Origin of the sequence: Paracoccus sp. (in: a-proteobacteria), from assembly GCF_035556475.1 — a bacterium.
GTDB lineage: Bacteria > Pseudomonadota > Alphaproteobacteria > Rhodobacterales > Rhodobacteraceae > Paracoccus.
In genome coordinates this window covers 1-55,270 of record NZ_DATMFA010000074.1, presented here as the reverse complement: position 1 = coordinate 55,270, position 55,270 = coordinate 1, and the positions used below count along the sequence as shown (strand labels likewise).

The following is a 55,270-nucleotide window of genomic DNA, read 5'->3' as shown; positions in this document are numbered from 1 at the left end:
TACGCCTTCGACACGGTGGGCATGGCCGAAGGCGGGGGAGGCGCCCGGTTGCTGGGACAGGCCCCCGGCGGTCTAGATCATGCCGGCGAAAAGCGGCGACCAGACCGGGGCATCTGCCGGTCCCGCTGCCAGGGGCCTGCCGGTCAGGGAACCCCGACCGGTATCTATGGTGACGCGCCCGTCGCGGTAGCGCTGCAGGACCGGGCCCTGCACGCTTTGATGGGCGGAAAGCGGGATGGTCGCATAATTCGGGACCGGGGCGCGGGCGCGGGCCAGCGCGGCAAGGCTGAAACGGATCATTGGCGGCTTCCCTTTTCGTCCATGCGTTCGATGAAGGTATCCCAGCGCATCGGGTCGCGGTTGCGCATGAGTTCGCGCGAGGTTTCGATCGGTTCATGCGTGATCAGGACCAGCGGGATCCCCGAGATCCTGTGCGGCTTGCCGGAGCAGCGATCAATCAGCGACACCGCATAGCTGGGCACTGCGGACCGGGTCGTGCGGTCGGCGAAAGCCGAGAGATGGTTCAGCATGGTCATCCTTGGCCCCTTTCTGGCAAGAAACGCGCCGGAGCTTTGCCGGCAGGTTTATTACGACACAGTTGATCGTGTTTTGCAAGAAAAAACTCTATCTGATAAATCGTGTTTTATTGCTAGCGATTTCAGTATGTTGTTTTATTCAGACGGCGATCCGGGCTTGTTTCCCTTCTGCCGCACCCGCATCGCCTGACCGCGAGGGAATGCTTTCCAACCCCTCGGTCGCCTCCTATTCTTGGGCCGCAAGGGCAGAGCCGGGCAGGGGGAATCGTGGCGCATATCATCGTGGTCGGGAACGAGAAGGGCGGCTCGGGCAAGTCCACAACCTCGATGCATGTCGCGACGGCGCTGGCACGGATGGGCCACCGGGTCGGGGCGCTCGACCTCGACGTGCGGCAGAGAAGCTTTGGCCGCTATCTGGAGAACCGGGTCCATTTCCTGAACCGCGAAAGCCTTGACCTGCCGACGCCGCTGCTCGGCCATCTTGCCGGGGAAAGTCACGGGGTCGATCCGCTCTCGCAGGCGATCGAGCAGCTTGAACCGGAATGCGATTTCATCCTGCTCGACTGTCCCGGCTCGCATACCAAGCTGAGCCAGATGGCGCATACGCTGGCCGATACGCTGATCACGCCGATGAATGACAGCTTCATAGATTTCGACCTGCTGGCGCGGATGTCGCCGGATGGCAGGATCCTCGGCCCGTCGATCTATGCCGAGATGGTCTGGGGCGCGCGCCAGCTGCGGGGCGAGGCGGGGGCGGTACCGATCGACTGGCTGGTGCTGCGAAACCGGCTGGGCACGCAGCAGATGCACAACAAGCGCAAGGTCGGGGGCGCGCTGGAGGCGCTGTCGAAGCGGATCGGCTTTCGCGTCGCGCCCGGCTTCTCGGAGCGGGTGATCTTTCGCGAGCTGTTCCCGCGCGGATTGACGCTGCTCGACCTCAAGGACATCGGCACCGATCAGCTCAGCATGTCCAACATCGCCGCCCGGCAGGAGCTACGCGACCTGTTCACGGAATTGCGCCTTCCCGGCGTTTCCGTGACGTTCTAAGCCACGCGTCGAACCATTGTTGCGGGCGGGGGTTGTCCCTATCCTTGCCGCACATGCCGGAGGAATTGAATGTCAGCAAGCGGCAGGCTCATCACCGCCCTTTGGGCCGGTATCGGGACGGCTTTTCTGCTGGCATCGCCATTGCGGGCCGAGGAGGCGGGGGCCGCGACCGTCACGCAGGAGGTGCCGGTCGTCACCACGGCTCAGGCGACCCGCGAGGTGATCGAGGCGCGTGTGCCGGTCACCGGCTCGCTGGTCGCGCGCCAGCCGGTGCAGATCCACGCCAATGTCGTCGGGCGCGAGATCCGCGAGATCGCGGTCGAGGTCGGCGACAGCGTCAAGGCGGGCGATGTGCTGGCGCTTCTGGATGACGAGGCATTGGGCGCGCAGCTGGCGCAGGCCGATGCCGAGTATCAGCGCGCGACCGCCGCGGTGCGGCAGGCGGAAAGCCAGATCACCAGCGCCGAGGCGACCTTGCGGCAGGCCGTTCTGGCGCTGAACCGCACGCGCAGCCTGCGCCAGAGCGGAAGCGCCGCGCAGGCCGCCCTGGACGAGGCCATCGCGACCGAGGCCTCGGCGCAGGCCGCCGCCGCTTCGGCTTCGGACGGACTTGGGGTCGCCAAGGCGCAGCTCGCGCAGGCCGAAGCCGCCCGTCACATCACGCGCCTCGATCTGGACCGGGCGCGCATCCTTGCCCCGGTCGACGGGCTTGTGGTCGGGCGCAATGCCGAGATCGGCGCAATCCCGGCCGTGGGTGGCGAGCCGCTGTTCACCATGATCGCCAAGGGCGAGATCGAGCTTGCCGCCGATGTGATCGAGACCGCGCTGATGCAGATCAAGCAGGGCGACCCGGTCGAGGTCGAACTGGCCGGGGGCGTCGTGATCCCCGGCAAGGTCCGTCTGGTGCCCGCCGCCGTCGATCCGGTGACGCGGCTTGGTCAGGCGCGGATCTCGCTTGCCCCCGATAGCCGGCTGCGCGTCGGCCTTTTCGCGAGCGGCTGGGTCATCACCGACCGGCGCGAGGCGCTGACCGTGCCCGCGACCGCGATCCTCGCCGATGACGAGGGCGAGCGGGTTCAGGTGCTGCGGGACGGCATGGTCGAGACCCGCCCGGTCAGGGCCGGGATCACATGGCAGGGCCGGCGCGAGGTGCTGGAAGGGCTGGAGCCCGGTGATGAGGTGATTGCGCGGGCCGGAGCCTTCTTCCGCTCGGGCGACCATGTGCGCGCCGCGCCGCCCGCCTCGGGCAAAGCGCCATGAATTTCGCCACCTGGTCCATCCGCCGACCGGTCCCCCCGATCGCGGTCTTTCTGGTCCTGCTTCTGGTCGGGCTTTACAGCTTCAGCCGGCTGGCGGTGACGGCGATGCCGAATATCGACCTGCCGCTGGTCAGCGTCACCGTCAGTCAGCCCGGCGCCGCGCCCTCGGAACTGACGCGGCAGGTGATCCAGCCGATCGAGGATTCGATCGCCTCGATCACCGGCGTACGCCATATCAGTTCGACCGCGACCGACAGCTCAGCCTCGATCACCGTCGAGTTCGAGTTGGAGACCGATACCGACCGCGCGGTGAACGACGTGAAGGACGCGGTCGCGAATGTGCGCTCGGACCTGCCGGAATCCATCCTCGAGCCGCTGGTCAAGCGCATCGACATCAGCGGCATGGCGATCCTGACCTATGCCGTCAGCGATCCGGACAAGAGCATGGAGGAGCTGTCGAAATTCGTCGATGACGTGGTTTCGCGGGATCTCTCGACCGTTCCGGGCGTGGCCAGCATCACCCGCATCGGCGGGGCGGATCGCCAGATCAATGTCGAGCTTGATGCGGCGCGGATACAGGCCTTCGGCCTGACGGTCGCCGATATCTCGGACCAGTTGCGCCAGAAGAACATCGACATGGGCGGCGGCCGGGGCGACATGGCGGGAACGGAATATTCGATCCGCGCCCTCGGATCGGCCCCCGATGTCGCTCGCCTTGCCGCGACGCCGATCCTGATCGGGCAGGGGCGGACCGTCCGGCTGGACCAGCTTGGCACCGTCACCGACGGGCCAAGCGACGAGCGCAGCTTTGCCCTGCTGAACGGCCAGCCCGTGGTCGCCTTCGGCGTCTTCCGGGCGAGCGGGGCCTCCGACCTCGTGGCGGGGGATGGGACCAAGGCGCGGATCGGCGAGATCCTCGCGCGCAATCCCGGCATCCGGTTCGATCTGATCGACGACGCGACCACCCATACCGCGGCGAGCTATCACTCGGCCATGGACACGCTCTATGAGGGCGCGGCGCTGGCCGTGGTGGTGGTGTTCCTGTTCCTGCGCAACTGGCGCGCGACGCTGATCGCGGCGGTGGCGCTGCCGCTGTCGATCATTCCGACCTTCTTCGTCATGCATATGCTGGGCTTTACCCTGAACGGGGTCAGCCTGCTTGCCATCACGCTGGTGACGGGAATCCTTGTCGATGACGCCATCGTCGAGATCGAGAATATCGTCAGGCATATCAACATGGGCGTCCCGGCCTATGAGGCGAGCATGGAGGCCGCGAACGAGATCGGGTTGACCGTGATCGCGATCAGCTTCTCGATCGTCGCGGTTTTTGCGCCGGTCAGCTTCATGAGCGGGATTGCCGGGCAGTATTTCAAGCAGTTCGGGCTGACGGTCGCGGTCTCGGTCCTGTTCTCGCTGTTGGTGGCGCGGCTGATCACGCCGATGCTGGCGGCCTATTTCCTGCGCGACAATACCCATATCGCCGAGGGGCGGGACGGCCCGCTGCTGCGGTTGCTGATGCGGATCCTTGGCTGGACGCTGCGCCACCGCCTGCTGACGCTGCTGATGGGTCTGGGGGTTTTCGCGGGGTCGATCTTTTCGGCGACGCTGCTTCCGACCGAATTCGTGCCGTCGCAGGATGTCGGGCGCAGCCAGATCTCGGTCGAATTGCCGCCGGGATCGACGCTTGCGCAGACCGAAGCGGCGGCGCGGCAGGTCTCGGACCGGGTGGGGCAGGAGCCGGAGGTGCGCTCGGTTTTCGTCAATGGCGGGAACGGGCAGGTGACCGACGCCACGATCCTTGTCAATTACGGCTCGAAGGACGAGCGCGAGCGGTCGAGCTTCGAGATCGAGGAGGTGCTGAAGCGCGACCTTGCCGAATTGCCCGACCTGCGGCTGAACTTCCTGAACGAGGCCGGGGCGAACGATTTCGAGATCTCGGTCCTCGGCGTCACCGAGGATGGCGCGGCGGAGGCGGCCGAGCGGCTGATGGCCGCGATGAAGACCTTGCCGAGCCTTGAGGACGTCACCTCCTCGGCGGCGCTGCAGCGGCCCGAGATCCAGATCCATCCCCGGCAGGCGGTTGCGGCGGAACTGGGGGTCACGGCCAGCGCGCTGGCCACCACGCTGCGCATCGCGACGCTGGGCGATACGGAATCGAACCTCGCGAAGTTCAATACCGGCGAGGAGCAGATCCCGATCTTGGTGCGCCTGAACGAGGCGGCGCGCCAGGACGTGATGATGATCCGCGACCTGCGCGTCCCAAGCTCGGCCGGGCAGGTGCCCCTGGAGGCGGTGGCCGATGTCGCGATCTCGGCCGGGGCGACCGAGATCGGCCGCTATGATCGCCGCTATCGCACCACGGTCTCGGCGAACCTGGCCGAGGGCGCGCTGCTTGGCCCGGTGAATAGCGAGGTCGCGGCGCTGCAACAGCAACTCGACCTGCCGCCGGGAACCGAGATCAAGCCTGCGGGTGACGCCGAGATCATGGCCGAGGTCTTCGAGGCCTTTGCCGTCGCCATGGTCTCGGGCGTGATGCTGACCTATGTGGTGCTGGTCCTGCTGTTCCACAATTTCATGACGCCGGTGTCGATCCTGATGTCGCTGCCGCTGGCCATCGGGGGCGCGATCCTCGCGCTGTTCCTGACCGGGAATTCGATCAGCATGGCGGTGGTCATCGGCTTCCTGATGCTGATGGGGATCGTGACCAAGAATGCGATCATGCTGGTCGAGTTCGCGCTGAGTTCGATCGACCGGGGCACCCCGAAGCGGGAGGCGATCCTTGATGCGGTCCACAAGCGCGCGCGCCCGATCGTGATGACGACCATCGCCATGACGGCGGGCATGGTGCCCTCGGCCATCGGGACCGGCGAGGGGGCGGAGTTCAGCGCGCCGATGGCGATTGCGGTGATTGGGGGCCTGCTGCTGTCGACGCTGTTGTCGCTGCTGTTCGTGCCCTCGCTCTTCTCGGTCGTCCATGGCGCGCAGATGCGCGCGTCGCGCTGGCTGAAGCGGCGGATCGGGCTCAATACCGCGCCGGAAGTGGCGGGCGAACAGGGCGGGGGCTGACTGCCCCCGCACCCCCGTGGGTATTTTCGAAACAGTGAAAAAAGGGGGCCGGAATGGCCCCCTCTCATGTCTTTCGGCTCTCTCGTCCGGTTCAGGCCAGCATGCCCATCGGGTTTTCCAGATGGCGCACGATGGCTTCGAGAAGCTGTGCGCCAAGCGCGCCGTCGATTACCCGGTGGTCGACCGAGAGGGTCATGGACATCACGTTGCGGATGACGACCTCGCCATTCTCGACAACCGGGGTCTGGATGCCGGCGCCGACGGCGAGGATTGCGCCATGCGGCGGGTTGATAACCGCGTCGAAATTCTCGATCCCGAACATGCCGAGATTGGAGATCGCGAAGCTGCCGCCCTGGTATTCATGCGGGGCGAGCTTTTTCGTCTTGGCGCGGGTGGCGAGGTCCTTCATCTCGGTCGAAAGCGCCGACAGCGTCTTTTGCTGCGCGTCCTTGAGGACCGGGGTGAAGAGCCCGCCTTCGATCGCGACGGCGACCGCCACGTCCGAAGGCTTCAGCTTGAGGATGCGGTCGCCGGCCCAGACCGCATTCGCATCCGGCACTTCCTGCAGGGCCAGGGCGCTGGCCTTGATGATGAAGTCGTTAACCGAGAGCTTGACGCCCCGCGATTCCAGCTGCTTGTTCAGGAGCGCCCGGAACTCCATCAACGCGTCGAGCTTGGCCGAGCGGCGCAGGTAGAAATGCGGGATGGTCTGCTTGGCTTCGCTGAGGCGGGCCGCGATGGTCCGGCGCATGCCGTCGAGTTGAACCTCGGTCGTCTCGCGGTCGGCATACATCTTGAGGACGGTTTCGGTGGACAGACCCGCCGGGGCGGGAGCGGCTGCTGCGGCGGCGGGGGCGGCGGCACGGGGCGCCTCGGCCGGTTTGGCCGGGGCGGGTTTCGCCCCTTCCAGATCCGCCTTGACGATACGGCCATGCGGGCCGGAACCGCTGATGGTCGCGAGGTCGATGCCCTTTTCCGCGGCGATGCGACGGGCGAGGGGCGAGGCGAAGATGCGTCCGCCATCCGCCGATTTCGGCGCGGCCGGGGCGGGGGCAGCGGCGGCTGCCGGGGCGGCTTCGGCCTTCGGTGCCTCGGCTTTCGCCTCGGCCTTGGGGGCGGGCGCCGCGCCGATGTCATCGGCGCTTTCGCCTTCCTCGAGAAGGACGGCGATCGGGGTGTTCACCTTGACCCCGGCCGATCCTTCGGCGACCAGGAGCTTGCCGATCTTTCCCTCATCCACGGCCTCGAATTCCATCGTGGCCTTGTCGGTCTCGATCTCGGCGATGATGTCGCCCGACTTGACCTCGTCGCCTTCCTTCACCAGCCATTTGGCCAGCGTGCCTTCCTCCATGGTGGGGGAAAGCGCGGGCATCAGGATTTCCGTTGGCATCTCGCTATCCCCTTACTTGTAGGTGACTTTTTTCACCGCCGCGACCACCTCGTCCGAGGTGATCAGGGCATGTTTTTCGAGATTGGCGGCATAGGGCATGGGCACGTCCTTGCCGGTGCAGTTGATCACCGGCGCATCGAGATGGTCGAAGGCGTTTTCCATGACATAGGCCGAGATGTGGTTGCCGATCGCGCCGACCGGGAAGCCTTCCTCGACGGTGACGAGGCGGTTGGTCTTCTGGACCGAGGCGATGATCGTGCCGTAGTCGAGCGGGCGCAGGGTCCGAAGGTCGATGACCTCGGCGTCGATACCCTCGGCCGCGAGCTTATCGGCGGCCTCGAGCGCATGGCTCATGCCGATGCCGAAGCTGACGATGGTTGCGTCCTTGCCCTCGCGCGCGATGCGGGCCTTGCCGAAGGGGATGGTGAAGTCCTCAAGCTCCGGCACCTCGAAGCTGCGGCCGTAGAGGATCTCGTTTTCAAGGAAGATGACCGGGTTCGGGTCGCGGATCGCCTGCTTCAGCAGGCCTTTCGCATCGGCCGCCGAATAGGGCATCACCACCTTGAGACCGGGGATCTGGGCATACCACGCGGCATAGTCCTGGCTGTGCTGGGCGCCGACGCGGGCAGCCGCCCCGTTCGGCCCGCGGAACACGATCGAGCAGCCCATCTGGCCGCCCGACATGTAGAGCGTCTTGGCCGCCGAATTGATGATGTGGTCGATCGCCTGCATGGCGAAGTTGAAGGTCATGAACTCGACGATCGGGCGCAGGCCGGCCATGGCCGCACCGGTGCCGATGCCGGCAAAGCCCATTTCCGAGATCGGGGTATCGACCACGCGGCGCGGGCCGAACTTGTCGAGGAGGCCCTGGCTGATCTTGTAGGCGCCCTGGTATTCGCCGACTTCCTCGCCCATGAGGAAGACCGTCTCGTCGCGGTTCATTTCCTCTTCCATGGCCTCGCGCAGCGCTTCGCGCACGGTCATGGTCTTCATCTTGGTGCCTTCCGGCCAGTCGGGCGAGCGGTCGGCCCTGGGTGCGACGGGCGCGGCGGCGGCGGGCGCTTCGGCCTTGGCTTCGACCGGGGCGGCCTCGGCTTTCGGTGCCTCGGTCTTGATGTCGTCGGCGCTTTCGCCTTCCTCGACCAGCACGGCGATGGGGGTGTTGACCTTCACGCCCTGCTCGCCCTCGGCGATCAGGATCTTGCCGAGGATGCCTTCATCGACCGCCTCGAATTCCATCGTGGCCTTGTCGGTCTCGATCTCGGCGATGATGTCGCCGGCCTTGACCTCGTCGCCTTCCTTTTTCAGCCATTTCGCCAGCGTGCCTTCCTCCATGGTCGGCGACAGGGCGGGCATCAGGATTTCCGTTGCCATCTGTTCTACTCTCCCCCTCAGGCGTTCTCGGTGGCCGAACCTTGCGGCAGGTCGGCGGCATAGATGTCTGTCCACAGCTCTTCGAGCGCAGGTTCGGGGCTTTCCTTGGCAAACTCGGCGGATTCGTTCACGATGTCCTTGATTTCCTTGTCGATGGCCTTCAGGTCATCTTCGGTCGCGTGCTTGCCGGTCAGCAGCAGGTCGCGCACATGTTCGATCGCGTCGCGTTCGTCGCGCATCTTCTGCACTTCCTCGCGCGAGCGGTACTTGGCCGGGTCGGACATGGAGTGGCCGCGATAGCGATAGGTCATCACCTCGAGGATGTAGGGGCCCTTGCCAGCGCGGCAATGCGCGACGGCCTTGGCGCCTGCCGCGCGGACCGCCAGCACGTCCATGCCGTCGACCTGCTCGCCCGGGATGCCGAAGGCGGCGCCGCGGCCGAAAAGCGAGGTCGACTTGGTCGAGCGCTTGACCGAGGTGCCCATGGCATACTGGTTGTTCTCGATCACGAAGACGACCGGCAGGCTCCAGAGTTCGGCCATGTTGTAGGTCTCATAGACCTGGCCCTGGTTCGCCGCGCCATCGCCGAAATAGGTGAAGGTGACGTTGTCGTTGCCAAGATACTTGTCGGCGAAGGCGAGGCCCGCGCCGAGCGGGACCTGCGCCGCGACGATGCCATGGCCGCCGTAGAAATGCTTCTCGCGGCTGAACATGTGCATCGAGCCGCCCTTGCCCTTGGAATAGCCGCCCTCACGTCCGGTCAGCTCGGCCATCACGCCCTTGGCGTCCATGCCGCAGGCCAGCATATGGCCGTGGTCGCGATAGGAGGTGATGCGCTTGTCGCCTTCCTTGGCGACCGATTCCAGCCCGACGACGACCGCTTCCTGGCCGATATAGAGGTGGCAGAAACCGCCGATCAGGCCCATGCCATAAAGCTGGCCGGCTTTCTCCTCGAATCGACGGATCAACAGCATGTCACGGTAGTATTTCAGCAACTCGTCCTTGGATACGTTGGACGTGCTTTCCGCGGCTGCGGGCTTTCTGACCATGGGTCCTCCTCCTCGGCGCAGGAATAGTTCAGCGTTAAACTACTTCTAGGCCGGAGTTCCGGGAAAAGTAAACCTGCGATCTGCGAGCCGCAGGATTCCGGCAATGCGTCGATCCGCGCCTGCCCGGAATCCGGTCAGCGGATGATGATCTCGTCCGGGCGCATATAGCCAAGGACATCGCGGGCGCGTTCGTCCAGCAGGTCCATGTCGAGGTAATCATCCGAAAGGCGGCGGGTCAGGTTCTTCATCCGGTCGACCTCGGCCTGCAACTTGTCGCGCTGTGCTGCGAGGTCGCGGGTATCGGCCTTGATCTGCTCGCGCCGCAGGACGCCCGAGGGGCCCTGGACGGCGGCGAAGGCGAAATAGGCCCCCATCAGGGCCATGACGACGAAGAAGACCAGGGCGCTGATCGACAGGCGTTCGGACATCGGAGCTTTTCCTCGTTTTCCGGGATGATGCCACAGCGGGGCGAGATGGGGAATCCCAAAGGCGGGTGATTGACAGATCCCGCCTGCCGCCCTTCCATGGCGGGATGAGCCTTGCCCAGATCCTTCGGGAAAGATCCTGACATGATGGCCCTGATCCGGCTGATCGGCCTCGTGCTGGCCGTCGAACTGCTCTTCTATGTGCTGCTCTCGATCTATATTCGCAGCACCAGGCGCGAGGCGCTGGAAAAGGAATGGGACCGGCGCCACCCGGAGATCGCCGGGAACTCGCCCCTGCGGCGCGAGTTCGTCCGCCGGTCGATGATCGGCTTCGGCAGGACGCTCCGCGCGCGGTTGGTCGGGCTGGTCCTTGTGCTTCCGCTGGTCGCGATCGTGGTGATCGTGATTCTGGTGAACTATGATTGAGGGGGCGCCATGCGCTGGTTTCTGACAATCCTTGGTGTGACCTTCGGCGTGGTCGTGTTCCTGTTTCTCGATTATGCGCTGCCGTCGAAGCAGACGGTTCGGATCACGAACACCTATAACCGCCTGACGGATATCGGCGCGAACTCGATCTTCTTCGCCTCGCCCGATACCGGGACGGTCCAGAATGCGGCCGGGCAGCGGGACGTGCGCTTCATCGACACCGTGCGTCCGAATGGCAGGCCCTATGTCTATCGGAACGAGGATACCGGCTGGATCTGGCCGCCCTATTTCAAATATGACAGCTCGAACCTCCATGCGCGGGCGACCGACCTGAAATCGACCGCGGCCGATCCAGACTGGGTCAGCGTCACCTCCTATGGCTGGCGGGTGTCGTGGCTGTCGATCTATCCCAATGCCATCGCGATCCGTCCGGTGGCGGGGCCGGATGTGCGGCCCTTCAACTGGCCGGCGACGATCATCCTGCTGGTCATGGGGCTTTTGCTGTTCCTGATCTGGCGGATGTGGAACCAGTTCCGCGAGCGCAGCATAGACCCGGCCCTGCGCTCGGCCGACGAGGCATGGGACCGGATCGATGCGCGCGCCGATGCGGCGCGGGACCGGGCGCGCAGCCGCATCGGCCGCTGGTGGCAGGGTATGCGCGGACGTTGAGCTTGCCGCAAACCGCGCCGGCGACTAGCTTGCGCGGACCCACGAAAGGGGAAGCGATGAAGGATTCCGGTCGCCGCAATCCCGGCACGCCGCTGCAACTCGACTGGTTCGAGGGGCTGCGGATCAACACCCCCGCGAGCGAGCGGCGGGCGGCCAGCCTGACCCAGCGCCGCAGCCTCAAGAAGGAATGGCAGGCGGCGTGGCTTCTGAACGCGGTCCGCTGCATCGACCTGACGACGCTGTCGGGGGACGACACCCCGGACCGCGTGGCCCGGCTTTGCGCCAAGGCGCGCGCCCCGATCGACGCGGGGCAACTGGCGGCTCTTGGGATCGAGAGCCTGACGACGGGCGCAGTCTGCGTCTATCCCACGATGGTTTCCGCGGCCAAGCGCGCGCTGGAGGGATCGGGCATTCCCGTCGCCTCGGTCGCGACGGGCTTTCCGGCGGGGCTCATGCCCCTCGACCTGCGGCTGGCCGAGATCCGCTATGCCCTGGATCAGGGCGCGGACGAGATCGACATCGTGATCAGCCGCGCCCTTGTGCTGCAAGGGAACTGGTCGGCGCTTTATGACGAACTTTCAGCCATGCGCGAGGCTTGCGGCGATGCGCGGATGAAGTCGATCCTCGCGACCGGGGAACTCAAGACGCTGGAAAACGTCGCCAAAGCCAGCCATGTCGCGATGCAGGCGGGATCGGATTTCATCAAGACCTCGACCGGGAAAGAGCCGGTGAACGCCACCCTGCCGGTCAGCCTGACCATGCTGCGCACGATCCGCGACTATCGCGACCGGACGGGCTTCGCCGTCGGCTTCAAGCCTGCGGGCGGACTGCGGACGGCCAAGGACGCGCTGAACTGGCAGGTGCTGATGGCCGAGGAACTGGGCCGCGACTGGCTGCGTCCCGACCTGTTCCGCATCGGGGCGTCGTCGCTGCTGGGCGATATCGAGCGGCAGATTTCCCATCACGTGACGGGGCGCTATGCCGCCTCGCACCGTCTGGCGGCAGGATAGGCGAAGATGCCAAGCGTAGGCGAGATCATGGAAAGCATGGAATACGGCCCCTCGACCGAGGACGCCTCGGCCGTTCGCGACTGGCTGCGCGAACGTGGCAGCTTCGGCCATTTCATCGCGGGACGCTTCACGCGACCGGGCGAGACCTTTGCCACGCGCGATCCCTCGACCGGCGAGGAGCTGGCGCGGGTCACCCAAGGCTCGGGCCGCGACGTGGCCAAGGCGGTGCGCGCCGCGCGCCGGGCGGCGCGGGGCTGGGGCGCGATGGCGGGGCATGACCGGGCGCGGTTCCTCTATGCCATTGCCCGCACGATCCAGAAGCGCGAGCGTTTCCTTGCTGTGCTGGAAACGCTCGACAACGGCAAGCCGATCCGCGAGAGCCGCGACATCGACATTCCGCTGGTCGTGCGCCATTTCTACCACCATGCCGGCTGGGCCGAGATCGCGGCGAGCGAGTTTCCCGAACATCGCCCGCTTGGCGTCTGCGGCCAGATCATCCCGTGGAACTTTCCGCTGCTGATGCTGGCATGGAAGGTCGCGCCTGCGCTCGCCGCCGGGAACACGGTCGTCCTGAAACCCGCCGAATACACCCCGCTGACCGCGCTGGCCTTCGCCGAGATCTGCGCCCATGTCGGCCTGCCTGCGGGCGTCGTGAACATCGTCACCGGCGATGGCGAGACCGGGGCGGCGCTGGTCTCGTCTCCGGTCGACAAGATTGCCTTCACCGGCTCGACCGAGGTTGGCCGGTCGATCGCCCGGACCCTCGCCGGGACGGGGCGCAAGCTGACGCTGGAACTGGGTGGCAAGTCGCCCTTCGTGGTCATGGCGGATGCCGACCTGGATGCCGCAGTCGAGGGCGTGGTCGATTCGATCTGGTTCAATCAGGGGCAGGTCTGCTGCGCCGGCTCGCGCATCCTCGTCGCCGAAGCGGTGGCCGAGCGGTTCGAGGCCCTGCTGAGCCGCCGGATGGAGAAGCTGCGCGTTGGCCCGCCGCTCGACAAGTCGACCGATATCGGCGCGATCGTCGACCCGGTGCAGAAGACCCGCATCCTCGACCTTCTGGCCGAGGCGACCGAAGCGGGGGCCGAGCTGGTCGGCGGCGGGGCGGGGCAGGGATGCTTCATCGCCCCCGGCTATCTCAGAAACATCGCCCCGGCCAATCCGGGGATGCGGAAGGAGATCTTCGGCCCGATCGCCACGCTCTCGACCTTCCGCACGCCGGACGAGGCGGTCGAGCTTGCGAACAACACGGCCTATGGCCTCGCCGCCTCGGTCTGGTCGGAAAGCGCTACGGTCGCGACCGATCTGGCGCAGCGGATCAAGGCGGGCGTGGTCTGGATCAATTGCGCAAACCTCTTTGACGCGGCCGCGCCTTTTGGCGGGGTGCGCGACAGCGGCTATGGCCGCGAGGGCGGGCGCGAAGGGATGCTGGACTACCTCGCATCGCCCGCCGGGGCCGGAACGCGCAACCCGCCGCCCGCGCCGATGACCGTCGCGCCCGGGGGCGATCAGGCCGAGATCGACCGGACGGTGAAGCTCTATATCGGCGGCGCCCAGAAGCGCCCGGATGGCGGCGCAAGCTATCTCGCCCAAGGGGAGCTGATCCCGCTTGGCGGTCGCAAGGACATCCGCAACGCTGTCGAGGCCGCGCAGGGTGCCTTGGGCAAATGGCAGGCGTTGGGCGGACATGGCCGGGCGCAGGTGCTTTATTTTCTGGCCGAGAATCTGGCGCTGCGCCGCTCGGAATTCGCGGGCTATGCCTCGGCCGAGGAGGTCGAGACGGCGATCCGGCGCTGCTTCTTCTATGCGGGTTTCGCCGACAAGTTCGACGGCGGCACCGTCTCGGCAAAGGCCGGGCACCTGACGCTGGTTCAGCCCGAGCCGCATGGCGTGATGGGGATTGTCGCACCGAATGCCGCGCCGCTGGCCGGGCTGATGTCGCTGATCCTGCCCGCGATTGCCCTTGGCAATGCCGTCATCGCGTTCCCCTCGCAAGACCAACCGATGGCGGCGCTGAGCCTCGCGCAGGTTCTGGCCTGTTCGGATGTGCCGGGCGGCGTCGTCAACCTGATCACCGGGCCGCAGGACATGCTGGGCGAGGCGCTGGCGGCGCATGACGGCGTCAACGCGATCTGGCATCCCGGCCCAGCCTCAGCGATGGCGGGGGTCGAGCGTGCGGCGGCGGAAACGCTGATCCCGGTCTGGTCGCCCGAGGCCGTGGACTGGTCCGCGCCCGAGGCGCAGGGTCGCCATTTCCTGCGCCGCGCCAGCCGGACCAAGACGATCTGGCTGCCCTATGGCGCGCTGCCGGCCGGCAGCGGCGGCTCGGCCTATTAGGCCGAGCGAAGCCAGGCGACGCCCGATTCGGTCGACGATTGCGGCGTGTATTCCGCGCCGATCCAGCCGTCGTAATTGCTGGCCTCCAGCGCCCGGTAGAAGCTGGAGAAGTCGATTACCCCGACGCTCGGCTCATGGCGGCCGGGACAGCCTGCGACCTGGACATGGCGGGTGATCGGGGCAAAACGCTCCCACAGGGTCAGGATCTGGCCGTGGATCATCTGCGCCTGATAGGCGTCGAATTGCAGCCCCAGATTGGGGGCATCGACCTCGGCCAGGATCTCGGCGGCAAGGTCGAAGCTGTTCAGGTAATAGCCGGGATTGTCGCTTGCGTTGATCGGCTCGATGGTCAGGCTGAGATGGGGCGCGCGCGCCGCCGCCCATTTCAGGTTCCCGACCAGCGTGGCCCGCGCCGCAGCCCCCTTGGCGCGACCGGCCATGACATGGACATGCCGGACCTTGAGGGTATCTGCCAGCCGCAGCGCACGGTCGAAATCGGCGCGGAACAGCGCCTCGTTGCCCGGCTTCGCGGCAAAGCCGCGCGGCCCACCGGCCCAGTTCGGCGGCGGTGTGTTCAGCAGCACGAATTCGAGGCCGGCGGCCCCGGCTGCGGCGACCAGATCCTCGCAGGGCAGGTCATAGGGAAACAGGATCTCGACCCCGTCGAAACCGGCGCGCCGCGCGGCGGCGAATCGCTGCTGCATCGGCAGTTCGGTGAAAAGATAGGTCAGGTTCGCGGCAAATCGGGCCATGTCAGGGCTCCAACGGAAAGGTGGCGCCCCCCGAGCGCAGGACAAGGTGACCGTCGCGGTCAGGCATTGCGGCCTCGGCAAGGCGATAGAACGTCTTGCGGTCGATCAACGCCTCTAGGCCGCGGCGCACATGGACATAGGGACGCGGCATGTCGGGGGTGCCGCGCATCGTTACCGGATTGTCGGGACCAGCGATCACCTGATCGCCCATATTGGTTACAAAGGTGATCGTGTCCGCCTCTGGATCGATCAAGGCATCGACGGCAAGGAAGGGGGCATCAACCACGCGGATGCCCACCTTTTCGACCGGAGTGACGAGGAAGTAGGCATCCCCTTCGCGCTTGAGGATCGACGCGAAAAGCCGCACCATCGCCGGGCGACCGATCGGCGTGCCCTGATAGAACCATGTCCCATCGGCCCGGATCTCCATGTCGAGATCGCCGCAGAAGGGTGGATTCCACAGATGGACCGGCGGCGGGCCTTTTTTCGCGGCACGCGCGGCGACTTCGGCCAGCCCCTCGGCGCTGCTCACAGGATTGTCAGTCTTTGCACCCATTACCAGTGGAGCCTTTTCCAACCTCATCCTATGCTGTCCTAGAGCAGAAAAGAGGCATTGTCATGACCACGGACGATCAACTTGTCGCTGATATCCAGTCCCTGACATCCCGTCTTGCGGAAGCGCGAGGCAGCGTCGAGCGCCGCTTCGTCGGGCAGCATGACGTGGTCGAGCAAGTGCTGTCGGCAATCCTCTCGGGCGGGCACGCGCTGCTGGTCGGTCAACCGGGCCTCGGCAAGACCATGCTGGTCGACACGCTCTCGACCGTCCTTGGCCTCGACAGCGCGCGGGTGCAGTTCACCCCCGACCTGATGCCTGCCGATATCCTTGGCTCGGAGGTGCTGGACCTGCTGCCCGACGGCACCCGCGCCTTCCGCTTCATCGAGGGGCCGGTATTCACTCAGCTTCTGATGGCGGACGAGATCAACCGGGCCAGCCCGCGCACCCAGTCCGCGCTGCTGCAAGCCATGCAGGAGGGCGAGGTGACGATCAGCGGCGAGCATCGCCCGCTTGGCCGTCCCTTCCATGTCCTCGCGACCCAGAACCCAATCGAGCAGGAGGGGACTTATCCCCTGCCGGAGGCGCAGCTTGACCGGTTCCTTCTGCAGATCGACGTCGATTACCCTGACCGCGAGACCGAGCGTGCGATCCTTCTGGCGACCACCGGGGTCGAGCAGGGCGCGGCGCATCCGGTCTTCGATGCCGCCGGACTGGTCGCGGCGCAGGCCCTGATCCGCAGGATGCCGGTGGGAGAGACGGTGCTGAACGCGATCCTCGATCTTGTCCGGGCCGCGCGGCCCGGTTCGGCAGAGGCGCCGGGCTGGATGTCCGACATGCTGGTCTGGGGGCCGGGTCCGCGCGCCGCGCAGGCCCTGACGCTGGTGACGCGGGCGCGGGCCGCGCTGAACGGGCGCTTTGCCCCGACGCTCGAGGACGTCGAGGCGATGGCCGCCCCCGTGCTGCGTCACCGCATGGCGCTGAGCTTTGCCGCCCGCGCGCGCGGCGAGACGATCGAGGGGCTGATCGAGCGCCTTCTCGGCGACCGGATGCAGGCGGCGGCGTGAACCGCAGGGCCGCCGAACTTCGCGCCGATGCCGAAGCCGCGCTGAGCGCGCTTCCGGCCCTGATGCTGTCCGCCGAACGTCTGGCCGCCGCGGCGACCTCGGGCCTGCATGGCAAGCGCCGTCCGGGCACCGGCGAGGATTTCTGGCAATACCGGCCCGCGACCGCAGGCGATACCGCGCGCAGCATCGACTGGCGCCGGTCGGCCCGGTCCGACGCGCAATTCGTGCGCGACCGCGAGGCCGAGGTGGCGCAATCGGTCGTGCTCTGGGTCTCGGGCGCGGCGGGCATGGATTTTTCCGGCGCCCCGGCGCGGCCGACCAAGACCGACCGCGCCAACCTGCTGGCGCTTGCCCTTGTGCTTGCGCTGCTGGGCGGGGGCGAGCGGGTGGCACTGGCCGGTCAGTCGCCGCGACCGGGCCGGGCGCAGGCCGATCGCATCGGCATGGCGCTCCTCTCACGCGCCGCCCTGACCGTGGACGAGGACATGCCCCCGCCCGAGAGCTTGCGGCCGGGCCAGCGGGTCATCCTGATCGACGATTTCCTTGGCGATCCCGCGCCGGTGCTCGCCTATCTGGAGCGCGCGGCCGCCCTCGGGATCGAGGGGGCGCTGCTGCAGATCCTCGACCCGGACGAGGAGAGCTTTCCCTATTCCGGCGCGGTCCTCTTTCGCTCGGGCTCGGGCGCGCTGCGCCATGACACGCGGGACGCGGGCGGATTGCGCGCCGCCTATCTCGCGCGGCTGGCCGAGCGGCGCGAAAGCCTCTCGCGCGCGGCAATGCAGGCGGGCTGGCATTTCGGCACGCATGACACCGCCGCGCCGCCGGCGCAGGCACTGCTCTGGCTCTGGTCGGTGCTGGAGGGCTGATGCTGGTCCTTGGTCCCCTCGGTTTCCTGACCCCCTGGCTGCTGGCGGCGCTGGCGGCGCTGCCGGTGATCTGGCTGATCCTGCGCGCCATGCCCCCCTCGCCGCGCTTGCTGCGCTTTCCGGGCACGCGGCTTCTGCTGGGGCTGAAGGATCCGCAGCCCGTGGCCCGGCACACGCCATGGTGGCTTTTGCTGATCCGAGTGCTGGCCATCGCGGCGCTGATCCTCGCCTTTGCCGGTCCGATCTGGAAACCGGCGCCGGATCAGGCCGGGCAGGGGCCGGTGCTGATCGTCATGGATGGCGGCTGGGCCGCTGCGCCCGACTGGCCCCAGCGCCAGGCCCGCGCGCTGAGGGCGCTCGACCGCGCGGCGAGCGGCGGGCAGCCGGCGGCGCTGCTGGTCGCCGATGGGACGGCCACGGGCGCACTGCCCTTCCAGCCGGCCGAGGAACTGGCCGCGCGTCTGCGCGCCCTCCAGCCCGCCGCGTGGGAGACGCGCTATCCCCGCAACCTCGACGAGGTGCTGTCGCAGCTTCCGCCTTCGCTCTCGGTCCTCTGGCTCAGCGACGGGCTGGACCATCCCGGTCGTGGCGAGTTGCTTTCGGCCCTGCAAGCCCGCGCGGCGGTCACGGTGGTTCCGCCGCAAGGCCCGCGCGTCGCGCTGGAATTCGTCGCAGGCGAGCAGCCGGCCCTGCGGCTGCATATGGACAGCGCCGGGGCGGCACCCGCCGTTCTGGCCGTCGGCCTCGATCCGCAGGGTACGCCCCGGCAACTGGCGCGGCTGGAACCGGGCGAGGCCGAGGCCGCCTCGCAGGGGGTGACAAGCCGTCTCGTCCCGATTTCGCTGCCTTCGGAGCTGCGCAACCGCATCTCGCGGTTCGAGGTCGAGGGGCAGGAGGTGGCGGGGGCCGTCGTGCTGGCCGATGACAGCCTGCGCCGCCGCAAGGTGGCGCTGGTCGGCGACGACCGGGCCAGCGAGGGCCAGCGCCTGCTGCTGCCGCTGCATTACCTACGCCGGGCGCTCGCCCCGCGCACCGATCTGATCGAGGGTGGCATCGACGACGTGCTTCAGGCCTCACCCGATGTGATCGTGCTGGTCGACCAGCTCTCGCTGCCCTTCGACGAGGCCTTGCAGGACTGGGTCGACAAGGGCGGCCTCCTTATCCGGTTCTCGGGGCCGCGCATGGCCGCGTCCGAACGTCTCGCCGACGAGACGCTGTTGCCCGTGCGCCTGCGCGCCGGGGGGCGGGACATCGGCGGCGCGCTGAGCTGGGGCGATCCGCGCGGCATCGCGCCCTTCCCGGCCGAAGGGCCGTTTGCCGGGCTGGCGATCCCGCCCGACGCCATGGTGCGCGCGCAGCTTCTGGCCGAGCCCTCGCCCGACCTCGCCGCGCGGACGCTGGCGCAGCTGACGGATGGCACGCCGCTGATCACCCGCGCGCCGCTGGGGCAGGGGCAGATCGTTCTGTTTCACACCACGGCCAATGCGGAATGGTCGAACCTCGCGATCTCCGGCCTGTTCGTGCGGATGCTGGATCGGCTGGTCCAGACCGCTCGGGCAAGCTCCGAGGTGCCCGAGGTCGAAACGGATGCCAGCACCTTCTGGACGCCTTTGCAGGTCCTCGACGGTTTCGGGCGCTCGGCCGATCCGCAGGATCTGGTCCCGATCGCAGCGGCCGATTTCGCGCGAGGCCCGGCCCCCGGCGCACCGGCTGGGCTTTACCGCGCGGGCGAGCGGGTGCTGGCCCTGAACGCCGGCGGGCCCTTTGCCCGCGCCGTCTGGCCGGGCGCGCATATGGAAACCGTGACCGCGGCGCCGGGCATCGACCTGCGCGGCTGGCTGATCGCGCTTGCCGCACTCCTTTTCGCGCTGGATGCGCTTGGCAGCGCATGGCTGGCCCGCGGCAGGCAGCGCGCCCCCGGCGGGAGGGCCGCGGCATGAGGCTGGTGCTTGCCCTGCTGGTCATGGTCGCCGCCGCCCCGCTGCGCGCGCAGGATCCCGACCCGCAACTGATCCGCGCCGCGGATGAGGTGGCGCTGGCCTATGTGATCACAGGCGACGCTCGCATCGACGAAACCTCGGCGGCGGGGTTGCGAGGCGTCTCGCAGGTGCTGACCGACCGCACCACGGTCGAGCCGGGCGAACCCATCGGCATCGACCTCGACCGCGATGATCTCTCGCTCCTCACCTTCCTCTACTGGCCGGTGACCGAGAGCCAGCCGCTGCCGACGCCGCAGGCCTATATCCGGCTGAACCATTTCCTGCGCTCGGGGGGGATGATCCTTTTCGACACGCGCGACGGCGATATTGCGGGGCTTGGTGGACCGGACGGGGCGGCGGCTTTGCAAAGGCTGGCCTCGCCCCTCGACATTCCGCCGCTCGCGCCGATCCCGCGCGACCATGTCCTGACCCGCAGTTTCTATCTGCTGGACGATTTCCCAGGCCGCTATCAGGGCGTCGATGTCTGGGCCGAAGCGCCGCCCGCCGGGGCCGAGGCCGCCGAGGGCGTGCCGTTCCGCAACCTGAATGACGGCGTCTCGCCGGTGATCATCGGCGGCAATTCCTGGGCCGAGGCCTGGGCGGTGGGCGAGAATGGCCTGCCGGTCTATACCGTCGGCTCGGGCCTTGATGGCGAGCATCAGCGCGAGATGGCCTATCGCTTCGGGGTGAACCTGATCATGTATGTCCTGACCGGCAATTATAAATCCGATCAGGTGCATGTGCCGACGCTGCTGGAACGCCTGCGGCAAGAGGAGGTCATCCAATGACCGGCCTCGTCTTCGATCCCCTGCTGTCCTGGCCGCTGGTGGCGGCGGTCGCCGCGCTCGCGGTGCTGATCGCGGTCTGGTCATTCTGGCGCGGCTTGCGCGGCTGGCCGCTGCGCGGATTGGCCGGGCTTGCCGCGGCGGCGGCGCTGGCCGGCCCGGCGCTGGAAAGCGGCATCAGGAACAAACTGTCGGATATCGTGCTGCTGCTCGATGATCGCAGTGCCAGCCAGTCGCTTCCGGGTCGTGCCGGGCAGACCGATGCCGCGATCGATAACCTGACCCGCCAGCTTGCCGCCCTGCCAGATACCGAGATCCGCAGGATCAGCGTCACCGACGACCCGGACGGCACGCTGATCGGCGCCGCCCTGTCGCGCGCATTGGCGGCCGAGCCGCAGGCCCGCGTCGCGGGCGTCATCGCGGTGACGGACGGGCTCGCGCATGACGGGCCGATGCTGCCCGCCGACGCCCCCGCGCCGGTGCATCTGCTGCTGACGGGCCAGCCGCAGGACTGGGACCGGCGGCTGGTGATCGAGGAGGCCCCTGCCTATGGCCTGATCGGCCAGCCTGTGACGATCCGCCTTCGGATCGAGGATCAGGGCGAGGTGCCGCCCGAGGTCGCCGCAAGCCCGGCGCGGCTTCGGGTCACCGTCGATGGCGAGCCGAGCCGCAGCCTCGACCTGCCGCCCGGCGTGACGCTGGACCTGCCGGTCGTTCCCGAACATGCCGGGCAGAACGTCGTCTCGATCGGCTTCGACGCGCCCGAGGCCGAGGTTCCCGAACTGACCGAGCGCAACAACATGGCCGCGCTGCAAATTCAGGGGGTGCGGGACCGGCTGCGGGTGCTTCTGGTCTCGGGCGAGCCGCATGCGGGCGAACGGACCTGGCGCAACCTGCTGAAATCGGATGCGAATGTCGACCTGATCCATTTCACCATCCTGCGTCCGCCGGACAAGATGGATGCGGTCCCGGTGGACGAAATGTCGCTGATCGCCTTCCCGACCCAGGAATTGTTCATGGAGCGGATCCGCGATTTCGACCTGATCATCTTCGACCGCTATCGCGTGCGCGGCATTCTGATGCCGCAATATTTCGACAATATTCGCCGCTATGTCGAGGAAGGCGGCGCGGTCCTCGTCTCGGCCGGGCCCGAGATGTCGACCGTCGAAAGCCTGAACCTGTCGCCCTTGGGTTCGATCCTGCCGGCGCGGCCGACCGGACGCATCTATGAGGAGCCGTTCCTGCCGCGCCTGACCGATGACGGGATGCGCCACCCCGTCACCGCCGGCCTGCCCGGCGCCCCGAGCGATGACAGCGAGACGCATTGGGGCCGCTGGCTGCGCATGTCGCAGGTCCTGCCCGAACGCGGCGCGCAGGTGGTGATGACCGGGGCGAATGACCAGCCCTTGCTGATTCTCAACCGCGTCGGCAAGGGGCGGGTCGGGATGCTGACCTCGGATCAGGTCTGGCTCTGGGGGCGCGGGTTCGAGGGCGGGGGACCGCAACTCGAACTGCTGCGCCGCATCGCGCATTGGTCGATGAAGGAGCCGGAGCTGGAGGAGGAGGCGCTGCTGGCCGATGTGGCGGCGGGGCTGACCGTCACGATCACGCGGCGGACCATGGCCGACACCGCGCCGCCGGTGCGGATCACCGGCCCCGACGGCCGGACCGAGACGCTGGCGCTGACCGAGGAAGGGCCGGGGCGGCATTCGGCCCGCTGGACCGCGCCGGAACCGGGGCTTTACCGCCTGACCGATGGCGATATCACGCGGGTAATCGCGCTCGGCCCAGCCGCGCCGCGCGAGTTCGAGGAAACCGTGGCCTCGCCCGCGGTCCTCGGCCCGCTGGTCGAAAAGACCCGGGGCGGCGTGATCCATCTGTCACAGGGCTTGCCCGACCTGCGCATGGTGCGCGAGGGCCGGCCCGCGCATGGGCGCGGCGTCGCGGGCGAATGGATCGCGATCACGCCGCGCGGGGCCGCCTCGACCTCGGGGATCATGCATCGGCCGCTGTTGCCGGGATGGGGCTGGCTGCTGATCGTGGCGGGATTGGCGCTGGCCGGCTGGCTCAGCGAGGGGCGCGGCTGGCCGCGGCGGCGCGCGGCCTGACCGCCGGCAAACTTGCCAAGCGCGCGCCTCGTTGCTAGGCAAACCGAAACAGATAACGAGGACCGCTCATGTCCACTGACGCGACCCCCTATATTCCGCCCACCGAAGTCGATCTGATGGCGATCAAGCGGATCCTGCCGCATCGCTATCCCTTCCTGATGATCGACAGGGTGCGCGACATCGTGCCGAACGAAAGCTGCGTGGGCGTGAAGAACGTCACCGCGAACGAACCGCATTTCGAGGGGCATTTCCCGCAGGAGCCGGTCATGCCGGGCGTGCTGATCATCGAGGCGATGGCGCAGGCCGCCGCGGTGCTGGTCGGCGTCACCCTCGATCTGGCAGACAAGGGCATGGGCACCTATTTCATGTCGATCGACAAATGCCGCTTTCGTGCGAAGGTCGTGCCCGGCGATGTGCTGGAGCTGCACATGAAGACCCTGCGCGGCGGCGGCAAGATCTGGAAATTCGAGGGCCGCGCCATCGTCAACGGCAAGCTTGCCGCCGAGGCCGAGGTGATGGCCATGCTGAACCGTGGTGACAATGGCTGAGACCCAGATCCATCCGAGCGCGATCGTGGACCCCGCCGCCCAGATCGGCGAGGGGTGCCAGATCGGCCCGTTCTGCACCGTCGGGCCCGAGGTCGTGCTTGGCCGGGGCGTGGTGCTGAAATCCCATATCGTCATCGCCGGCGATACGGTCATCGGCGACGAGACGCAGGTGTTTCCCTTCTCCTCGATCGGCGATCTGCCCCAGGATCGCAAGTTCAAGGGCGAGAAGACGAAGCTGGTCATCGGCGCGCGCAACCGCATCCGCGAGCATGTGACGATGAATCCGGGAACCGAGGGCGGCGGCGGCATCACTCGCGTGGGCGATGACGGGCTCTTTCTGACCGGATGCCATGTCGCCCATGACTGCCAGGTCGGCGACCGCGTGACCATCGTGAACCACGCGGCCCTTGCCGGTCATTGCATCGTCGAGGATGACGTGACCATCGGCGGGCTCGCCGGTATCCACCAGTTCGTCCGCATCGGGCGCGGCGCCATGATCGGCGCGCTGACCATGGTGACGGCGGATGTGATCCCCTTCGGGCTGGTGCAGGGCCCGCGCGGCCATCTGGACGGGCTGAACCTCGTCGGGCTGAAACGCCGCGGCGCCTCGCGCGAGGAGATGCACGCGCTCCGCGACATGCTGGCGAAGCTTTCGGGCGGCAGCTTCCGCGATACCGCCCGCGCCATGGCCGAGGGCGAGAACGGGCCGATGGTGCAGGAAGTCCTCGACTTCATCCTCGGTCCTTCCGACCGCAGCTTCCTGGCGCCCCATCCATGAGCCGGATCGCCCTTATCGCCGGCGAGGGGCGCCTTGCCCCCGCCATCGCCGCCGCGCTGGACGCGCCGCTGGTCTATGCGCTGGATCATCTGAAGCCCGAGGTCGAAGCCAAGCCCTTCCGGCTCGAGCGGCTGGTGCCCTTTCTCGACGAATTGTCCGACCAGGGCATCGACCGCGTCGTATTCGCCGGCGCGATCCGCCGCCCGAGGATCGAGCCCGATCTTTTCGACCAGCGCACGCTGGCGATCCTGCCGCGCATCCTGATGGGGATGCAATCAGGGGATGACGCCGCCCTTCGCGCCGTCCTCGACGTATTCGAGGAAGCGGGCATCGCCATCGCCTCGGTTGACCAGATCCTGCCCGAACTCGTCCCCGCTGAGGGCGTGCTGGTGGGCGAACCTTCGGCCCGCGACCAGAAGGACGCCGCCCGCGCCGCCGAGATCGTCAGGGGCCTGGGCGCGCTCGACATCGGGCAGGGCGCCGTCGTGGCCCAGGGCCTCTGCCTCGCGGTCGAGGCGCTGCCGGGGACGGAAGCCATGCTCGAATTCGCCCGCCTCCATTCCGGGCTGAAACCTGATCCGAACGGGGCCGGGGGGGTTCTCTACAAGGCCCCGAAACCGGGCCAGGACCGCCGCATCGACCTGCCGACCATCGGACCGGATACCGTGCGGCAGGCGGCGGCGGCAGGTCTTGCCGGCCTCGTCTGGGAAGCGGGCAGCGTCATCCTGCTGGAACGGGAGGAGGCAATCGCCTGCGCGAAATCCGGAGGTCTGTTCCTGTGGTCGCGGGCGTGAATTGGGTATTTGGAAAACGGTGAAAGCCCAATGCCTTTCATCGTTTCACAAATACCCATCTGCGGCGGCGCAAACGGAGTGACGCGATGAAGTTCTTCCTGATCGCGGGCGAGCCCTCCGGCGACAATCTGGGCGGGCCGCTGATGGCGGGGCTGAAAGCCCTTGATCCAGAGGCCGAGTTCCTGGGCGTCGGCGGCCCGGCCATGGGCGGGCAGGGGCTCGAGAGCCTTTTCCCGATGGAGGAGCTTTCGGTCATGGGCCTTGTCGAGGTCTTGCCGAAATACCGTCAGCTCAAGGCCCGGATCCGGCAGACGGCAGAGGCCGTGGTCGAGGCGCGACCGGATGCGCTGATCACCATCGACAGCCCGGATTTCTGCCTTCGCGTCGCCCGGGAAGCGCGGGCCTTGATGCCGGAGCTGAGGACGATCCATTATGTGGCGCCATCGGTCTGGGCCTGGCGCTCAGGTCGTGCGCGCAAGATGGCCAAGGTGATCGACCATGTCCTTGCGATCCTGCCTTTCGAGCCGCCCCTGATGCAGGCGGAGGGGATGAGTTGCGATTTCGTCGGTCATCCGATCGCCGCCGAGCCGGTCGCTTCTTCTGCCGAAGGCCTTGCCTTCCGGGTGGCGCATGGGATCGGCGAGACCGATCCGCTGATCCTGTGCCTGCCGGGTTCGCGGCGGGGCGAGGTGGCCCGGCTTGGTCCGCGCTTTGACGAGGCGCTGATGCAGCTCAGGGATCGGATGCCCGAGATCCGGGTGGTGATCCCGACCGTTCGCGGTGTTTCGGGGCTGGTCAGGGACATGGCGAAGCGCTGGCCGACCGCTCCCATCGTGGTCGACGGGGTCGAGGAGAAGCGCGCGGCCTTTGCGGCGGCGGATTTCGCGCTGGCGGCCTCGGGGACGGTCAGCCTCGATCTGGCGGCAAATGACGTGCCGATGGTGATCGGCTATGACGTCGCCCCGCTCAGCCGGATGCTGATCGGCCTGCTGCTGAAGACGGATACGGTGACGCTGGTGAATCTGGTCAGCGAAACCCGTGTCGTGCCGGAATTTCTTGGCCGCAAATGCCAGCCCGCGCCGATGTTCAAGGCGCTGCTCGACCTGATCGAGAATCCGCAGGCGCAGGAGGCGCAACATGCTGCGATGGCCCTGACCATGGAGCGGTTGGGGCGCGGCGGCGAGGCTCCGGGCCTGCGCGCCGCGCGCTCCGTCATGGCGGCGCTCAGTTCTGCGCGGCGACCACGATGACCTCGACCTTGTAGTCGGGGGTGGCGAGGGCGGATTCGCCCGTGGCCCGTGCGGGCGCGTGGCCGGCCGGCACCCAGGCGTCCCAGACGGCGTTCATCTCGGCGAAATCGGCCATGTCGGCCAGCCAGATCTGTGCCGACAGGATCCGGGTCTTGTCGGAGCCGCATTCGGCCAGCAGCCGGTCGACTTGGGCCAGGGCCTCGCGGGTCTGCTCGGTCACGCTTGCGCCGGGCTTGGCGACCTGGCCGGCCAGATAGGCGAGGCCGTTATGGCAGACGGCCTGGCTCATGCGGGGGCCGGTCTCGATGCGTTTGATGTCGGACATGGGATTCCTTTCGGTTTGGGCCGGCGGACTGGCATCAGCCGCCTGAGGCGTGCCGCCCTCATGCCAAAGGCGGCGACGGCGATCAATGCCCGCGAGGGCTATTCGCGACGCCGGGCGCCCGGCAGCGGGGACTGCCGGGCGCTGCGATTCCGAAGGGGGAACATCGCCCCCGGATCATGCCTTGGCCGCGCAACGGAACTGTGACGCTCCGCCGCCTTGCGGGGGCCGTGGATCAAAGGTCGAGCCACGTCTTTGGCGCTGCCTCCAGCAGCCGGGCGTCAAATTCGGCGAGGCTTGCCGCAAAGTCGTCGTCGAACCCGTCGGGAACAGCCTTGCCCGAGCCCTTCGATATGGTCGTTCCCTTCTGGGAATCCTCGGCCATGATCTGGCGCAGCGTCGTGGAGGAGAAGGGCTTTCCCGAGATCTCGCAGAGCCTGCGGAACACCGGTTCGGGGTCTTGCACCATTTCGTCATAATCGATGACCTCGATCGCCATACCGCTCTGGCGGGCTTCGCGTGCGCTCCGGGTCATCTGTTCCAGTCGCATCGCCGATTTGCGCGGCGGATATTTGAAATGGGAATGGAAGGAGCGCGCCCATCTGGTCGGGTCGCGAACCAGGAAGAACGAGATCGCGCCCGGCGCCACCCGATTGATGGAGGCGCAGATGCGCGTCACCTCGGAGCGCATCTTGACCACGAAATGCGTGGCCTGATCGGATTGTCGCGCCTTGAATGCCAGCGCGTTCAGCGCCACGCGGGTCAATTGCTCGCGCCGCCCTTCGTCCAATGCGATTCTTTTCGGCCAGGCGAGGTTGGTGAAGGTGTCAGGCTCGGACCAGGTCGGAAGGCCCGCGGCCTCGGTCAGTTTCGAGAAAAGCGTCGAGCCGCATCGCCCGATCGAGAAGACAAGGATCGGCGTGGCCGGAATATCCGTATCCCAGGGCGTGAGGTCGTCGAAATCCACGCTCACGCTCTCGGCCGCATTGCTGCGGATCGCCTGATAGTAGAAGGGCGCCCGGCGCGGATCGCGCGAATCCTTGAGCTTCAGCCAGACGGCCTCCGACCGCTCGCCGTCGAAGTGATGCAGGTGGAGGTCAAGGAAATCGTCCAGTGCAAGCAGGTCGTCGGTCGCCTCGCCGAGGCTGAGGCAGGACCGCTGGGCCATCAGGGTAACGCCGCCCTGCCGCGCCAGAACGGGGGATCTGCGAACGGCGATCTGGTCATTCATCAGGGCGGGCTTCCTTGTCGGTGATTCATTGGCGATGATGCCGAACTTGCGCTGTTTCGTCGTCGGTGTCAGCGGCTTTGGCCGCCTGTCCTGCGGATGCGCGGGCAAATGCCGGTCGGCGCCCTTCTCGGGGCGCCGTCGGGGCCTTGCCAGACGAAATCGTCGCGGCCGAGCTGATTGAGGCGGATGTCCTCGATAACCAGATGGTCTGTCCCGGCCCGGATCACGACGTCATTTCCGGTCTGGCTCGCCAGCTCGAAATCGGTGATCCGGTCGCGGCCATTCCAGACGAAGGTTTCGCCGCCTGCCGGAATGAGCGACCGCTCCGGCGCGGAATATTGCCCGGGGCAATCTGATCACCGAATGTGGGAATGAAGCGGCCAAGTCGGCCGCTTTCGGCCGCGGGGTTGTTCCCCGGAACTTCCCCCGATTTCAGCACGCCGGCCGAGGCGAGGGAAATTCCGGCGCCGATCCCCGATGGGGAAGGGCAATCCCGTCAGCTCAACAATTCACGACCCGCCTGCATATGACGATGCGCGAGTTTCCTCGCCCTGCGACCGGAGGGAATCTGCCGCGCGGGATCGGACCGATATTCGGGACTGGCCAATTCAGGAAACAGTGCGAGGATTTCGGCGTGAGCTTCCTTGCTGACCGACTTGAGCGCCTGCGGGCCGGTATACAGGCTTTCCGTTTCCGCGCCGTTGGAAATCACCACTTCATGCCGATCGAGCAGGAAATGGAAATACTCCACCGTTTGAAGATCGGTCGCCTGGTCGATGCCGTCGATTTGCAGCAATTGCTTGGCCGGAACCAGAACCTCCATGGCGCCAAACATCTTCAGCGCAATTCGCGAGCGGACAAGAACGCGGTGCTGCGGAGAAACGAGAAGATCGGCGGCCGGCATATCCTGACCCAGCGCCCCGGCGCTGATCCGAATGGGGCAGAGCCTCGGGAAAAGCGCGAGCATTCTGGCGGAGAGCCGGGTCGAGCCGATCCATCTGATCGGCTGATAGCCGTTGTCGCGGGTCAGAACCTCGTCCCCGACCTTCAGATCCTCGACGGCGACGGGGCCGGACCGGGTTTCGATCAATGTTCCGGCGACAAAGCAGGTTACCTCGGTTTCATCAAGTTCCAGAGGCGCGGTTCCGTTGGTGTCGACACTCACGACGACGGTGTCGAGAGCTTGCTGAACGGGCGACAGAATCGGGCTCAGCGCGCCCGTAAGCGTATCCGCCAGCTCCGAGATCGGCACGGTCGTGTCGAGAAGTGTCGTCCCGAGGGAGGTGACGTTCAACGTCACGTTCAGCCGATCCTCGTCAAGGGGTTCGTCGGTGATGAAATAGGCATTGCCGCTGTCATCGACCATGAGAGAACCGCTGATGCTGTTCACCTGCGCCGTCACCGCCAGCAGGCCGACATTCAGTCCGGCAGCCGCAGTTGAAAGCGTGGCGGCGCCGGCATACTGGCCTCCGACCACTTCATTCCCATTGGCGTCCACCGTCGAAAGATTATCGCCAGCGTTCAGCGTCCTCGCTCCGGGACCGCCGACATCATAAAGTTCGAATTCTTGCGAGGTGTAAAGTTCGTTCAAGAGAAGCGTATTGCCAAGCGTCAACACCGGCGTTCCTGTGGACAGGTCGATCGTGGCATCGGGAATCTGGGTAATATATGGCATCACAAGTCCTTATCAGAGGGGCCTGAAATCACAGGCGCGTTCGCAGGATCAAGATGCGGCGGCAGGCGGCCGACCGTAGTACCATCTAGTTACAAGATCGTGATCTTTGCAATTGAAAGTTGTTAATACTTAAATACTAGCCCGATGCTGCAACTGCGAGGATGTCTTCTGCGCCAGCAAACAGCAGAAACCATCCAGAAGCGCACGGGCTAATGCGGGACGACCGAGACAGCCTTTCAGTTGGAATGCGCGTCATAACGGATATGTTTGCGGCCCGCGAACGTCGCGCCTTTGGAAATGACTATCCCGCGCATCGGTGGCATCGGCAGGAACGAGGCCACGACCCGATCCGGTTTGCAGATGCGTCCGGTCGAAGGGATCTGGCTGCGGTGCTGGATCACCCGGCCTGCAGAGGGGGTAGGGAACCTGAACGGCAGGCCGGGTGTGGAACTGTGGAGTAGTTCAACTCCTCCGATAGCGGGTCGCTTTGGTTCGATCTGTGCGCTGGCGCACAAACCGCCCGATGGTTCGCGATTTGATCCTGATGACAGAAACGGCGGCGCTGCTTCGGGCAAACTCTGGACTTCCTGCGGCTCAGCTCATGCTCAGCCAGGCGCTGAAACGCTCGGCCAGTTCGGTCTCATGGTCGATCCAGAACTCGTAGGATGAACCCAATGCGTTCGTCATATTCGCCGTATTGGTCGGCATATGGGGCGCCATTTCGGTCTTGCCGTCCTGATAGAGGCCGACGAGCCCTGCGGATGACTTGCGGGCTGGCCCGTAGCTGATCCATTTCGCCTGATCCGCCAGCCGCTGGGTGCCGGTGGCGAACTTGATGAACTCCAGCGCCTGTTCCTGCTTTTCCGCCCCTTTCGGGATGACGAACAGGTTGTATTCATAGACCTGTCCATCCCAGACGATCTCGAAAGGTTTTCCCTCGGAGATGGCGGCGCCAAAGATCCGGCCGTTATAGGCCATGGTCATCGCAACCTCGCCATCGGCCAGCAGCTGCGGCGGCTGCGCGCCCGCTTCCCACCAGACGATGTCTTTCTTGATGCTGTCGAGTTTTGCAAAGGCGCGGTCCACGCCCTCCGGGGTCGAGAGCAGCGCATAGACCTGATCCGCCGGCACGCCGTCGCCCATCAGCGCCATCTCCAGCACGGCCTTCGGCACTTTCTTGATGCCGCGCTTGCCGGGGAATTTCTGCGTATCGAAGAAGTCGGCGATGCTCTGGGGTTTGGCACCGGGGAACTTGGTCCTGTCATAGGCGAAGATCGTCGAGAACACGATCGAGCCGACCGCGCAATCGCTGAGGCCCTGGGGCAGGAAATCCTCGCTTGCCGGGGTGCCGTCGGGCGCGGGCGGCAGGATCGCGGGGTCGATCGGCTCGAGCAGGCCCTCGTCACACAGCCGGATTGCGTCGGCATATTCGACATCGGCCACATTGGTGGTGACATTGCCCGCCTCGACCTGCGCCTTGATCGGGATCGCCGGATTGTCGCTGTCGAGCGAAACGATCTTGATGCCGGTCTGGGCGGTGAAGGGCTTGTGATAGGCCTCGACCTGGCTCAGGCCATAGGTGCCGCCCCAGGACATGACATTGATCTCATCGGCCGTGGCCGTGGTGGCGAGAAGCGTCATCGCGGTGGTCAGAATGATCTTCGTCATGGGTGTCTCTCCTGTTGGTTGTTGTTGTTTTGGATCCTACTGCGACCGAAGTGGTCGGTATGGTGGCGTCGGGTGTCGCCGCCCGTGCAGCGACACCCTGCCGGCAGGGACGCGGGCTCAGGCGGCCTTGGCCTTGCCCTTCACGATCAGATGCTCGGGACCATAGGGGAAGCCGGTGATATTGCGGTTGCCCTGTTCCTCGATCACGAGAATATCGTGCTCACGATAGCCGCCGGCGCCCGGCTGGCCCTCGGGTATGGTGATCATCGGCTCCATGCTGACGACCATGCCGGGCTCCAGCACGGTGTCGCAATCCTCCCGCAGCTCCAGCCCGGCCTCGCGGCCATAGTAATGCGACAGCACGCCGAAGCTGTGCCCATAGCCGAAGCTGCGATATTGCAGCAGGTTCTCGGCCGCATAGATCTCGTTCAACTCGGCCGCGATATCCGCGCATCTGGCCCCCGGCACCAGCAGTTCTTTGCCGCGGTCATGGACCTTGCAGTTGAGCTCCCACAGCCGCAAATGCGCGTCGCTTGCATGTTCCGCAAAGAGGGTGCGCTCCAGCGCGACGTAATATCCCGCGACCATCGGGAAGCAGTTCAACGACAGGATGTCACCGGCCTCGATCCTGCGCGAGGTGACGGGATTATGCGCACCGTCGGTGTTGATGCCCGACTGGAACCATGTCCAGGTGTCCAGCAGCTCGCCCTCCGGCCAGGATTTCGCGATTTCGCGGATCATGGTCGCGGTCGAATGCAGCGCGACCTCGTGTTCCGGCACGCCCACGGCGGTTGCCTCGACGCAAGCCGCGCCTCCGATATCGGCGATGCGGGCCATCTCGGTGATATGCGCTATCTCCTCGGGCGACTTGATCATGCGCAGGCGCATGGCCGGGGCCGCGATGTCCACGAACGCGACGCCGGGAAATTCGGCCTTCAGCAGAGACAGCAGGTCGATATTGACGTGGTCGAACTCGATCCCGATCCGCTTTGCGCCGCCGATGATCTGGCGAATGGCGTGGAAGTAATTGTCCTTTTGCCAGTCGGTATAGGTCAGGTTGTTGCCGCCAAAGGTCCGCCGCCAAGGCTGGCCGCCGTCGATACCGGCGCTGATCGACGTCGCCTTGTCCTGATCGACGAAAAAGCCATAGCGTCGCCCGAACTGGCAATACATGAAGTCGGCGTAATAGTTGATGTTGTGGTAGGAGGTGAAAAGCGCCGCATCAATGCCGCTCTCGGCCATGTGTCGGCGGATGGCATCCAGCCGGCGCTGCATCTCGCCCGCCGAGAAGGTGCCTTTCGCCTTCTCGCCATTACCGGCAAAGTTCTGCAGTCTCTCGCGCTCGATCATCGAAATCTCCGTGGGTTAGATTTCGTTCAGGTTGCGGCTGGTGAGTTGCAGGCGTCAAAAGAGGTTTTATAATCGGATGATAAGTTTTCCTCATCGGTAAGGCACATGACACAGCCGCCGCTGAATGCCCTTCGCGCCTTTGAGGCGGTTGCCCGGACCGGAAGCTTCCGCGCGGCGGCGGACAGCCTGTTCGTGACGCAGCCGGCAATCAGCCATCAGATAAAGCATCTGGAACAATGGCTTGGCGTGCCCCTCTTCGATCGCAGCGGCAGGGTGCCCAAGCTGCTGCCGCGAGGCGCATCGCTGGCGCGAGACCTGACCACGGCATTCGATGGCATCGACGCTGCCTGTCGCCGGGCGCGGCCAGCGACATCGGATGGTGCGCTGGTCGTGGCGGCCATTCCCTCCGTGGCGATCTGCTGGCTGATCCCGCGATTGCCGCGCTTTCGGGCATTGCATCCCGAAATTCAGCTGCGCGTGATCTATGCCCATCATGGACATGACATCGACTTCATGGCGACGGATCTGGCATTCACCTTCGCCGATTCGTGTCCTGCGGGCGACGGCATCTCGTCCGAGCCGTTTCTGTCAGGGCGCAGCGTGCCGGTGGGCAGCCCCGCTCTCGTCGGGTCGGCACCCGCGCAACTGACATCGCGATGGCTGCTGAAGGTCGGGCTCTTGCATGACAGCGATGTTGGCGGCTGGCATACATGGCTCGGCCGCGCGGGCCAGACCGTGCCGGACCGGCTGCCCGGCGCGATGTTCGAGGACTTCAACCTGCTGCGCGCCGCAGCACTTGCCGGACAGGGCATCGCGCTCTGCTCGCTGGCGATGGTCCAGCCGGATCTGGCCGAGGGGCGGCTCGTCCAGCTCTCTGAGATCTCGGTTCTGGAGGACTTCGACTATTACCTGACCGAGTCCAGCATGATCCCCATCGATGCCGCGCGGCGGCGGGCACGACAGGCCTTCCTGTCCTGGATCCGCGCCGAGCGGGCGGCGGGGTAGCGGTCTCGGGAAAGGCGGCCGGTGCCGGTGCTTGCGCCGTGGGGGGCGACACGAAGCGGTGTCCGGCGCTTTCTTGAAAAATTGACAAGTTGAACGTGATTTGTTCCACTGCAATTCTATTGCCTGAGGATTTTCGATGACGCTCCCGCAGATCATCGGATTTGGTGCCCAGAAAGCAGGGACCACCTGGCTGTTCGATAATCTCGCCACCAATCCCGGCATCTGGCGGCCTCCGCTTAAGGAGATGCATCTCTTCAACCATCAGCAAGATGGCGGCAGGTGGATGCTGAAGGATCACCGTCAGCGCCTGCGCGAGCAGCGCGAAGCCGCCCTCCGGCGGGGGAAGCGGGGTGTGGCGCGGAATTTCAACAGGCTGCTCCAGATGCCCATGCTGACCGAGGAGTGGTACCGGACGGCATATGCGCCTTGCCCTGAAGGCCTCCAGTCGATCGACATTACTCCCGCCTATGCGATGCTGGATGGGCGCGGCCACGATCATATGGCCAACCTTCTTGGCACGGAATTCAAGGGTATCTATCTCATCCGCGATCCAGCCGCTCGGGCCATCTCCGCGGTGACCCGGGAGATGGTTGGGGAAACCCGGCTGGATGGCTGGATGGAGCGCATCCGCTCACAAACCGTGCTGACCCGAAGCGACTATCGATCCGCCATTCAAATGCTGGATGACCGGCTTGGGGATCGCGTCCTTTACCTGCCGTTCAAGATGGTTAAGGCCGATCCGGTCAACCTCCTGCGGGCAGTTGAACTACATTGTGGATTACCCGAAGGCGAATACAAGGCCGCCGAGAAGGCCAGCCATGTGTCGCCGAGGACGCCCTTTCCCGATGGTCTCTATGACGCGGTTCGGGAACTCCTCCGGGACCAGTATGACTGGCTGACGTCCCGGTTCGGCCCAGGTTATCTGGGGTTTATATAGTCAAACAAGACAAGGCGGCGCGATTCGCTGTCGGCGGCGGGGCAGACAGGTGAGACCGATATTCCGCGTTTCTCCGCGATCCGGTGTGTCCATGGTGTGTCCAAACCAAAATCACCGGCAAGTCCGACGAAGCGACATGGCTTGATTTCTTCAACAATTTCAGGTGGTTTTGATGGTGCTGCGAGAGAGGATTGAACTCTCGACCTCACCCTTACCAAGGGTGTGCTCTACCACTGAGCTACCGCAGCGCCGGTGGAGGGGCGTTTAGACCGACTGGTCGGAGCGTGCAAGGGGGCATTCGCGAAAAAATGGATTTCACCTTTCTGCCGATCCGCCACCGGATCCATGGCCCGATGCTGGACGCAAGCGCACTCAGGCGCTAACAGGGGCGAATGACGAAGGAACCCCGCCAGCCGGATGCTGCCAAGGATCGTGAGGCACGACTGAAAGCCGCGTTGCGGGCGAATCTCGCACGCCGCAAGGCGCAGGGTCGGGCGCGGGCCTCTCTGGACGTTTCCCTCGATCAGGACGCATCCCCGCCGCGGGCGACAGAGGACGGGCAGACGCCCGAAAACGAGGAATAGATGGATCAGATCATCGTAAGGGGGAACGGGCCGCTCCATGGCGAAATCCCCATCGCCGGCGCGAAGAACGCCTGCCTGACGCTCATGCCGGCGACGCTGCTGACCGACCAGCCGTTGACCCTCACCAATGCGCCGCGCCTTTCGGATATCCGCACCATGACGGCGCTGCTGCGCTCGCTCGGGGCCGAGGTTGCGAGCTTGCAGGACGGGCAGGTGCTGGCGCTTTCCAGCCATGACCTGAACAACCACACCGCCGATTACGACATCGTGCGCAAGATGCGGGCCTCGATCCTGGTTCTCGGCCCGATGCTGGCGCGAGACGGTCATGCGATCGTCTCGCTGCCGGGGGGCTGTGCGATCGGGGCGCGGCCGGTCGACCTCCACCTCAAGGCGCTGGAGGCGATGGGGGCGGAGCTTGACCTGCGCGATGGCTATGTCCATGCCAAGGCCCCCGCGGGCGGGCTGCGCGGTGCGGTGATCGACTTCCCGGTCGTCTCGGTCGGCGCGACCGAGAATGCGCTGATGGCGGCCACGCTGGCCCGCGGCACGACGGTCCTCAGGAATGCGGCGCGCGAGCCCGAGATCGTGGATCTGGCGCAATGCCTGCGCCGCATGGGCGCCCATATCGAGGGGGAGGGCACCTCGACCATCACCGTCGAGGGGGTGCAGACGCTGGGTGGCGCAACCCATCCGGTCGTGACCGACCGGATCGAGCTTGGCACCTATATGCTCGCCCCGGCGATCTGCGGCGGCGAGGTCGAATGCCTCGGCGGGCGTATTGATCTGGTCGCGGCCTTCTGCGAGAAACTCGATGAGGCCGGGGTCGACGTGACCGAAACCGACCGGGGCATCAAGGTGGCGCGCAAGAATGGCCGCGTCCGTGCGGTCGATGTCGTGACCGAGCCTTTCCCGGGTTTCCCGACCGACCTGCAGGCGCAGATGATGGCGCTGCTCTGCACGGCCGAGGGAACGTCTGTCCTCGAAGAACGGATCTTCGAGAACCGCTTCATGCACGCCCCGGAACTGACCCGTATGGGCGCCAATATCGAGGTTCATGGCGGCCAAGCCACCGTCAAGGGCGTCGGCAAGCTGCGCGGTGCGCCGGTCATGGCCACCGATCTGCGCGCCTCGGTCAGCCTGATTCTCGCCGGTCTCGCGGCCGAGGGGGAAACCATCGTCAGCCGGGTCTACCACCTCGATCGCGGCTACGAGAAAGTGGTGCGCAAGCTGCGTGGCGTGGGCGCCGATATCGAACGCATCAAGGAGGCACCCGCCGATGAATGACGCGCGTTTCAGCGATGCCGATCCCGCGCCGCTGGCGCTGGCGGCGGCCGATACCGATGACCTCACCGTCATCTCGACCCTGGTTCAGGATGCCGTCCTGCCGATCACCGAGATTTCCTATGATCTTGGTCATCGCCAGCTTGCCCTGCTGCTGAACCGCTTCCGCTGGGAGGATGCGGATCGCGCCAAGGCCGAGGATCGCCCCTATGAGCGGGTGCGCGCGGTTCTTCTGGTCTCGGATGTCCTCGCCGTGCAAAGCGATGGCATCGACCGGGCGGATCAAGACCTGATTCTCGAACTGCTGGCGCTGAAATGGCAGCCGGGTGCGGACGGGACAGGCCGGCTGCTGCTGGAATTTGCCGGTGACGGCACCGTGGCGGTCGAGGCTGAATGCCTGAATGTTGAGCTGCATGACGTGACGCGCCCCTATATCGCGCCCTCGCGCCGCGCGCCCGAACATCCCGAGGGGTGAGCGGGCCGCCCGCTTTCCCTTTCCAATAACCATCTGGACCTGTCACCTCGCGGGGTGCGCGCCATGCCGCGCCTCTGGCCGCTTGAGCCCCCGCGCGGCAGAAGTTAACAAGGTCCAACCAGTGCGAGCGTGACCATGCCCATCCACCTCTCGACCGCCGATTCCGATTTCGAGCAGCGCTTCCGTGCGATGCTGTCGATGAAGCGCGAGGATTCGGCCGATGTGAACGATGTCGTGGCGGCGATCATCGCCGATGTCCGCGAAAGGGGCGACGAAGCCTTGGTCGACCTGACCGGCCGCTTCGACCGGATGGAACTGACCCCGGAGAGGCTCGCCTTCGGCAAGGCCGAGATCGAGGCCGAGGTCGCAAAGGTCTCGGACGAGGATCGCGCCGCGCTGACGATGGCCGCGAACCGGATCCGCGCCTATCATGCCCGCCAGATGCCCGATGACGTCGAATGGACCGACCCGGAGGGCGCGACGCTCGGCTGGCGCTGGACGCCGGTATCGGCCGCTGGCCTCTATGTGCCGGGCGGGCAGGCGAGCTATCCGTCCTCGGTCCTGATGAACGCCATTCCCGCCCGCGTCGCCGGGGTCGAACGGCTGGTGATCTGCGTGCCGACGCCCTCGGGTCAGGTCAATCCGCTGGTCCTGCTTGCCGCCCAGCTTGCCGGCGTCGACGAGATCTATCGCATCGGCGGCGCGCAGGCGATCGCGGCCATGGCCTATGGCACCGAGACGATCCGGCCGGTCGACAAGATCACCGGTCCCGGCAATGCCTATGTGGCGGCGGCCAAGCGCCATGTCTTTGGCCGCGTCGGGATCGACATGATCGCGGGCCCGTCCGAGGTGCTGGTCATCGCCCAGGGCGCGCAGAATTCCGAATGGCTGGCCCTCGATCTGCTGGCGCAGGCCGAGCATGACGCGGATGCGCAGTCGATCCTGATCACCCCCGATGCGGCGCTGGCAGCCGCTGTCGTGGCCGAGGTCGAGCGTCTGCTGCCCACCCTGCCGCGCGCGGCCGTCGCCGGGGCAAGCTGGCGCGACTATGGCACGGTGATCGTGACGCGCGATCTGGACGAGGCCGCGGCGCTCTCGGACCGCATCGCGCCCGAGCATCTGGAGCTTTGTGTCGACGACCCCGAGGCGCTGGCCCGGAAGACGCGCCATGCCGGGGCGATCTTCCTTGGCGGCTGGACCCCCGAGGCGGTGGGCGATTATGTCAGCGGCCCGAACCATGTGCTGCCGACCGCGCGTTCGGCCCGCTTTTCCTCCGGCCTCTCGGTCATGGATTTCCTCAAGCGCACGACCATGGCGCGGCTGACGCCCGAGGCGCTTGCGGCCATCGGACCCGCGGCGGTTCGCCTCGCCGCCTCCGAGGGGTTGTCGGCGCATGGCCTGTCCGTCGCCTCGCGCATCAGCGCCCTGAACGGGTCGCGCGAATGACACGGATCGCGGTGACGGCGCGCCTCTGCCGGATCGAGATCGACGACAGCGCGCTGCCGCCGCCCTCGCCCGAGATGGAGCAGGACCGCCGCGTCGCGGTCTTCGACCTGCTCGAGGAGAACAGCTTCGGCGTGCCCGGCCGCGAGGGGCATCCAGCCCCCGCCGGCCCCTATGCGCTGGTGCTGGCCCTGCGCGAAAAGCGCCTCGTCTTCGACATCTCGACCGAGGGGGGCGAGAAGGTCGCCGAGTTCCACCTTTCCATGGGGCCGTTCCGCCAGACGGTGAAGGATTACTTCCAGATCTGCGCCAGCTATTTCGACGCGGTGAAGCGCCTGCCGCCCGCCCAGATCGAGGCCATCGACATGGCGCGGCGCGGCATCCACAATGAGGGCGCGCGCACCCTGCGCGAGCGGCTGGAGGGCAAGGCAGAGGTCGACATGGACACGTCGCGCAGGCTTTTCACCCTGATCTGCGCCCTGATCCCGGAGTGATCCGTGGCGGGGCCGATCCCACATTCGATCCTGTTCTGCTGCGACCATAACGCGATTCGGTCCCCGATGGCCGAAGGGATGATGAAGCACCTTTATGGCCGCGCGGCCTATGTGCAATCCGCCGGCGTCAAGAACGACATGGAGGTGGACGGCTTCGCCATCGCCGTCTGCAAGGAAATCGGGGTCGAGATCTCGAAGCATCGCTCGCGTTCCTTCGCCGAGATGAAGGAATGGGGCGATGACCTTGGCAGTTTCGACCTCGTGGTGGCGCTTTCCCCGGCCAGCCAGCGGCAGGCGCTGGAGCTGACGCGGGTTTCGCATCTCGATGTGGAATATTGGCCGATCATGGACCCGCTGGGGCTTGCGGAATCGCGTGACGCGAAGCTGGCGATCTACCGCATGATCCGCGACCAGATCCGCGAGCGTATGGTCGACCGTTTCGGCCCGCCGACGCAGCCCGAGGCCGCGGCGGGCAACGCCTGAGCCCCGCCGTCAGACGACGACCGCCGCACCTTCCGTCGCGGGGCTGACATGGGCGCGGAAAGCGCGGAAGAGTTCGCGCCCCATCCCCTCGGCCGAGCTTGCCGGATCGAAACTCGCATTCTCGCGCGCATCAAACCCGGGGGTCAGGCATTCGAGGGTTCCTGCCACCGCGTCCAGCCGCAGAATGTCGCCATCCCGGAGCCGGGCGAGGGGGCCGCCATCCGCCGCCTCGGGCGAGACATGGATCGCGGCCGGCACCTTGCCCGAGGCGCCCGACATGCGCCCATCTGTGACCAGCGCCACGCGCAGCCCGCGATCCTGCAGCACCGCCAGCGTCGGCGTCAGGGAATGCAGTTCGGGCATCCCGTTCGCGCGCGGGCCTTGGAAACGGACAACGACGATGGTGTCCTCGGTGAATTCGCCGCGCTTGAAGGCGGCCTTGACCTCCTCCTGATCGGCAAAGACGCGGATCGGAGCCTCGATCACATGGCGTTCGGGCGCCACGGCCGAGACCTTGATGACGCCCCGGCCAAGATTGCCGTCAAGCTGCTTCAGCCCGCCCGTCACGGCAAAGGGATCGCTTGCCGGACGCAGGATCTTGTCGTTCAGCGAGGCGCGCGCGCCCTCGACCCAATGGACCTGACCGTCGCGCAATTGCGGCTCCTGTGCATAGAGGTCGAGCCCGCCGCCCGCGATCGTCCTGACGTCCGGGTGCAGCAGACCGGCCTCCAGCAATTGCCCGATCATGAAGCCGAGCCCGCCCGCGGCGTGGAAATGGTTCACATCCGCCAGCCCGTTCGGATAGACCCGCGCCATCAGCGGCACTGCCTCCGACAGGTCGTGGAAATCCTCCAGATCAAGGATCACGCCCGCCGCCCGCGCCATGGCGGGAAGGTGGATGATCAGATTGGTCGAGCCGCCCGTGGCCATCAGCCCGACGATGCCGTTGACGAAGGCGCGCTCGTCCAGCACCTCGCCCGCGGGCAGGTAGTCGTTGCCAAGGCGCGTGATCGCGGAGGCGCGCTGCACGGCGGCGGCGGTCAGCGCGTCCCGCAGGGGGGTGTTCGGGTTCACGAAGCTTGCCCCCGGCAGATGCAGGCCCATGAACTCCATCAGCATCTGGTTCGAGTTCGCGGTGCCATAGAAGGTGCAGGTGCCGGGGCTGTGATAGCTGGCCATCTCGGCGGCCATCAGCGCATCGCGCCCGATCTCGCCGGCGGCAAATTGCTGACGGATCCGCGATTTCTCGTCATTGGGCAGGCCCGAGGGCATCGGCCCCGCCGGCACGAAGACCGCCGGGATATGCCCGAAGGTCGCGGCGGCGATGACAAGGCCCGGAACGATCTTGTCGCAGACGCCCAGATAAAGCGCCGCGTCGAAGGTGTCATGGGACAGCGCCACGCCCGAGGCGAGGGCGATGACATCGCGCGAGAAAAGCGACAGCTCCATCCCCGCGCGGCCCTGCGTCACGCCGTCGCACATGGCGGGCACGCCGCCCGCGACCTGCGCCGTCGCGCCCGCCGCATGGGCGGCCGTGCGGATCAGGCCCGGATAGCGTTCATAGGGCTGATGCGCCGAGAGCATGTCGTTATAGGCGGTGACGATGCCGATATTCGGCTTGCGCGCGGCGGCGAAATCCTCTTTGTCGGGCATGGCGGCATAGGCATGGGCCTGATTGCCGCAGGAGAGATGCGCCCGTCGCGGTCCTTCCTCGGCAGCGCGCGCGATCTTGGCCTCATAGGCGGCGCGGGTGCGGGACGATCGTTCGCGGATTCGGTCGGTCACTCGGTCGACGGTGGCGTGCAGGGTCATGGCTAGCGTCCTCCTGATCCGTTAATATAGGCCGTTAGCGATAACGGTTCAACCGCGTGACACTTGCTCCGCACGCCGGGTCGTGGCAATCCTCGGCCGTTCGAACGAGGCCCGAGAATGACTGTTGATCTGCCCACCATCCGACTGCGTCCCAAGTCCAAGCCGCAGGCGATCCGCCACGGCTTCCCGTGGGTCTTTGCCGACGAGCTGGTGACGGACCGCCGCACCCGCGCGATTGCTCCGGGCAGCTTTGCCATTCTCGAGGATGCCGAGCATCGCCCGATGGGTCTGGTGACGGTCAACCCGAATTCCAAGATCATCGCCCGGATGATGGACCCCGATCCCGAGGCGCGGATCACCCGCGACTGGCTGGCCGAGCGTCTGACGCGCGCGCTGGCGCTCCGCGAACGGCTGTTCGACAAGCCCTTCTACCGGCTGGTCCATGCCGAGGCCGACGGCCTGCCGGGCACCATCATCGACCGTTTCGGCGATGCCGCCGTGATCCAGCCCAACGCCGCATGGGCCGAGGGTATGGCCGACGAAATCGCCGCGGTCCTGCGCGACGTGACCGGCGTTTCCACGGTCGTCCTGAATGGGCAGGGCCGGGCGCGCGGCCTCGAGGGCCTGACCGAGCGGACCGAGATCCTCAGCGGCGACGTGGCTGGCCCGGTGGAAGTGTCGATGAACGGCGCGATCTATCTTGCCGACCTGATGCAGGGGCAGAAAACCGGCATCTTCTATGATCAGCGCCCGAACCATGCCTTCGCGCAGCGCCTCGCCAAGGGCCAGCGCGTGCTTGACGTCTTCTCGCATGTCGGCGGCTTCGGCCTTGCGGCGCTGGCGGCGGGCGCGTCCCACGCCACCTGCGTCGACGGCTCCGCCGCTGCACTGGAACTCGCCCGTGGCGGGGCCGAGGCGATGGGCGCCGCCGACCGCCTGACCACGCGGCAGGGCGATGCCTTCGCGCAGATGGAGGCGCTGGCGGCCGATGGGGCGCAATTCGACGTGGTGATCTGCGACCCGCCCGCCTTCGCGCCCGCGAAACCCGCGCTGGAGGCCGGTTTGCGCGCCTATGAGCGGGTGGCGAAACTGGCCGCCCCGCTGGTCGCGCCGGGGGGCTATCTGGGCCTCTGTTCGTGCAGCCATGCGGCCGACCTGACCTCGTTCCGCAACGCAAGCGCGCGCGGCATCGGTCGCGGCGGGCGGCGGATGCAGCTTCTCCATACCGGGCAGGCCGGGCCTGATCACCCGACGCTACCGCAACTGGCCGAGACCGGCTATCTCAAGGCCCTGTTCTTCCGGCTCGACGGATGAAGGTGGTCCTCGACGCCTGCGTTCTCTATCCCACCATCCTGCGTGAGATATTGAGCGATGTGGCGGCGGCGGGTCTGTTCCAGCCGGTCTGGTCGCAGCGCATTCTTGACGAATGGCGCCTCGCGGCCGATCGGCAGAACCTTGCCGCCGGAGTCGAGATCGCGTTGCTTCAGGATCGCTTCCCGCAGGCGATGGTGCTGCCCTCCGGCGGGGCCGAGGGGTTGGACCTGCCCGACCCGGCCGACCGCCATGTGGTCGAGGCCGCATTGGCCGCAGGTGCTGCGCAGATCGTCACCGCCAATCTGCGCGACTTTCCGCGCGGGACGCTTGCCTCGGTCGGCCTCAGCGCCGTCCATCCCGATGAATTCCTGCGCGATCTTTTCCTCGCCACGCCTGATCCGGTGCTTGCAGCCGTTGCCGCGACCGAGGTGCGTGCCCGTCTTGCCGGCAGCGCCCTTACTCGCAAGGAGTTGATGCGCCGCGCAAGACTTCCGCGTCTTGCCAAATCCATCGAGCGGCTGGCAGGGTCCGGTGTTGCAGCGCAGGCAAGTTCGGGCGAGGGTTGGCTTCGATGACGGCAGGGTTGATGTTATCGCTAACGGGCGATAGTCCCAAGCCAGGAAACGAGGAGGGCTTGATGGTTTCGCGCATCATTCCGGTGGAGGAGTTCGACCTTGTGGTGTTCGGCGCGACAGGTGATCTCGCGCATCGCAAGATCCTGCCGGGACTTTATCGACGCTATATCGCCGGGCATATTCCGGGTTCAGCCCGGATCATTGGCGCCGCGCGGACGAAACAGGACGACGCGGCCTTCCGGGCCGAGGCGCGCGAGGCGATCACCGAATTCACCACCGCCAGCGAGGACATGTCCCGGCTCGACGATTTTCTGGCCCATCTCAGCTATGTGCCGATCGACGCGCGCGGCACCGACGGGTGGGAGGAGCTGAAGGCGCGGATCCGGCCCGGCACCGTCCATGCCTTCTATTTCTCGGTCGCGCCGGCGCTGTTCGGCGATATCGCCCAGCGTCTTGCCGATTACGGCATCGCGGATGCGCAAAGCCGGATCGTGGTCGAAAAGCCCTTCGGCCGCGACCTTGCCACCGCGCGTGAGCTGAACGCGACGCTGGCGCGGCACTTCGCCGAGAACCAGATCTATCGGATCGACCATTACCTCGGCAAGGAAACCGTCCAGAACCTGATGGCGGTGCGCTTCGCCAATATCCTGTTCGAGCCGCTCTGGAACGCACAATATGTCGATCACGTCCAGATCACCGTCGCCGAGACCGTAGGCGTGGGCGGGCGCGGCGAATATTACGACCATTCCGGCGCGATCCGGGACATGGTGCAGAACCACATGATGCAGCTTCTGTGCCTGATCGCGATGGAGCCGCCCTATCACTTCGACCCCGACGCGGTCAGGGACGAGAAGCTGAAGGTGATCCGCGCGCTTGAACCGCTGGCCCCCGACGACATCGTGCGCGGCCAGTATCGCGGCAATGGCGCGGATTACACCAAGGATGTCGACCACCCCGACTCGCGCACCGAAAGCTATGTCGCGCTGAAGGTGAACATCGCCAACTGGCGCTGGACCGGCACGCCCTTCTACCTGCGCACCGGCAAGAGGCTGCGCGCCCGCACCAGCGAGATCGTGGTGACCTTCAAGGCGCCCCCGCATTCGATCTTCGACGAGGCCGAGGGCCCGCGCTCGAACCAGCTTGTCATCAAGCTGCAACCGAACGAGGGCATGGACCTGACCGTCATGATCAAGGAGCCGGGGCCCGGCGGGATGCGACTGGTGCAGGTGCCGCTGGACATGAGCTTTGCCGACGCGCTCGGCGCGAACGGGACCGACATGCCCGACGCCTATGAGCGGCTGATCATGGACGTGATCCGCGGCAACCAGACGCTTTTCATGCGCGGGGACGAGGTCGAGGCGGCCTGGGCCTGGACCGATCCCATCATCGCCGAATGGGAGGCTGGATCGAAACGCCCCGAGCCCTATGATGCGGGTTCAAGCGGTCCCGAGGAGGCGCTGCGCCTTCTGCACCGCGACAACCGCCGCTGGAGGGAGATCAGGCCATGACGCTGGAATTCATCGAATATCCCGACCGCGAGATGCTGGCCCTGTCGCTGGCGCGCAAGATCTCTGGGCAATTGGCCCAGCATTTGCGCACGAATGAGACCGCAAGCCTCTGCGTCCCCGGTGGCAGCACGCCTGGCCCGGTCTTTGACACGCTCTCGGGCAGCGACCTCGACTGGCCGCGCGTCAGCGTCTTCCTGAACGATGAGCGTTGGGTCGGGCGCGACCACGCGCGCTCGAACAGCCGCCTCCTCCACCGCCACCTGCTGACCGACAAGGCGGCAGGCGCGCGCTATATCGACCTCTATACCGGCGATGCCGAGCCCGAAGCGGCGGCCGAGGCGCTGTCGGACCAGATCGCGCCGCTTCTGCCGATCACCGTCCTGCTGCTGGGGATGGGCGCCGACATGCATACTGCAAGCCTCTTTCCCGGCGCGCCCGAGACCGCGCTTGCCCTCGCGCCCGACGCGCCCCTGGTCATGGCGGTCCGCAGCGTCAGGGACGAGCCGCGGATCACCCTGACGGCACCCGCCCTGCAGAAGGCGATCTCGACCCATCTGATGATTACCGGCGCCGAGAAGCGCGAGGCGTTGACCCGCGCCCAGTCTCTCGATCCCAAGGACGCGCCGATCCGTGCTTTTCTTGGCGATATTTGCGTGCATTGGGCAGAGTGATTTTGACATGAGCGATATCTGGAACCGGCTGGCCGAATACCGGCAAAAGCAGGGCGACCTTCGGATCGAGGCGCTTTTCGCCGCCGATCCCGACCGCGCGACGGGCTATGCGACCGCGGCCGAAGGGTTGGTCCTCGACTGGTCCAAGACCGCGATCGACGCGGGCGCCCGCGACCTGCTCCTCGAACTTGCGGCCCCGGTCGCCCGGCGGCGCGAGGCCATGTTCGCCGGCGCGCGGATCAACGAGACCGAGGATCGCGCCGTCCTTCATACCGCGCTGCGTAATCTTGACGGCAGCGTCACGGTCGACGGGCGCGACGTGATGCCCGAAGTGCGCGAGATCCATCAGCACATGCGCGATTTCGCGGCGCGGGTCCGCAGCGGCGAGTTCGCGGGGCAGGGTGGCCGCTTCACCGATGTCGTGAATATCGGCATCGGCGGCTCGGATCTCGGCCCGGCCATGGCGGTGCGGGCGCTCGCGCCCTATCACGACGGGCCGCGGGTGCATTTCGTCTCGAATGTCGATGGCGCCGATATCGCCGACACGCTGAAGGCCCTCGATCCCGCGACCACGCTGGTCATCGTGGCCTCGAAGACCTTCACCACGATCGAGACCATGACCAACGCCCAGACGGCGCGGGACTGGATGGCGCGATCGGTGACGCTCCCCGCCGCGCAATTCGCGGCGCTCAGTTCCGCGCTCGGCAAGACCGCGCAATGGGGGATCGACGCCGACCGCGTCTTCGGCTTCGAGGATTGGGTCGGCGGCCGCTACTCGATCTGGGGGCCGATCGGCCTGTCCCTGATGATCGCGATCGGCCCGGATGCCTTCGACAGCTTCCTCGCCGGCGGGCTGGCGATGGACCGGCATTTCCAAACCGCCCCCGATGACCGGAACCTGCCGATCCTCCTCGCGCTGGTCGGGATCTGGCACCATCAGGTCTGCGGCTATGGCACGCGGGCGGTGCTGCCCTATGACAACCGGCTCGGGCGGCTGCCGGCCTATCTCCAACAACTCGAGATGGAATCGAACGGCAAGCGCGTCGCAATGGATGGCAGCGACCTGACCCTGCCCTCCGGCCCGGTGATCTGGGGCGAGCCGGGCACCAACGGCCAGCACGCCTTCTACCAGCTGATCCATCAGGGCACCGAGATCATCCCCTGCGAATTCATGCTGGCGGCCCGCGGCCATGAACCACAACTTGCCCATCACCACCTGCTGCTCGCCGCGAATTGCCTCGCCCAGTCCGAGGCCTTGATGCGCGGCCGCAGCCTCGACGAGGCGCGCGAATTGATGCGCGCGAAGGGCCTCGAGGGCGCCGAACTCGAACGGCAGGCCCGCCACCGCGTCTTTCCGGGCAACCGCCCCTCGACGACGCTCCTCTTCCCCGAGCTTACGCCCTTCGTCCTGGGCCAGATCGTGGCCCTCTACGAGCATCGCGTCTTTGTCGAGGGCGCCATCCTCGGCATCAACAGCTTCGACCAATGGGGGGTCGAACTCGGCAAGGAGCTCGCGCTCAAGGTCGCACCTCTCCTCGAGGGAGAAGCCGCACCGGGCCACGATCCCTCGACCGAGCATCTCGCCGCCCTGATCCGGGAATTGCGCGGCTAGCGCGCGCTTTCACCGTTTCCCAAATACCCATCCGGTGCCCGCGCCACCCGCGCGGCGCCGGGGATTTTTCTTCCCCGTTGCCAGTCCCCCCGGCCTGCCCCTACTCTGCGCCCGAACGACAGGAGGATTGACCATGTCCGAGAACTGGGGATTTGACACTGCCTCGATCCATGCCGGTGCCGCGCCGGATCCGGCGACGGGCGCGCGGCAGGTGCCGATCTATCAGACCACCGCCTATGTGTTCAAAGACGCGGGCCACGCCGCCCGCCTCTTCGGTCTGCAGGAACTGGGCTATATCTATTCGCGCCTGACCAATCCCACGGTGGCGGCGCTGCAATCCCGCATCGCCGCGCTCGAGGGCGGGGCGGGGGCGGTCTGCTGCTCTTCGGGTCATGCCGCCCAGATCCTCGCGCTCTTCCCGCTGATGGGGCCGGGCCGGAATGTTGTTGCCTCGACAAGGCTTTACGGCGGAACCATCACCCAGTTTGGCCAGACCATAAAACGCTTCGGCTGGGGCGCGAAATTCGTCGATTTCGACGATCTCGATGCCCTTCGCGCCGCGATCGACGATGACACCCGCGCCATCTTCTGCGAGTCGATCAGCAATCCCGGCGGCTATGTCACCGACATTCCGGCCGTGGCGAAACTCGCCGAGGAAGTCGGCCTGCCGCTGATCGTCGACAACACGCTGGCGACGCCCTGGCTCTGCAAGCCGATCGAGATGGGCGCGACCCTCGTGGTCCACAGCCTCACGAAATACATGACCGGAAACGGCACCGTGACCGGGGGCGTCGTGGTCGACAGCGGCGCCTTCGACTGGTCCGCCTCGGGCAAGTTCCCCAGCCTGTCCGAGCCCGAGCCCGCCTATCACGGGCTGAAGTTCCACGAGGCCTTCGGCAACCTCGCCTATACCTTCCACGGCATCGCGATCGGGTTGCGCGATCTTGGCATGACCATGAACCCGCAGGCCGCCCATTACACGCTCATGGGTATCGAGACGCTGGGCCTGCGCATGGCTAAGCATATCGAGAATGCCGGTATCGTCGCGGAATGGCTGGAACAGGATCCGCGCGTCGCCTCGGTCTCCTATGCCGGGCTTCCCTCCTCGCCCTGGCATGTGACCGCGCGCCGGGTCTATCCGAAGGGAGCGGGGGCGCTTTTCACCTTCTCGATCAAGGGGGGCTATGACGCCGCCGTCAAGCTGGTCGACAACCTGAAGCTCTTCAGCCATGTCGCCAATCTCGGCGATGCCCGTTCGCTGGTGATCCATTCCGCCTCGACCACGCATAGCCAGCTGACCGACGCGCAGAAGATCGCGGCGGGGGCGGGACCGGATGTGGTGCGCCTCTCGATCGGGATCGAGGATCCGGCGGATATCATCGCCGATCTCGATCAGGCGCTGGCGGCGGCGACCTCCTGAAAAGGAAAGGCGGCGGAAAGGGTTCCCCCGCCTTCTTCATCTGGTCTCCAGGATCCCGCAGGATCACTCGGCGGGTTCGGGCGCCTCGGGCGCGACCGGCTCGTCGCCCGCGGGCAGTAGGTCGAAGACCGCGCTGACCTCGGCCGTGACCTCCAGCTCGCCCGCCGCGATCGGCGCGCCATCGGCCTTGGCCTCGGCGCGCATCGCCATCATCGGGCGGGGCGGACCCGCAGGCGCGGCCCCGTCCGACAGCATTCGGATCTGGCCCAGCGTCATGCCGGCGGCCTCGGCCATCAGTTCGGCGCGGCGGCGGGCATCCTTGACCGCATCGGCGCGCGCTTCGTCCTCGGCCTCGGTCATGTCCTCGCGCGAGAAGCTGATGCCGCTGATCTCGTTCGCCCCGGTTGAGACGAGGCGGTCAAGCACGGCGCCCAACCCGTCGATGTCGCGGACGCGGACATTCACGGTGTTCTGCGCCACATAGCCCACCAGCTTTGGCGGCTGGTTGTTCTCATAGACCATCTTGGGAGAGAGGTTCAGGCCCGCGGTCTGGATGTCACGCGCCTCGACCCCTTCGGCGGTCAGCGCATCGATCACCGCCTTCTGCCGGCTGGAATTCTGGCTCATCGCCTCTTCGGCGGTCGCGGCCTCGGTGCTGACGCCCAGCGTGATTTGCGCAAGGTCCGGGGCGGCGGTCGCCTTGCCATGGCCGGTCACGCTCAGCTTCGCGGCATGCGGTCCCATCCGGTGATGGCCGGCCCCGGGCGGCGGCGGATCGTTCGGACCGGGTGCGGGGGCCTGCGCGAAGGCGGGCGCGGCCAGCAGCGCAACCAGGGATGCTGCCGTCAGGAAGGGTCGGAAAGGGGACATGTGGTCATCTCCTTGGTGCGGCGAAAAGCGATATCGCCGCAAGGTGTTGCAGTCGAAACGATATAACCACGAGGGACGGTTTCCGATCCCTCACAAAAAGGTGTTCTGCTTTTCACGCGGCCCGTTCTGGGGTAGTTCATGCAAACGATTTGTTTGCGCGCCACGGCGCCCGGAACCGCAAGGCAAAACCCATAGATGTCGCTTGATTCCGTCTCCGAATATGCCCTGTCTTTCAGCGGCGAGGCCGTGCATCTGCAAAAGCGTGATGTTGCTGCCCCGGAGGGATCGGACCAGTCGCAATCCGCCTGGCGGCATCTGGGTTCCGTCGATTTCGAGGAGCCGGAGTTCCGCGAGATGCTGGGCCGGCTCAGGATGATGGCGACAGGCGAGGGGCAGGAGGTTCCGCTTGCCGTCACCCTCGTCATTCCCGACGACCAGATCCTTTATACGACGCTGACCATCGCGCCTTCTGGTGATCGCGAAGGGGCCGTCGCCCGGTCGCTCGACGGGTTGACGCCCTATCCGATCGAAGAGCTTTCCTTCGACTGGGAGGGGGATGGCGACAGCGTGCGCGTCGCCGCGGTGGCGCGCCAGACTCTGCGCGAGGCGCTGGAATTTGCGCGCGACTACGGGTTCGAAGGGCAGCGTTTCTGCGCCGCCCCCGAGGGAGAACAGTTCCGCGGCGAGCCGGCCTTCATCCTCTGCATCCCCGAGCGCCGCCGCCCCCGGATCGACCCGGCGCAGGCCAGCGTGACCGCGGCCGAGCTGATGCTGCCCGCGGATGCCGATGAGGACGCGCCTGATGAGGCGCCCGCCGCTCTTTCCGAAGACCAGCAGCCCGAGGTCGTGAGCGAGCCCGAGGCGGAGGGTGAGAAGGGGGCCGAGGCGGCCGAGGCCGCCGCATCACCGGAGCCTGACGCATCACCCGAGCCTGACGTCGAGGAACTGGCCAACTCCGCCTCCGCGACCCTCTTCGCGCCCGAGCCTGTCGCGGCGCCCGAAGCCGAAGCGCCCGCCCCGCAACCCGCCGGGGCCGAGCCTGCCGATCAGCTCAATCCCCGCGCCCGCGCGGTCCATCAGCGCGCATCGGAGGCCCGGCAGGCGCGTCTTGTCGGGGCCGCCCCTTCCGCACCGCCGCGTCCGCAGCCTGTCGGCTATCGCCGCAGCCATTCGGGGTTGGTGGCGATGCTGGTGCTTCTGCTGGTGGGACTGGTTGCCGCCTGGGCCTTCCTCACCCCCGGTGCGCGCGATGTTCCCGTCGCCAGTTCCGCAGCCGATGCTGTGGCGGTTTCGGTGGGTCCGGTCGCCGGCGAGCCGACCCGAGAGATCGCCCCGGACCCGGCTGCCGAGGGTGGTGAGAGCGTGGCGGCCTTGCCGCCCGCAGCCGATGATGCCACGGTCGAGCCTGCCCCTGAAATTGCGGCGGCCGAGGTTCCGGTTGTGGAAACCCCGGCGGAGGAGACACCCTCTGCCGAACTTCCTGCCGCTGAAACTGCCGCCGGAGAAATCCCGGTCGCCGAGACCCCGGCCATTCCCGCAGAGATGCCGGGTCAGATGGACACGGCGTCAACCACCCAGCCTGAAACGGCCTTGCCCCCCGCGGCGGCGACCAGTTCCGATCCCGCATTGGCTTTCGAACCTGAAACCGCGTCGCCGCTGAGCATCGCGCAATTGCCTCCGCAGGAAGCGCGCCGGGTGCTTGTCGCCGCAGCCGCGGTGGCCGCGGCGGTCGTCCCGCCAAGTGCCGCGCCCGTGGAGGCGGCGACTGCCCCCGCAGCCCCGACACCCGCCGCGCCTGTCCGCGAAGCCGCGCCCGCGCCGCAGGCCGCTTCCCCGGCGCGCGCTGCCCCGTCCCGCCCCGCGACGGCCGCTGCCGCTGTCGTCGCGCCGAAGGTGGCGACGGCCCCGCGCGCCCAGCCTCGGCCCGAGCGTCCGAGCAGCGCCGCACCCGTGCGGGAGGTTGCGCGCGTGGCTGCGCCCGATCCGCAGCTGACCAGTTCGGCTCGGCCGCAGCTTTCGCCCCGGCGCAGCACGCCCCGCACCTCGGTTCCGCGCGTCGACGAGCCGCCCCGGGTGCCGTCGGATCCGATGTCCTATGCGGCCAGCCAGCTTTCGGCCCGCCCCCCGACCCGTGCCAACGCCCCCCGCGTGACCGAGCGCGCGGTCCCGGCGAGCCTTCCGGCCCCGACCACCAGCCGCGCCGGACGCCCGCCGCAGCGGCCCGAAGGCTCGGCGCCGGACCTGATCCAGCCCGAGGGGGATGAACTGCTTCTGGATGACGCCGATCGCCGCCAGCTTGCGGCGCTGGCAAGGGACTTGCGCCTCCGTGGCCTGCCCGCGTCCTTGCCGGCCTCCTCCGGCGCGCGGCTGGCCGAGGCCCGGCCGCAGCGCAAGCCTGCGGGCGCTGCGACGGTCAGCGACGCGGTTTCGCCCTCTGCGGTTGAAAATGCCCTTCGTTCCGCCGCTGAGGCCCCGCCGGAACGCCCCGCCCATGTCGAGGCGAGCGCCGCGCCCGCGCGCGCGAGCGGTGGTTCGGCATCGCTGCGCGGCTCCTCCCGTCCCGCGGCACGGCCTTCGGGCGGCGCCCGCATCCAGGATGCCGCGGTCGAAAAGGCGATTGCGGCGGCGGTCGATGCCTCGCCTGCGATCCCGAACGCCAAGCGGCTGTCGTCCCTGAGCGCATCATCGCATCCGCCCCGCCGGTCGGACCGTAATGCAGCAACGTCCGATACCGCCGGCGCCGCCGCGCCGGCTGTCGTCGCGGCTGCGGCCGCCGCGCCCGCCGGACCCAGCGAGGCGGAACTGGCCGCCCGCCGCGCGTTGGACGAACAGCTGCAGGCCCAGGCCGAGGCCCGCATCCGCGCCCGTGCCCAGGCCGATGCCGCCGCCGAGGCGCAGGCCCGCGCCCAGGCCGAGGCCCGCGCCCGCGCCCAGGCCGAGGCCGAGGAACGCACCGCCCGCGCCCGCAAGCAGGTCTACAAGCCGCCAGAGGTCGATGACGAGCCTGAGCTTGCCGCGAATATCTCGCGCGGGGGCACCACTGCGGCGAATGTCGCGAAATCCGCGACCCAGTCCCGGGCGCTCGACACCGGGCGCACCACGATCATCGGCATCATCGGGGCCGGGAATGCCAGCCGCGCGCTGATCCGGCTGCGCAATGGCCGCGTGGTGACGGTCCGGCTGGGCGACAAGATCGACGGCGGCACGATCAATTCGATCGGTGATGGCCGCGTCACCTATGTGAAATCGGGCCGGCAACGCGAATTGCGGATGCTGGACGGCCGCTAGGCGAAAGCGGGTAGTCCGCCATCCGGGCGAGATGCCCGCGATCCCGCCCGCGGCCCTTGCGAGGCGCGCCCCAAGCGCCTAGAAGGTCCAGCAACCTCGCCAAGGGAACCGCCATGCTTGACCATCTGACCTATACCGCCCCGGAACCCAAAGTCATTTCGGGCGCCAAGCAGGACTGGGAACTGGTCATCGGGCTTGAGGTCCATGCCCAGGTCTCGTCGAACGCGAAGCTTTTCTCGGGCGCATCGACCGGCTTCGGGGCCGAGCCGAACAGCCATGTCGCCTTCGTCGACGCGGCCATGCCCGGCATGCTGCCCGTCATCAACGAATTCTGCGTGGCGCAGGCGGTCAAGACCGGCCTTGGCCTCAAGGCAGGGATCAACCTGCGCTCGGCCTTCGACCGCAAGAACTATTTCTATCCCGACCTGCCGCAGGGCTACCAGATCAGCCAGCTCTACCACCCGATCGTGGGCGAGGGCGAGGTGATCGTGGACATGGCTCCCGGCGTCGCCCGTCGCGTCAGGATCGAGCGCATCCATCTTGAACAGGATGCCGGCAAGTCGATCCACGACATGGACCCGAACATGTCCTTCGTCGACCTGAACCGCACCGGCGTCGCCCTGATGGAGATCGTGAGCCGCCCCGACATCCGCGGCCCCGAGGAAGCGGCCGCCTATGTCGCCAAGCTGCGCCAGATCATGCGCTATCTCGGCACCTGCGACGGCAACATGCAGAACGGCAACCTGCGCGCCGATGTGAACGTCTCGGTCTGCCAGCCCGGCGCCTATGAGCGCTATCAGGAGACGCAGGATTTCAGCCATCTCGGCACGCGTTGCGAGATCAAGAACATGAACTCGATGCGCTTCATCCAGGCGGCCATCGAATATGAGGCCCGCCGCCAGATTGCCATTCTGGAGGATGGCGGCAGCATCGTGCAGGAAACCCGCCTCTATGACCCGGACAAGGGCGAGACGCGGTCGATGCGCTCGAAGGAAGAGGCGCATGACTATCGCTACTTCCCCGATCCCGACCTGCTGCCGCTCGAGATCGAGCAATCCTGGGTCGACCACATCGCCACGGAAATGCCGGAACTGCCGGACGAGAAGAAGGCGCGTTTCGTCAAGGAACTGGGCCTTTCGGAATATGACGCGGGCGTGCTGACCGCTGAGGTCGAGAACGCCAACTATTTCGAGGCCGTGGTGAATGGCGGCGACGCGGGCGGGCGCGACGGCAAGATGGCCGCGAACTGGGTCATCAACGAGCTTTTCGGCCGGCTGAACAAGGAAGGCCTGACGGTCGAGACCTCGCCCGTGACCGCCGCCCAGCTTGGTGGCGTGATCGACCTGATCGCCAAGGGCGAGATCTCGGGCAAGATCGCCAAGGACCTGTTCGAGATCCTCTGGACCGAGGGCGGCGAGCCCGCCGCGATCGTCGAGGCGCGCGGCATGAAGCAGGTCACAGACCTCGGCGCGATCGAGAAGGCGGTGGACGAGATCATCGCCGCGAACCCCGCACAGGTCGAGAAGGCGCGCGCCAACCCGAAGCTCGCGGGCTGGTTCGTCGGTCAGGTGCTGAAGGCGACCGGCGGCAAGGCCAACCCCGCCGCGGTGCAGGAACTGGTCGGCAAGAAGCTCGGCCAGTAAGCCTCGTAAGGACAGGAACGCGGCGCCGCCCGGTCGGAAACCCCGAAGGGCGGCGTTCCCATTTGCGCTGTCCCGCGCATGGTCCGCATGGATGATGCGGCGGAACCGGAATCGGTGGTATCATCCCGCTTCAAAGGGGCGTCCCTTCCCCCCTGATTGTCGAGGAGGGCTGGCCAAATGGCGCCGCAGATCCCCGGACAGGCCGAGATCGTGTCCTCGCTCCACAGGGCCGCGCTCGATCCCTGCGGCTGGGGCGATGTGTTTTCCTGCATCAGGGATCGCCTCGACGGCGCGAAACTCTCGCTTCATGGCCATGACCAGCGCACGGGGGCGATCTTTCTCTCCGGCGCAAGCGGCTACGAGCCGGAGTTTGCCGAGGGTTATCTCAGCTATTACCACAGCATCAATCCGTTCGTTCCGAAATCCGAACTCCTGCCGCTGGGCGTCGCGCGCCCGTCGAATGCCGACATTCCGCCCGAGGAGTTGTTCCGCTCGGAATTCTACAATGACTGGATGCGCCCGCAGGAGGATCTGGTCGGCGCCGTCGCGATCCGCACGCGTCCGGTCGGCAGCCGCAGCTGGGTGCTTTCGCTGAATATCCGCAGGCGCGACTGGTCGAGGCTCGAGGGCAGGGCGCTCCGCCTCCTCGACGCGCTCGAGCCGCATCTCTCCCACGCCTTTCAGGTCAGCGAGGTAATGAACCGGCTGACCGGTCAGATCGTCGCCGCCACGGCCGATGCGCTGCAGCCCGGCATGTCCGGGGGCGTCATCGTCACCGATCACAAGCGCCACGTCCTCTGGGCCGATGACGGGGCGATCCGGCTGCATCCCTCGCTCCTGCGCATCGACGTGCTGGGACGGCTGCGCTTTGGCGATGAGCGGGCCGAGGAATGGGCCGAGGCCGCGCTCGGCCAGCAGCGCAGGATCTCGGGTCGCGCGCCCTTGGGCGTCACCTTCAATCAGGGCTCACAGATATGGGATATCCTCGCCGTGAAAATCCTTGATCCGAACCTTCCGATCCCGCAATTCCCCGGCGGCCAGCAGAATCCATGGGCCTCGACCGAACGGACGGTGTTCCTCATCTCGCGCCGCTCGGGCATCGCGCCCCCGGAACAGGCCTTGGCACAGGCCTTCGGCCTGACCGCGGCCGGGATCGCGCTGACGATCTGGGACGGGGCCTCGACCTCCGACATCGCCGATCAGCGAAAGACCTCGCTCAATACCGTTCGCAACCAGATCCGCGCGGTCCTACACAAGACGGAGGCAAGGCACCGCGCCGACCTCGTGCGGATCGTGGCCCATTGCCTCGGATCACGAAGGATTGCGACCGGCCGCGCCGCGATGGCCCATGCCGCGACCATGGCGATCCTGCGCGCGGCGGGGCGGTCTGCCTAGAGGACGAAGTCCGAGGCGGTCGCCCTTCGCACCGCCTCGCCGATCCTTGACCGGCGCGACGTCATCCGCCATTTCAACGCGATGGCCCAGTCTGCGAGAGATGACATATTGCAGCGCGATCAGGACCAGCGCCGGGCGATGCCCGA

The 55,270-nt window shown here is 66.8% G+C and carries 50 protein-coding genes and 1 tRNA gene; 35 read left to right on the top strand and 16 right to left on the bottom strand.

Annotated elements, in window-relative coordinates; genetic code table 11:
• Positions 1-72: 72 nt before the first annotated feature.
• Together VNQ78_RS09505 and VNQ78_RS09500 are read right to left on the bottom strand one after the other, a co-directional pair.
• Entirely contained in the window at positions 73-300 is a 228-nt protein-coding gene (locus tag VNQ78_RS09505; RefSeq protein ID WP_325689032.1) for a hypothetical protein, read from the bottom strand.
• A complete protein-coding gene (locus tag VNQ78_RS09500; protein WP_325689031.1) occupies positions 297-536 on the bottom strand; it encodes a hypothetical protein in 240 nt (79 codons plus the stop codon). The genes VNQ78_RS09505 and VNQ78_RS09500 overlap by 4 nt, the downstream gene beginning before the upstream one ends.
• Here VNQ78_RS09500 and VNQ78_RS09495 point away from each other — a divergent pair.
• From VNQ78_RS09495 to VNQ78_RS09480, 4 genes are all read left to right on the top strand, one after another.
• Entirely contained in the window at positions 529-726 is a 198-nt protein-coding gene (locus tag VNQ78_RS09495) for a hypothetical protein (protein WP_325689029.1), read from the top strand. The genes VNQ78_RS09500 and VNQ78_RS09495 overlap by 8 nt on opposite strands.
• Before the next feature lie 77 nt (positions 727-803).
• Positions 804-1,583: a division plane positioning ATPase MipZ gene (locus tag VNQ78_RS09490; RefSeq protein ID WP_325689027.1), complete on the top strand. Its 780-nt coding sequence runs from the start codon at positions 804-806 to the stop codon at positions 1,581-1,583.
• 69 nt (positions 1,584-1,652) lie between these two features.
• Positions 1,653-2,843: an efflux RND transporter periplasmic adaptor subunit gene (locus VNQ78_RS09485; protein ID WP_325689025.1), complete on the top strand. Its 1,191-nt coding sequence runs from the start codon at positions 1,653-1,655 to the stop codon at positions 2,841-2,843.
• Positions 2,840-5,908, top strand: a complete 3,069-nt coding sequence (locus VNQ78_RS09480) for an efflux RND transporter permease subunit (protein WP_325689023.1) — start codon at positions 2,840-2,842, stop codon at positions 5,906-5,908. Before VNQ78_RS09485 ends, VNQ78_RS09480 begins: the two co-directional genes overlap by 4 nt.
• 91 nt (positions 5,909-5,999) lie before the next feature.
• Here VNQ78_RS09480 and VNQ78_RS09475 read toward each other — a convergent pair whose 3' ends face one another.
• The 4 genes from VNQ78_RS09475 to VNQ78_RS09460 all read right to left on the bottom strand — a co-directional run bounded on the left by VNQ78_RS09475 (position 6,000) and on the right by VNQ78_RS09460 (position 10,149).
• A complete protein-coding gene (locus VNQ78_RS09475; RefSeq protein ID WP_325689021.1) occupies positions 6,000-7,298 on the bottom strand; it encodes a pyruvate dehydrogenase complex dihydrolipoamide acetyltransferase in 1,299 nt (432 codons plus the stop codon).
• A 12-nt stretch (positions 7,299-7,310) separates the two neighbouring features.
• On the bottom strand, positions 7,311-8,672 hold the full coding sequence (locus tag VNQ78_RS09470) for a pyruvate dehydrogenase complex E1 component subunit beta (protein WP_325689019.1): 1,362 nt from the start codon (positions 8,670-8,672) through the stop codon (positions 7,311-7,313).
• Between the two features lie 17 nt (positions 8,673-8,689).
• The gene (gene pdhA / locus VNQ78_RS09465) at positions 8,690-9,721 is read right to left on the bottom strand and encodes a pyruvate dehydrogenase (acetyl-transferring) E1 component subunit alpha (protein ID WP_325689017.1); all 1,032 of its coding nucleotides are present in this window, start codon (positions 9,719-9,721) and stop codon (positions 8,690-8,692) included.
• Positions 9,722-9,855: 134 nt separating this feature from the next.
• On the bottom strand, positions 9,856-10,149 hold the full coding sequence (locus tag VNQ78_RS09460) for an FtsB family cell division protein (RefSeq protein WP_325689015.1): 294 nt from the start codon (positions 10,147-10,149) through the stop codon (positions 9,856-9,858).
• 141 nt (positions 10,150-10,290) lie between these two features.
• On the opposite strand from VNQ78_RS09460, the gene VNQ78_RS09455 reads away from it, so the two are divergent.
• Genes VNQ78_RS09455 through VNQ78_RS09440 form a run of 4 tightly spaced genes read left to right on the top strand, consistent with a single transcriptional unit; the run spans position 10,291 to position 14,588 of the window.
• A complete protein-coding gene (locus VNQ78_RS09455; protein ID WP_325689013.1) occupies positions 10,291-10,572 on the top strand; it encodes a hypothetical protein in 282 nt (93 codons plus the stop codon).
• A 9-nt stretch (positions 10,573-10,581) separates the two neighbouring features.
• Positions 10,582-11,241 carry a DUF1523 family protein gene (locus tag VNQ78_RS09450; protein WP_325689011.1) on the top strand — a complete coding sequence of 220 codons (660 nt, stop codon included), beginning with the start codon at positions 10,582-10,584 and terminating at the stop codon, positions 11,239-11,241.
• A 56-nt stretch (positions 11,242-11,297) separates the two neighbouring features.
• Positions 11,298-12,251, top strand: coding sequence for a deoxyribose-phosphate aldolase (gene deoC, locus VNQ78_RS09445; RefSeq protein WP_325689009.1), 954 nt, complete (start codon positions 11,298-11,300; stop codon positions 12,249-12,251).
• A 6-nt stretch (positions 12,252-12,257) separates the two neighbouring features.
• Positions 12,258-14,588, top strand: coding sequence for an aldehyde dehydrogenase family protein (locus VNQ78_RS09440; RefSeq protein ID WP_325689007.1), 2,331 nt, complete (start codon positions 12,258-12,260; stop codon positions 14,586-14,588).
• On the opposite strand, the gene VNQ78_RS09435 is transcribed toward VNQ78_RS09440, so the two are convergent.
• Together VNQ78_RS09435 and VNQ78_RS09430 are read right to left on the bottom strand one after the other, a co-directional pair.
• Complete coding sequence (locus VNQ78_RS09435) at positions 14,585-15,340, bottom strand: hydroxypyruvate isomerase family protein (protein ID WP_325689005.1); 756 nt, start codon at positions 15,338-15,340, stop codon at positions 14,585-14,587. The genes VNQ78_RS09440 and VNQ78_RS09435 overlap by 4 nt on opposite strands.
• Position 15,341: 1 nt before the next feature.
• On the bottom strand, positions 15,342-15,896 hold the full coding sequence (locus tag VNQ78_RS09430; RefSeq protein WP_325689003.1) for a DUF1285 domain-containing protein: 555 nt from the start codon (positions 15,894-15,896) through the stop codon (positions 15,342-15,344).
• A 62-nt stretch (positions 15,897-15,958) separates the two neighbouring features.
• Here VNQ78_RS09430 and VNQ78_RS09425 point away from each other — a divergent pair, with 62 nt between their 5' ends.
• From VNQ78_RS09425 to lpxB, 9 genes are all read left to right on the top strand, one after another.
• Positions 15,959-16,960: a MoxR family ATPase gene (locus tag VNQ78_RS09425; RefSeq protein WP_325689001.1), complete on the top strand. Its 1,002-nt coding sequence runs from the start codon at positions 15,959-15,961 to the stop codon at positions 16,958-16,960.
• Positions 16,957-17,826, top strand: coding sequence for a DUF58 domain-containing protein (locus VNQ78_RS09420; protein ID WP_325688999.1), 870 nt, complete (start codon positions 16,957-16,959; stop codon positions 17,824-17,826). Before VNQ78_RS09425 ends, VNQ78_RS09420 begins: the two co-directional genes overlap by 4 nt.
• Entirely contained in the window at positions 17,826-19,766 is a 1,941-nt protein-coding gene (locus VNQ78_RS09415) for a BatA domain-containing protein (protein WP_325688997.1), read from the top strand. The genes VNQ78_RS09420 and VNQ78_RS09415 overlap by 1 nt, the downstream gene beginning before the upstream one ends.
• Positions 19,763-20,593 (top strand): DUF4159 domain-containing protein, encoded by an 831-nt coding sequence (locus VNQ78_RS09410; RefSeq protein ID WP_325688995.1) that lies wholly within the window; start codon positions 19,763-19,765, stop codon positions 20,591-20,593. Before VNQ78_RS09415 ends, VNQ78_RS09410 begins: the two co-directional genes overlap by 4 nt.
• Positions 20,590-22,698, top strand: a complete 2,109-nt coding sequence (locus VNQ78_RS09405; RefSeq protein ID WP_325688993.1) for a hypothetical protein — start codon at positions 20,590-20,592, stop codon at positions 22,696-22,698. The genes VNQ78_RS09410 and VNQ78_RS09405 overlap by 4 nt, the downstream gene beginning before the upstream one ends.
• A gap of 68 nt (positions 22,699-22,766) precedes the next feature.
• The gene (gene fabZ, locus VNQ78_RS09400) at positions 22,767-23,246 is read left to right on the top strand and encodes a 3-hydroxyacyl-ACP dehydratase FabZ (protein WP_325688991.1); all 480 of its coding nucleotides are present in this window, start codon (positions 22,767-22,769) and stop codon (positions 23,244-23,246) included.
• The gene (gene lpxA, locus VNQ78_RS09395; RefSeq protein ID WP_325688989.1) at positions 23,239-24,024 is read left to right on the top strand and encodes an acyl-ACP--UDP-N-acetylglucosamine O-acyltransferase; all 786 of its coding nucleotides are present in this window, start codon (positions 23,239-23,241) and stop codon (positions 24,022-24,024) included. Before fabZ ends, lpxA begins: the two co-directional genes overlap by 8 nt.
• Complete coding sequence (locus VNQ78_RS09390) at positions 24,021-24,818, top strand: LpxI family protein (protein WP_325688987.1); 798 nt, start codon at positions 24,021-24,023, stop codon at positions 24,816-24,818. Before lpxA ends, VNQ78_RS09390 begins: the two co-directional genes overlap by 4 nt.
• Positions 24,819-24,904: 86 nt before the next feature.
• A complete protein-coding gene (gene lpxB, locus VNQ78_RS09385) occupies positions 24,905-26,068 on the top strand; it encodes a lipid-A-disaccharide synthase (RefSeq protein ID WP_325688984.1) in 1,164 nt (387 codons plus the stop codon).
• On the opposite strand, the gene VNQ78_RS09380 is transcribed toward lpxB, so the two are convergent.
• Both VNQ78_RS09380 and VNQ78_RS09375 read right to left on the bottom strand, forming a co-directional pair.
• On the bottom strand, positions 26,043-26,393 hold the full coding sequence (locus VNQ78_RS09380) for a RidA family protein (protein WP_325688981.1): 351 nt from the start codon (positions 26,391-26,393) through the stop codon (positions 26,043-26,045). The two genes, lpxB and VNQ78_RS09380, sit on opposite strands and share 26 nt — an antisense overlap.
• Before the next feature lie 232 nt (positions 26,394-26,625).
• The gene (locus VNQ78_RS09375; RefSeq protein ID WP_325688979.1) at positions 26,626-27,621 is read right to left on the bottom strand and encodes a sulfotransferase; all 996 of its coding nucleotides are present in this window, start codon (positions 27,619-27,621) and stop codon (positions 26,626-26,628) included.
• A gap of 146 nt (positions 27,622-27,767) precedes the next feature.
• Between VNQ78_RS09375 and VNQ78_RS09370 the strand changes: the two genes are divergently transcribed.
• Positions 27,768-27,977: a hypothetical protein gene (locus VNQ78_RS09370; protein ID WP_325688977.1), complete on the top strand. Its 210-nt coding sequence runs from the start codon at positions 27,768-27,770 to the stop codon at positions 27,975-27,977.
• Between the two features lie 140 nt (positions 27,978-28,117).
• Here the strand turns inward: VNQ78_RS09370 and VNQ78_RS09365 are convergent, their stop codons facing one another.
• The 3 genes from VNQ78_RS09365 to VNQ78_RS09355 all read right to left on the bottom strand — a co-directional run bounded on the left by VNQ78_RS09365 (position 28,118) and on the right by VNQ78_RS09355 (position 32,314).
• The gene (locus VNQ78_RS09365; RefSeq protein WP_325688975.1) at positions 28,118-29,296 is read right to left on the bottom strand and encodes a Hint domain-containing protein; all 1,179 of its coding nucleotides are present in this window, start codon (positions 29,294-29,296) and stop codon (positions 28,118-28,120) included.
• Positions 29,297-29,890: 594 nt separating this feature from the next.
• A complete protein-coding gene (locus VNQ78_RS09360; RefSeq protein ID WP_325688973.1) occupies positions 29,891-30,964 on the bottom strand; it encodes an ABC transporter substrate-binding protein in 1,074 nt (357 codons plus the stop codon).
• 117 nt (positions 30,965-31,081) lie between these two features.
• Positions 31,082-32,314, bottom strand: coding sequence for an aminopeptidase P family protein (locus VNQ78_RS09355; protein ID WP_325688971.1), 1,233 nt, complete (start codon positions 32,312-32,314; stop codon positions 31,082-31,084).
• 105 nt (positions 32,315-32,419) lie between these two features.
• Here VNQ78_RS09355 and VNQ78_RS09350 point away from each other — a divergent pair, with 105 nt between their 5' ends.
• Entirely contained in the window at positions 32,420-33,319 is a 900-nt protein-coding gene (locus VNQ78_RS09350; RefSeq protein WP_325688969.1) for a LysR family transcriptional regulator, read from the top strand.
• Between the two features lie 136 nt (positions 33,320-33,455).
• Positions 33,456-34,256, top strand: coding sequence for a sulfotransferase (locus VNQ78_RS09345; protein ID WP_325688967.1), 801 nt, complete (start codon positions 33,456-33,458; stop codon positions 34,254-34,256).
• A 173-nt stretch (positions 34,257-34,429) separates the two neighbouring features.
• Here the strand turns inward: VNQ78_RS09345 and VNQ78_RS09340 are convergent.
• Positions 34,430-34,504 (bottom strand) — tRNA-Thr (locus tag VNQ78_RS09340).
• A gap of 144 nt (positions 34,505-34,648) precedes the next feature.
• On the opposite strand from VNQ78_RS09340, the gene VNQ78_RS09335 reads away from it, so the two are divergent.
• The 6 genes from VNQ78_RS09335 (at position 34,649) to VNQ78_RS09310 (ending at position 39,016) form a co-directional block, all read left to right on the top strand.
• A complete protein-coding gene (locus VNQ78_RS09335) occupies positions 34,649-34,840 on the top strand; it encodes a hypothetical protein (protein ID WP_325688965.1) in 192 nt (63 codons plus the stop codon).
• Positions 34,841-36,124 (top strand): UDP-N-acetylglucosamine 1-carboxyvinyltransferase, encoded by a 1,284-nt coding sequence (gene murA / locus VNQ78_RS09330; protein WP_325688963.1) that lies wholly within the window; start codon positions 34,841-34,843, stop codon positions 36,122-36,124.
• The gene (locus tag VNQ78_RS09325; protein ID WP_325688961.1) at positions 36,117-36,596 is read left to right on the top strand and encodes a DUF2948 family protein; all 480 of its coding nucleotides are present in this window, start codon (positions 36,117-36,119) and stop codon (positions 36,594-36,596) included. The genes murA and VNQ78_RS09325 overlap by 8 nt, the downstream gene beginning before the upstream one ends.
• A 135-nt stretch (positions 36,597-36,731) precedes the next feature.
• A complete protein-coding gene (gene hisD, locus VNQ78_RS09320; RefSeq protein ID WP_325688959.1) occupies positions 36,732-38,042 on the top strand; it encodes a histidinol dehydrogenase in 1,311 nt (436 codons plus the stop codon).
• On the top strand, positions 38,039-38,533 hold the full coding sequence (locus tag VNQ78_RS09315; protein WP_325688957.1) for a UPF0262 family protein: 495 nt from the start codon (positions 38,039-38,041) through the stop codon (positions 38,531-38,533). The genes hisD and VNQ78_RS09315 overlap by 4 nt, the downstream gene beginning before the upstream one ends.
• A gap of 3 nt (positions 38,534-38,536) precedes the next feature.
• Positions 38,537-39,016: a low molecular weight phosphatase family protein gene (locus tag VNQ78_RS09310; protein WP_325688955.1), complete on the top strand. Its 480-nt coding sequence runs from the start codon at positions 38,537-38,539 to the stop codon at positions 39,014-39,016.
• A 9-nt stretch (positions 39,017-39,025) separates the two neighbouring features.
• Here VNQ78_RS09310 and edd read toward each other — a convergent pair whose 3' ends face one another.
• Positions 39,026-40,828 carry a phosphogluconate dehydratase gene (gene edd, locus VNQ78_RS09305; protein WP_325688953.1) on the bottom strand — a complete coding sequence of 601 codons (1,803 nt, stop codon included), beginning with the start codon at positions 40,826-40,828 and terminating at the stop codon, positions 39,026-39,028.
• A 117-nt stretch (positions 40,829-40,945) separates the two neighbouring features.
• On the opposite strand from edd, the gene VNQ78_RS09300 reads away from it, so the two are divergent.
• The 6 genes from VNQ78_RS09300 to VNQ78_RS09275 all read left to right on the top strand — a co-directional run bounded on the left by VNQ78_RS09300 (position 40,946) and on the right by VNQ78_RS09275 (position 47,928).
• Complete coding sequence (locus tag VNQ78_RS09300) at positions 40,946-42,142, top strand: RSP_2647 family RNA methyltransferase (protein ID WP_325688951.1); 1,197 nt, start codon at positions 40,946-40,948, stop codon at positions 42,140-42,142.
• Positions 42,139-42,717, top strand: coding sequence for an RSP_2648 family PIN domain-containing protein (locus VNQ78_RS09295; protein ID WP_325688949.1), 579 nt, complete (start codon positions 42,139-42,141; stop codon positions 42,715-42,717). Before VNQ78_RS09300 ends, VNQ78_RS09295 begins: the two co-directional genes overlap by 4 nt.
• 62 nt (positions 42,718-42,779) lie before the next feature.
• Positions 42,780-44,225 carry a glucose-6-phosphate dehydrogenase gene (gene zwf / locus VNQ78_RS09290; protein ID WP_325688947.1) on the top strand — a complete coding sequence of 482 codons (1,446 nt, stop codon included), beginning with the start codon at positions 42,780-42,782 and terminating at the stop codon, positions 44,223-44,225.
• The gene (gene pgl, locus VNQ78_RS09285; protein WP_325688945.1) at positions 44,222-44,896 is read left to right on the top strand and encodes a 6-phosphogluconolactonase; all 675 of its coding nucleotides are present in this window, start codon (positions 44,222-44,224) and stop codon (positions 44,894-44,896) included. The genes zwf and pgl overlap by 4 nt, the downstream gene beginning before the upstream one ends.
• A 7-nt stretch (positions 44,897-44,903) precedes the next feature.
• The gene (pgi, locus tag VNQ78_RS09280) at positions 44,904-46,508 is read left to right on the top strand and encodes a glucose-6-phosphate isomerase (RefSeq protein WP_325688943.1); all 1,605 of its coding nucleotides are present in this window, start codon (positions 44,904-44,906) and stop codon (positions 46,506-46,508) included.
• Positions 46,509-46,641: 133 nt separating this feature from the next.
• Positions 46,642-47,928, top strand: coding sequence for an O-acetylhomoserine aminocarboxypropyltransferase/cysteine synthase family protein (locus VNQ78_RS09275; protein ID WP_325688941.1), 1,287 nt, complete (start codon positions 46,642-46,644; stop codon positions 47,926-47,928).
• A 63-nt stretch (positions 47,929-47,991) separates the two neighbouring features.
• Here the strand turns inward: VNQ78_RS09275 and VNQ78_RS09270 are convergent, their stop codons facing one another.
• Positions 47,992-48,798: an SIMPL domain-containing protein gene (locus VNQ78_RS09270; RefSeq protein ID WP_325688940.1), complete on the bottom strand. Its 807-nt coding sequence runs from the start codon at positions 48,796-48,798 to the stop codon at positions 47,992-47,994.
• Between the two features lie 195 nt (positions 48,799-48,993).
• Here VNQ78_RS09270 and VNQ78_RS09265 point away from each other — a divergent pair, with 195 nt between their 5' ends.
• The 3 genes from VNQ78_RS09265 (at position 48,994) to VNQ78_RS09255 (ending at position 55,124) form a co-directional block, all read left to right on the top strand.
• Positions 48,994-52,086 (top strand): hypothetical protein, encoded by a 3,093-nt coding sequence (locus tag VNQ78_RS09265; protein WP_325688938.1) that lies wholly within the window; start codon positions 48,994-48,996, stop codon positions 52,084-52,086.
• 113 nt (positions 52,087-52,199) lie between these two features.
• Positions 52,200-53,729 carry an Asp-tRNA(Asn)/Glu-tRNA(Gln) amidotransferase subunit GatB gene (gene gatB / locus VNQ78_RS09260; protein ID WP_325688936.1) on the top strand — a complete coding sequence of 510 codons (1,530 nt, stop codon included), beginning with the start codon at positions 52,200-52,202 and terminating at the stop codon, positions 53,727-53,729.
• Positions 53,730-53,906: 177 nt separating this feature from the next.
• Positions 53,907-55,124 carry a hypothetical protein gene (locus VNQ78_RS09255; RefSeq protein WP_325688934.1) on the top strand — a complete coding sequence of 406 codons (1,218 nt, stop codon included), beginning with the start codon at positions 53,907-53,909 and terminating at the stop codon, positions 55,122-55,124.
• Positions 55,125-55,270: the final 146 nt, after the last annotated feature.

What these genes read in the sequence shown, in the direction of transcription:
- VNQ78_RS09350 (WP_325688969.1), top strand. Translation starts at nt 32,420, where the DNA reads ATGACACAGCCGCCGCTGAATGCCCTTCGCGCCTTTGAGGCGGTTGCC.
- deoC (WP_325689009.1), top strand. Translation starts at nt 11,298, where the DNA reads ATGAAGGATTCCGGTCGCCGCAATCCCGGCACGCCGCTGCAACTCGAC.
- VNQ78_RS09455 (WP_325689013.1), top strand. Translation starts at nt 10,291, where the DNA reads ATGATGGCCCTGATCCGGCTGATCGGCCTCGTGCTGGCCGTCGAACTG.
- VNQ78_RS09295 (WP_325688949.1), top strand. Translation starts at nt 42,139, where the DNA reads ATGAAGGTGGTCCTCGACGCCTGCGTTCTCTATCCCACCATCCTGCGT.
- VNQ78_RS09415 (WP_325688997.1), top strand. Translation starts at nt 17,826, where the DNA reads ATGCTGGTCCTTGGTCCCCTCGGTTTCCTGACCCCCTGGCTGCTGGCG.
- VNQ78_RS09495 (WP_325689029.1), top strand. Translation starts at nt 529, where the DNA reads ATGGTCATCCTTGGCCCCTTTCTGGCAAGAAACGCGCCGGAGCTTTGC.
- VNQ78_RS09335 (WP_325688965.1), top strand. Translation starts at nt 34,649, where the DNA reads ATGACGAAGGAACCCCGCCAGCCGGATGCTGCCAAGGATCGTGAGGCA.
- VNQ78_RS09300 (WP_325688951.1), top strand. Translation starts at nt 40,946, where the DNA reads ATGACTGTTGATCTGCCCACCATCCGACTGCGTCCCAAGTCCAAGCCG.
- VNQ78_RS09360 (WP_325688973.1), bottom strand. Translation starts at nt 30,964, where the DNA reads ATGACGAAGATCATTCTGACCACCGCGATGACGCTTCTCGCCACCACG.
- VNQ78_RS09275 (WP_325688941.1), top strand. Translation starts at nt 46,642, where the DNA reads ATGTCCGAGAACTGGGGATTTGACACTGCCTCGATCCATGCCGGTGCC.
- VNQ78_RS09380 (WP_325688981.1), bottom strand. Translation starts at nt 26,393, where the DNA reads ATGTCCGACATCAAACGCATCGAGACCGGCCCCCGCATGAGCCAGGCC.
- VNQ78_RS09460 (WP_325689015.1), bottom strand. Translation starts at nt 10,149, where the DNA reads ATGTCCGAACGCCTGTCGATCAGCGCCCTGGTCTTCTTCGTCGTCATG.
- pgl (WP_325688945.1), top strand. Translation starts at nt 44,222, where the DNA reads ATGACGCTGGAATTCATCGAATATCCCGACCGCGAGATGCTGGCCCTG.
- VNQ78_RS09470 (WP_325689019.1), bottom strand. Translation starts at nt 8,672, where the DNA reads ATGGCAACGGAAATCCTGATGCCCGCCCTGTCGCCGACCATGGAGGAA.
- VNQ78_RS09440 (WP_325689007.1), top strand. Translation starts at nt 12,258, where the DNA reads ATGCCAAGCGTAGGCGAGATCATGGAAAGCATGGAATACGGCCCCTCG.
- VNQ78_RS09345 (WP_325688967.1), top strand. Translation starts at nt 33,456, where the DNA reads ATGACGCTCCCGCAGATCATCGGATTTGGTGCCCAGAAAGCAGGGACC.
- VNQ78_RS09270 (WP_325688940.1), bottom strand. Translation starts at nt 48,798, where the DNA reads ATGTCCCCTTTCCGACCCTTCCTGACGGCAGCATCCCTGGTTGCGCTG.
- lpxB (WP_325688984.1), top strand. Translation starts at nt 24,905, where the DNA reads ATGAAGTTCTTCCTGATCGCGGGCGAGCCCTCCGGCGACAATCTGGGC.
- VNQ78_RS09435 (WP_325689005.1), bottom strand. Translation starts at nt 15,340, where the DNA reads ATGGCCCGATTTGCCGCGAACCTGACCTATCTTTTCACCGAACTGCCG.
- VNQ78_RS09475 (WP_325689021.1), bottom strand. Translation starts at nt 7,298, where the DNA reads ATGCCAACGGAAATCCTGATGCCCGCGCTTTCCCCCACCATGGAGGAA.
- hisD (WP_325688959.1), top strand. Translation starts at nt 36,732, where the DNA reads ATGCCCATCCACCTCTCGACCGCCGATTCCGATTTCGAGCAGCGCTTC.
- VNQ78_RS09405 (WP_325688993.1), top strand. Translation starts at nt 20,590, where the DNA reads ATGACCGGCCTCGTCTTCGATCCCCTGCTGTCCTGGCCGCTGGTGGCG.
- VNQ78_RS09315 (WP_325688957.1), top strand. Translation starts at nt 38,039, where the DNA reads ATGACACGGATCGCGGTGACGGCGCGCCTCTGCCGGATCGAGATCGAC.
- pdhA (WP_325689017.1), bottom strand. Translation starts at nt 9,721, where the DNA reads ATGGTCAGAAAGCCCGCAGCCGCGGAAAGCACGTCCAACGTATCCAAG.
- VNQ78_RS09365 (WP_325688975.1), bottom strand. Translation starts at nt 29,296, where the DNA reads ATGCCATATATTACCCAGATTCCCGATGCCACGATCGACCTGTCCACA.
- VNQ78_RS09255 (WP_325688934.1), top strand. Translation starts at nt 53,907, where the DNA reads ATGGCGCCGCAGATCCCCGGACAGGCCGAGATCGTGTCCTCGCTCCAC.
- VNQ78_RS09390 (WP_325688987.1), top strand. Translation starts at nt 24,021, where the DNA reads ATGAGCCGGATCGCCCTTATCGCCGGCGAGGGGCGCCTTGCCCCCGCC.
- lpxA (WP_325688989.1), top strand. Translation starts at nt 23,239, where the DNA reads ATGGCTGAGACCCAGATCCATCCGAGCGCGATCGTGGACCCCGCCGCC.
- murA (WP_325688963.1), top strand. Translation starts at nt 34,841, where the DNA reads ATGGATCAGATCATCGTAAGGGGGAACGGGCCGCTCCATGGCGAAATC.
- VNQ78_RS09375 (WP_325688979.1), bottom strand. Translation starts at nt 27,621, where the DNA reads ATGAATGACCAGATCGCCGTTCGCAGATCCCCCGTTCTGGCGCGGCAG.
- VNQ78_RS09325 (WP_325688961.1), top strand. Translation starts at nt 36,117, where the DNA reads ATGAATGACGCGCGTTTCAGCGATGCCGATCCCGCGCCGCTGGCGCTG.
- fabZ (WP_325688991.1), top strand. Translation starts at nt 22,767, where the DNA reads ATGTCCACTGACGCGACCCCCTATATTCCGCCCACCGAAGTCGATCTG.
- gatB (WP_325688936.1), top strand. Translation starts at nt 52,200, where the DNA reads ATGCTTGACCATCTGACCTATACCGCCCCGGAACCCAAAGTCATTTCG.
- pgi (WP_325688943.1), top strand. Translation starts at nt 44,904, where the DNA reads ATGAGCGATATCTGGAACCGGCTGGCCGAATACCGGCAAAAGCAGGGC.
- VNQ78_RS09480 (WP_325689023.1), top strand. Translation starts at nt 2,840, where the DNA reads ATGAATTTCGCCACCTGGTCCATCCGCCGACCGGTCCCCCCGATCGCG.
- VNQ78_RS09410 (WP_325688995.1), top strand. Translation starts at nt 19,763, where the DNA reads ATGAGGCTGGTGCTTGCCCTGCTGGTCATGGTCGCCGCCGCCCCGCTG.
- VNQ78_RS09505 (WP_325689032.1), bottom strand. Translation starts at nt 300, where the DNA reads ATGATCCGTTTCAGCCTTGCCGCGCTGGCCCGCGCCCGCGCCCCGGTC.
- zwf (WP_325688947.1), top strand. Translation starts at nt 42,780, where the DNA reads ATGGTTTCGCGCATCATTCCGGTGGAGGAGTTCGACCTTGTGGTGTTC.
- VNQ78_RS09450 (WP_325689011.1), top strand. Translation starts at nt 10,582, where the DNA reads ATGCGCTGGTTTCTGACAATCCTTGGTGTGACCTTCGGCGTGGTCGTG.
- VNQ78_RS09355 (WP_325688971.1), bottom strand. Translation starts at nt 32,314, where the DNA reads ATGATCGAGCGCGAGAGACTGCAGAACTTTGCCGGTAATGGCGAGAAG.
- VNQ78_RS09500 (WP_325689031.1), bottom strand. Translation starts at nt 536, where the DNA reads ATGACCATGCTGAACCATCTCTCGGCTTTCGCCGACCGCACGACCCGG.
- VNQ78_RS09485 (WP_325689025.1), top strand. Translation starts at nt 1,653, where the DNA reads ATGTCAGCAAGCGGCAGGCTCATCACCGCCCTTTGGGCCGGTATCGGG.
- VNQ78_RS09430 (WP_325689003.1), bottom strand. Translation starts at nt 15,896, where the DNA reads ATGGGTGCAAAGACTGACAATCCTGTGAGCAGCGCCGAGGGGCTGGCC.
- VNQ78_RS09425 (WP_325689001.1), top strand. Translation starts at nt 15,959, where the DNA reads ATGACCACGGACGATCAACTTGTCGCTGATATCCAGTCCCTGACATCC.
- VNQ78_RS09265 (WP_325688938.1), top strand. Translation starts at nt 48,994, where the DNA reads ATGTCGCTTGATTCCGTCTCCGAATATGCCCTGTCTTTCAGCGGCGAG.
- edd (WP_325688953.1), bottom strand. Translation starts at nt 40,828, where the DNA reads ATGACCCTGCACGCCACCGTCGACCGAGTGACCGACCGAATCCGCGAA.